Source organism: Camelimonas fluminis (genome assembly GCF_014656355.1).
Lineage (GTDB): Bacteria > Pseudomonadota > Alphaproteobacteria > Rhizobiales > Beijerinckiaceae > Camelimonas > Camelimonas fluminis.
This window is the reverse complement of sequence record NZ_BNCG01000017.1, coordinates 36,881-78,440: the sequence shown is the minus strand read 5'-3', so window position 1 is coordinate 78,440 and position 41,560 is coordinate 36,881. Positions and strand designations below refer to the sequence as shown.

The window sequence follows — 41,560 nt, the reverse complement described above, 5'->3', positions numbered from 1 at the left end:
TGAAAAGCAGTTTGGCAATGCCATGCCGTCCGACCTGCTGAACGCGGCCTTTGATCAGATCGAGGCAATCCGCGCTGACATGATCGAGCTGACGGCCAGTCGTCCACGGACCGCCGGTGACATCGGCGTTGACGTGCTGACGGCGGCAGAAGAACGGGCGAGGGGCGGCGGCATGCGGGCACCATCAACCGGGTTGCCTGACCTTGACGCCAAGCTGCCGATGCGCGGTCTCGCCCCAGGGTCTCTGCTTGTTATCGGCGGACGCACCGGCATGGGAAAGAGCATGCTGCTGTCCAGCATGGCGCGGCAGGCTGCTAAGAACTGCGGCGTTGCCTTCTTTTCGCTCGAGGTTGGCGCGGACGAAATGTCTGCCCGCATGATGGTCGACATCGCGGGAAACGGCCCCAGCTACGAGGAAGTCCTGTCGGGTGATCTCGACAACGACAGGCTGGAGGCCATGCATCTGGCGCGACGCGAGCTTGAGCGTCTCCCTATCATGATTGACCCGCGCGCAGGGCTGAACCTGGGCGACATTGAACGCTCGGCTGCCTCGTTCGCAGATCACATCGCCAAGCGGGATATCAGGCTTGGCTTGCTGGTTATCGACCACGCCCAGATCGTCAGGGCGAGCAACCGATACCAGGGGAACCGCGTCGGGGAGCTTGGCGAGATTGCCAACGGCGCAAAGGTCATTGCCAAGCGCCTCGGCTGCTGCGTCGCGCTGGCGTCCCAGATTAACAGGTCTGTCGAAAAGAACGGCGACGAAAGCAAGCGCCCGACGATTGCTGACCTGCGTGGCTCTGGGGAAATCGAAGAGGCTGCCGACTGCATTGGGCTCCTGTATCGGCCGGCCTATTACATCGAGCGCTCGGCCAAGTTCAAGGAAGGTGACCCTGCCGCTGAAGATGAGCTTCACCGGGTGCGGAACGACCTTGAAATGGCAATCGACAAATCTCGGCAGGGACGCACCGGGAACGTCCGGCTCTGGTGCGATCCGGCCAGATCCATCGTTCGATGCCGAACACCCTTCGAGAGCCATGCGGGAGCACGCCAATGAGCATCCAGGCTGTCGGCTGGGCCCTGAAGCAGAAAATACCGTCGGCTTCCGCGAAGTTCGTTCTTGTCGCCATAGCGAACTATGCGGATGAGAATGGCCGCTGCTGGCCATCCCAGCAGGCGCTTGCGGCTGACACCAGTCTGTCGGAGAGGTCCATCAGAAATGCGATCCATGCGCTGGAGGAACTGGGCGTCATTGAGCGTATTGAGCGCCGCCGGCAGGACGGGAGCCGGACCTCTGACGCTATCCAGATTGTTGCGTTTGGCGCCAGCGAACCACAACCGGCAGATTTTGCCGGTGGCTTGGAAAAATCTGCCGCAACAACCGGCAAATCCTGCCGCGACAACCGGCAAATGACGACCGAACAACCGGCAGATTTTGCCGGGCTCACTACGTTTGAACCGTCATTGAACCATCAAGAGAACCATTCTTCGGCTGCTTCGCCGCCGCGTCGGCCAGAAAGCGATGATTTGTTCGATCAATTCTGGGCGGCATATCCGAGAAGGGGCCAGGCAGCGAACCCGAAGAAGCCAGCCCGCGAGAAATTCGCCAGGGCCGTGAAGGCGGGGGCAAACCCGCAAGTCATCATCGCGGCAGCGCGTCGATATGCCGACATCGAGCGGCGGGCTGGGCGGTTCGACACGGAAAAGGTCGCCCAAGCCATGACCTGGCTCAACCAGCAGCGCTGGGATGATTACGCTGAACAGCCATCCTTGCAGACAGCCCAAGCCCCCGGAGCCGACCAGTGGGTGAAGCGCCTGGAGATGCACGCACGCGGCGACTGGTTCGACCACTGGGGCCCGAAGCCCGGACAGGAAGGATGCCGAGTGCCAGGAGACATCCTGGCGACCTGGCGTCGCGACAACGGCAAGGAGCTTGCGGCATGACCAGGAAGGCATTCGACAAGATCAAAGCGGGGCTGGAAGACGCTCGGGAGATTGCGAAGGGGAAGTCCATGACCTCAATGGTCGAGCGCATTGCGCGGGTCATCGACCCAGACGTCTTTGCGGATCATGCAGCGATGTATGCCTACGGCATCGGCTTAGGTGAAACCCGGGAGCAGGCGCAGAGGGCTGCCGACGGGCTGTTCGGAGATCGTGTCAAGCAGGCCATGGCGAAGGCCGTCGCCGCCATGCTCGAGATGCGGGAGCCAACTGACGTGATGCTGTCCGGCCTTGGCTACGTGTCAATCCGCGACGCACGGATGGCCTACGCGGACAAAATCAGGCCGATGATCGACGCCGAGATTGCTGCGTATGAGGCCGGGCGATGAGAAATAGCCCCATCAGACGGATCCTCGAGAACTGCGCAGACATCGAAGCAGAACGGTGGATGCAATACGGCGGGATCACCGACAATTTTGGAGACGCAGCCGTCATTGCAAACGTCCTGACCTCCAGGGAGTTGGACGCCCGGGACGTCGCCCTCGTCATGCTTGCCGTCAAACTGGCCCGCATAGGCGAACGTAGCGACCACGCAGACAGCTATGACGATGCAATTAACTACCTGGCCATTGCGCGCGTCCTTGGCGGAATCCCGTTGCCGCCCCCGCCAGATACTCCAGCCTGACCAACCAACTGCCCAAGCCCAAGGATGCCCGAATGACCAGCCAGACCGAGAAACGGGTAGCAGAAGCCCAGCAGGCGCGCAGGAACGCCCGTCACCATGTTGTTCGCTATCCGACAGCCCAGCCAACGGCGAACCGGCTCCTTGAGTCTGTGAAGGGCTTGCAGTGGTATGCGCTGCGCGTTGCCCCTCAGAAGGAATTCGCCGCCCAGGAGATCCTGTCCCGCAAGGGCGTGACGACCTATTGCCCGTCTGACCGTCGCTGGCGCCGGCCGAACCGCTACGTCAGAGCCAAGGAGCTGCGCGATTTCCCGCTGGTCCCTGGCTACGTGTTCGCCGGGTTCCCGCCCGGCACGCCGCTGTGGTTCGATCTGTTTTCCATCAACATCATCGTCGGGTGCGTGGGGATCAATGGCGAGCCCCGTCAGGTCCGCGGCGACGCTATGGAGCGGATGATTTCCAAGTTCAGGAATGGCCTCACTCGCCCCGACGCCGAGCAGTTCATGCAGACGCATGCCGAATTCGAGGTAGGGCAGACCGTCGTCATCTCCACGGGCCCGTTTGACGGCATGGAGGTCCCGGTCGTCGGTATCGTCGGCCCCAACGCCAAGGTTCTGATTCAGTTGTTCAATTCGACCATGGAAGTTGAATTTCCGGCCAATATTCTGCGCCCGGCGGCTTGACTGTTTGGCCAGCTTGATTCACCGTATGTTCCGGGCAGCCAAATCAGATGGCTGCATGGACGACCGATGGTCCCTGCGCTTGACGCAAACCGCGATCCAGAAGACCGGGAGCCAATGGGCAAAACGGTCCTTCACCCTTGGAAAAACTCGTCTCGACGCCGGCCAAGAGCCGGCTTTCTGATTCACTCGCCCCCAAGGAACAAGTTCACCATAGCCAAGTTTCCGATCAGTCAGCATTGAGCTGATTTGGGAATTGGGGAGTAGGGATGCTGATCGACGGATATCGAGAATTCGCGGCCCAAGTTCTTATTCTGGCCGGCGGGTTGGGTGTCATCCTAGCCTTGGGGTAATCCAACGATTTTGGGGTCGATGGCGAACGGCTCAGATCAGGAAGCTTTTCCGGGCTCCGCCAATTTGAAACGGGAGCCATCGACCCCGATCCAGAAATAAGAAGCCCCTCACGCTGGGGTGTGAGGGGCTGAAGATCTTTCAATCTTGAATGATATACGCTTTAGGTTTCTACCCACGCCCCGAGAGGCGACATACGAAGAATATCCCCCGGAATACCGGTGTCAATCGCCCTTGATCGAAAGTCTGAAGTGGCGCCGGACGTCAGGGCTATCAATCAAACTGGCCAGCAGCACAGCCCCCGGGCCCTTGACGCCGTTGCGCTCCCATTTGCGCCACGCCGCGCCGTCGTTGAGGCCAACAACAGCAGCCATGTCGCTGGCAGTAAGTGAAAAGGCGGCTCTGGCCGCCTTAACCTCGTCGCCGTCAAATGACTTTTTCGAGTTGGGCATACAGGCAATCTTCCCAAGCTTCCGCCACGCCAGGCTTTCTGGCGATAGCGTCCGTCGTCCAGCGGGCATACCGCCCTGGTTCCCTGTCCTCGTAGTCTTCAAACTTGGCTTCGACCTCGGTCACCTGATCCTCGCGAACGCGATAGTAGCGGACCTCATTCGAGAACCCGCGCGGAGAAACCTTGAAGTAGCGAACCTTGCTGCGATTGGGATGGTTGGTCATTTGCTTGTTCCAGCCCCTGATCCCCGAGGCGCGGTGTCCAGCTCGTTGCTGACAAGAGTTAGATTAGGTCTAATGGACCTGATGGTCAAGAAGTTTTTGCCGCCTTCGGGCGGTTTTTTCAGGGGTGCAGCATGACCAAAGGTGAATTTCGCGTCGGCATTGGCTTCAACCCCAGTGGCGACGACACCGTATCGAAGATCAAGCGGGCAGCCGCTGACCTGCTTGATCTGATCGAAGACATTCCATCCGACCGCGACAGCATGCTCGGCAATGAGCGCGGGCGCCTGAAGGCTCTGGCACAGACTGAGATTGAGAGCGCTGCTATGTGGGCGGTCAAGGCGGCGACCAAATCTTGATGCAGTTGGCCCCATGACCAGATCAGACCTGCGCCAATTCGTATGGGCTGCCGTCCTCATGACTCTCATAGGCCTGTCCGTCTCCGGCCTCCTTGCTATTGCTCAGGGGCATTCAAACACGATGCAGGTTTCTCGATGACTGACGCTCCAAAGCCGGGGAGGCCGACAGAGTACAGTGCGGAGGTTGCCGACATTATCTGTGAGCGGATCGCTGACGGCGAAAGCCTGCGGGATATCTGCAAGGCTGATGAGATGCCGGCCCGATCGGTCGTCTTCAGGTGGCTGTCCATCCATCGCGAGTTTTCGGACCAGTACGCACGGGCGCGCGAGGCTCAGGCCGACGCTATCTCGGATGACATGCTTGCTATCGCCGACGATGGGCAGAACGACTGGATAGAGCGCAATGGCGAGGGTGATGAGGATGCTGGCTGGCGCGTGAACGGCGAGCACATCCAGCGCTCACGCCTTCGCATCGACGCCCGGAAGTGGATGGCCGCGAAGCTGGCGCCGAAGAAGTACGGCGACCGCCAGTCAGTGGATCACACGTCCAGCGACGGCAGCATGGCGCCTACGGTCATCCAACTGGTCCCAATGACAGGAAATGACGACAGCGCGGATTGAACTCCCGCCGAAACTGATCCCGGTTTTCAGCGGAGAGGCGGACGTTCGAGGAGCGTATGGCGGGCGCGGGTCGGCGAAGACGAGATCGTTCGCGAAGATGTCGGCGATCAGGGCTTACATGTGGGATCAGGCCGGGCGTTCAGGCCAGATCGTATGCGGCCGGCAGTTCATGAACTCTCTGGCAGACAGCTCGCTGGAAGAGGTGAAGCTGGCGATTGCGGATGAGCCCTGGCTGGCCGGTCAATTCGAAATTGGCGAGAAATACATCCGGACCAAAAGCGGGCGCGTCTACTACACGTTCGTTGGCCTCGACCGGAACATAGACAGCATCAAGTCCAAGGCGCGCATTCTGCTGGCATGGGTCGATGAGGCCGAGCCGGTCAGTGACATCGCCTGGACAAAGCTCATTCCGACACTACGAGAGGAAGACAGCGAACTCTGGGTAACGTGGAACCCGGAAAGCGACGAGAGCGCCACGCACAAACGGTTCCGGGCTGCCAGTGACCCGCGCTATCGGGTCGCCGAGATCAACTACAGGGACAATCCCAAGTTCCCCCTGGTGCTCGAGCGGCAACGCAAGCGCGATCTGCTCCAGCGCCCCGAGAAGTACGGGCATATCTGGGACGGCGATTTCCTGACCATCACCGACGCCGTGATTTTCCAGAATCGCGTGTCAGTCGAGGAATTTGCGGAGCCTCCGGAAGGGACACGGTTCTTCTACGGCGCAGACTGGGGCTTCGCGAAGGACCCCACGGTCCTGATCCGGTTCTGGATCGATGACGACTGCCTATTCGTCTCGCACGAGGCGTTTGGGCATGGCGTGGAGATTGATGAGACACCGGCCCTGTTCGACAGCGTCCCCGGATCAAGGGATTGGCCGATCAAGGCGGACGGAGCGAGGCCGGAGACAATCAGCTACATGCGGCGCAAGGGTTTCAACATCTCTGCCGCTGAGAAATGGCCCGGCAGCGTTGAGGACGGCATTGCACATATGAAGGGCTTCAGCCGGATCGTCGTTCATGAGCGGTGTGCTCATATCGCCCGGGAATTCCGCCTCTACAGCTACAAGGTGGATAGAGTGAGCGGCGACGTGCTGCCGATCATCGTGGACGACCACAATCATGGGATTGATGCGGTGCGCTACGGCCTGGACGGGTACATCCAGGCGCGAGGCGGCACTGGCGTATGGGCGAGGCTGGCAGGCTGATGGCGTCACGCAGCAGACAGGGCCGGCGAGGCCCGGCGCAAGCTCAGGTCACCAAGGACAGCTTCCAGAATTTCGCGGCCCGGACCGGTATCGGGACAGGAAACGTCGCCGAGCAGGCACGCTACGGTTTCAACCCGATTTCCCGCAAGCGCGTCGATCTGGAGTACATGTACCGGGGCTCATGGGTCGTCGGGGCGGCGGTGGACGTCGTTGCTGATGACATGACCGTCGCTGGTATCGACTTCGATGCAGGCATGGAGCCAGACGATGTTCTGGCCCTGGAATCCGAGCTTGAACGCACCCAGGCATGGCAATCGATTGGGGACGTGATCCGCTGGGCGAGGCTGTACGGCGGGGCAATTGGCGTCATGATGATCGACGGCCAGGATCTGTCGACGCCCCTGCGGCTTGATACCGTCACGAAGGGCTCATTCCGCGGGATGCTTGTACTCGACCGCTGGTCCCTCAACCCGACCGGGGGAGAAATCATCGAGGACCTGGGCCCGGATATCGGCAAACCACTGCGCTATCAGGTGATGCCAAATGCTCCCGCTCTTCGGGGCCGGCGCATCCACCACTCACGGATCATCCGTGCGGATGGCGTCGAACTGCCTTATCAGCAGCGCCTGGCAGAGCAGGGCTGGGGCATGTCGGTAATCGAGCGCCTGTTTGATCGCCTGCTGGCTTTCGACAGCACGACGCAGGGTGCTGCCCAACTGGTCTACAAGGCCCATCTGCGCACTTACAAGGTCAAGGGTCTCCGGGACATCATTGCGACAGGCGGCAAGGCCTTTGATGGTCTGGTCCAGCAGATCAACCACATCCGTCTATGGCAGTCCAACGAGGGCATGACCCTCATGGATGCGGAAGACGAGTTCGAGGCTCACCAGTACACGTTCTCTGGTCTGAGCGATGTCCTGCTTCAGTTTGGGCAGCAGATCTCCGGAGCCCTTCAAATCCCTCTCGTCCGACTGTTTGGGCAATCTCCGGCGGGGCTGAATGCCAGCGGCGACAGCGATCTGCGCACCTATTACGACGGGATCAAACGCCAACAGGAAGCAAGGCTCCGCAGTCCGCTGACACGGATTATGGAGGTCGTTCACAGGTCCGCATTGGGGCGGCCGCCTAAAGACGGCGTGCCATTCGCATTCAGGCCGCTCTGGCAGATGTCGGAAGAGCAGAAGGCGACCATCGCCAACACCACCACAACCGCTGTGGTTGGGGCCTTTGAAGCGGGGATCATCGACCGGACGACGGCCCTCAAGGAGTTGAAAAACTCGGCCGAAGTCACGGGCGTTTTCGGGGCCATCACATCTGAGGACATCAAGGCGGCCGAGGATGAGCCCCCGCCACCTCCGGAAGATGTCATCAACGATCCCGCCGGGCCCAGCGAAGAACACAATGTGCCAGAACTGCTCCCTGCGGCTCCTGACGCTTGACCGCGGTCCGGCGTCGCCACGGTCAGAATGGCAGCGAGCCAGGCACGCGGAACGGAAATACCTACGCCAGCTCCTGCGTATCGCCAGACACATCGGGGATTTGACGGAGACAGGGTTCAACCCGGCTGACCCGGCCAGCGCCGCCAGGCTTGAGGTCATGCTCCGGCGCTATGCCGACACCATAACGCCGTGGGCTGAAGCAGCCGGTTGGTCGATGGTTTCGGAGGTAGCGGCGCGGGATGAGCGCCAGTGGTTTCGCGTTTCCCGCGAGATGGGAAGGGCTTTGCGGGCTGAAATCAGTTCGGCGCCCACCGGCATGGCGATGCGAACGGCGCTGGCTGAGCAGGTCTCGTTGATCCGTTCGCTGCCAATCGAAGCCGCCCAGCGTGTCCATGACCTGACGCTGAAGGGGATCACGGAGGGCACGAGGGCCAGCGAGATTGCTGCCGAGATCATGCGCTCAGGCAAGGTATCTGCCAATCGAGCCAACCTCATCGCCCGGACCGAGGTCTCCAGAACAGCATCTGCCCTCACACAGGCGCGCGCTGAGCATATAGGAAGCCCCGGCTACTTCTGGAGGACGGCTGGCGATACCGACGTCCGGCCGTCTCACAAGGCGATGGCTGGGCAATTCGTCGCGTGGAACGCACCGCCAACCCTTGATGGCATGACTGCTCACGCTGGCTCGTTTCCCAACTGCCGTTGTTACCCAGAGCCCGTGCTCCCTGAAATCTGACGCGGACACCCTGCATGAAGATGACGACAGACCGCGCGCCAGCGACCCTGGTAGCCGAACAGATTGGCGCGTCCCAACATCTGACGCCCGAAGGTTTCCTGCTGTGCCGCGGCGTCAGGATCGCCCGAACTGGCCCGATGCTCTACGCGCCGGACGAAATGCCGGAAATCGAACCCGGTGACCGGGGCATGGTGACGATCGAGCGCGATGCGAACGTGCTGTTTTCGCCCGAAGCAATCGCTTCATTCGCGGGCAAGCCGGTCACCAATGACCACCCGGACGAATACGTGACGCCAGAAACATGGCGGGCCTGCGCCGTTGGCGTGACGCTGGATCCGCGGCGCGGCGAAGGCGTGGAAGCTGAATATCTGCTCGCCGATCTCCTGATCACAGACGCTCAGGCGATCAACGACGTGAGGGACGGCAAGCGGGAGGTTTCCTGCGGATACGAGTCCGAACGCGAGCAGATCAGACCCGGCTACGGCCGGCAGATCACTGTCGTGGGCAATCACGTCGCCCTCGTGGACCGGGGCCGCTGTGGCCCTTCTTGTTCAATCCAGGACGGAGAAACTCCAATGGCCAAACGGACCGTTTGGGATCGTATGCGGACGGCCTTCAAGGCCAAGGACGAAGCAGCCTTCGAGGAAGAGCTGAAGGAAGCCATGGATCAGGACGGCTACGAGCCGCAGCGTCTTGTCATCGAGGTGAAACAGCCTGAAGGCGAGCCGCCGCCGAAGGAGACTGGTGACAGCGACGATCCGCTGGAGAAGCTGACGGGCGCCGTCAATGATCTCGCCGGCAAGTTCACTGACTTCGAAGGTCGCCTCGCGAAGCTGGAAGAGGGTGGCTCAAAGACTGCCGACGAGGATCCGGAAGGCGAGGGCGAAGGTGACGGCGATGAGGGCGAGGACCGCCCCTCGGAAACCAAGGACTCCGCGAAGCTGCGCGATGAATTCGCTGATACCATTTCCCGCGCTGAAATCCTCTCTCCGGGTATCAAACTGCCGGTGTTCGACGCAAAGCGCACCCGGAAGATGACGGTCGACGCCATGTGTGCGTTGCGCAGGAAGGCGCTGAAGAACGCTCTCGCAGATGAGGCGCGCAAGCCGCATGTCGCGGCGGTTCTCGGCCAAGCCCCCGACATCGCGAAGATGACCTGCGACGAGGCGCGTATCGCGTTCCGAGCCGCGTCAGAACTCGCTCGCAATGCCAATAACGGCCCCGGCGCCCGCCATCCGGTCGGAGATATCCCCCAGGGTCCAATGACCGCAGCGCGCATGCAGCAGATGATCGCTGATCGCCGCAAGGCCGCACGGGCCTGATCCCCACACCTCCTGAACATCGAAGAAGGAAGCACCATGGTTGCTTTTGTGACCCGGATGCCTGCGGGCGTCGTGGGAGCGATTTCGCGCGACATCCATGACGCGACGGTCGTCCCCGAAATCATCGACAGCGCCAATCCGCCGACGCGGTACGGCTCGCCGGTCAAACTCGTCTCCGGCAAGCTCCAGCCGCTGGCGTCAGGCGATGCCGCAACCGTCATTCACGGCTGGCCGGTTCGCGCGTACCCGATCCAGTCGACGACCGACGGCCTCGGCGCGGCTGCCCCGCTGGCGCGCGGCATGCTGGACACGCTCCGCCGTGGCTTCATGGCCGTGCAGCTCGCTGCAGGTACGGCCGCCAAGAAGGGGCAGGTCTATGTCGTGACGACTGCGGGTGGCGCTCTGGTCGTCGGTGACGTCGTAACTTCAGCGTCTCCTGCAGGCGGTGGAACCGCAGTTGCGGTGGCCGGAGCCTATTTCACCGGGCCCGCCGATCCGGGCGGCATCATCGAAATCGAATTCAACCTCTGACCGGCCAGGGCCGTACGCGCCGCGCCCGCACTGGCGCATCCTCAACGGAGAAATCCCAAATGAACCACTTCCGTGATGCTCTCGCGGGATCGTCGGCGCTTGTCCGTGGGCCGGCGCTGAACCCGCACCGCTACACGCGCGACAACTACGTGACCTATGACCGCGCCACGATGGATAGCGCTGGCGCGTTCCTGATCGGTGAGCTCGAGCGTCTGGACCCGATGGTCCACGAGCCGCTGGTATCGGTCACCTGGCAGCGCGACATTGATCTGCGCACCGACGTCCAGATGGGCGACACCTCCACGAGCTATACCGTGTCGAGCTTCGGCGCCGCTGGCGGCGCTGCACCGGCTGGTATTGCGTGGGCGAGCCCCAACAACACGGCCATTCCCCGCGTCACGGTCGATATCGGCAAGGTTGTGAGCCCCTTCGACCTCTGGGACATGGAGGTCGCCTATACCGTCGCGGAGCTGGAGTCGGCGCGCATCACCGGCCGCCCCATTGATGTGCAGCAGCTCGCTGGCCTCAATCTCAAACACCAGATGGACGCCGACCAGCTCGTCTATGTGGGCGATGCGGCGATCGGCACAACCGGCCTCCTGAACTCCAGCAAGGTCGTCAACGTCAGCAACGTGGCCAACGGCGCAAACAGCACGCCCCAGTTTGCGACCAAGACGCCCAACGAGATCCTCGCTGACGTCAACGAGCTGCTGATCTCCGTCTGGGCGGCATCTGGCTACAAGGCCCCGCCGTCGAAGCTCCTGATGGCTCCCAACCCGTTCGGTTACATTGTCACCACCATGGTGTCCGAGGCTGGTACGCAGAGCATTCTGAACTTCCTGCAGACCAACAACATCCTGACGGCTCAGACAGGCCAGCCGCTGGATATCAAGCCGGTGAAATGGCTGGACAAGGGCGTTCGACCCGGCGCGACGACCGACCGAATGGCAGCATACAGCCAGAACCAGGACTACGTCCGGTTCCCGATGGTTCCACTCCAGCCTCTGGCCCCGCAGTACGACGGCATCTGGGTCAAGGTCCCGTACTACGGCCGCTTTGGCGTCGTGGAGACAGTCTATCCGGAAACGGTTGGTTACCGCGACGGAATCGGCTGAGGAGGGCGCGGGATGGTTGAAATCAACGTCGCGAAGCCATTCACGCTTCTTCATCGCAACGGCGACCGGCAGCACTTTGCCGCCGGCGCCCATGCCGTGGACGAGGCCATAGCCAATCACTGGTACGTCCAGGAGCACCTTGCATCCGAAACTGAGGACGGTGCGGCCGAAGACCATGAACCGTCCGAAGACGGAGACGACAAGGCCGCGCTGCTGGCGAAAGCCAAGGCCCTCGGCCTCGCAGTCGACGGTCGCTGGACGGTCGAGAAAATCGCCGCGGCTATCGCCGAAGCGCAGGCCGGCAAGGACTGATCGTGGACGCCGCGACGTTCCGCTCCGACTTTCCGGAGTTCACGGACAGCAACCGGTTCCCCGATGCCCAAGTCAATTTCTGGCTTGGGCTTGGGGAAAAGCTGCTCCCGGAAAACCGATGGGCTGATCTGCGTGACCAGGGGCTTGAGCTTTTCGTCGCTCATAATCTCGTTCTCGCGGCTCAGGCCGAGAAGGCTACGGCGTCCGGGGGGCTGCCTGGGGCATCTTCCGGCGTCGTCTCGAGCAAGGCCGTCGACAAGGTCAGCGTTTCCTATGACACGGGAGCCAGCCTGATTGATGGGGCCGGACACTGGAACCTGACGACCTACGGGACGCGGTTCCTCTGGCTCGCACGCATGATTGGGGCCGGTGGGGTCCAGCTATGACCACGACCATCAAGGTGGACAGGCTGGGCGAGGTTCTGAAACGCATCAAGGACCTGGCGAAAAATCAGGTGCTGGTCGGTGTGCCAGACAGCAATGCTGCCCGGCGCGATGAAGGCGAGGCGATCTCAAACGCAGAGATCGGCTACATCAATGAGTTCGGCGCCCCAGAGGCCAATATCCCCGCCCGCCAACACCTCATTCCCGGTGTCCAGGAAGCGCTTCCAGAGGTGACGAAGCGGCTGAAGGCCGGAGCCGCCAAGGCAATGGCCGGCGATAAAAAGGCCGGCGACACAGCGCTCCATGCCGTTGGGTTGGCGGCCCAGAATGCCGTTCGAACCAAGATCGACAATGGGCCGTTTGCCGCCCTGGCCGATACGACGATCGCCGATCGCGTGGCACGGGGACGCACCGGCCAAAAGCCACTGATCGACACGGGCCAGTATCGGAATTCCATCACCTACGTGACCCGCCCCAGGGGGCAGAAGGGCAGCTGACATGCCTCTCCTTGATGTCTCAGACGTGTTGGCGGATCCCGATTTCGCCGACACGATGACGGTTGCGCGCACGGTGCAGGCCATCGGCGATAACGGCCGCGTCGAGATCAGCAGCCAGACGATCCAGATTTCAGGTGTCGTGACATCGGACGCAGGCGACATTCTCGAGCGCGTAGCCAACGGCTCACGGCTCAAGGGGTCCATCACGGTCCACACCACATTCCAGCTGGTGGCCAGCGATGGCGACACAGACGCAGATGTCATCACCTGGGCGGGCCGTGAGTACACCGTAGCCAGCGTCAACGACTATAGCCGTTACGGGGCCGGGTTCGTCGCTGCCTCCTGCGATCTGAAGCCGCTGCAATGAGTAATACGAGCTCCACCGGCGGCTATCTGACGCCGGAGGCTATCCCGTCGCCGCTTGAGGACGATGGGCTGGACGATTTCCTGCAGGCAATGGTCGCGGGAATCACGGGACTTCCGGGCAAGATGGTCCGCCCCCGCTGGCAACCCATACCCCCGAAGCAGCCAACGCCAGAAACGGACTGGTCCGCTATAGGGATCACCACGCGAACCCCTGATGACAACGCAGTCGTCATCCACCGGCCAGATGGTGAAGGGGCCGACGCGCTTCAGCGTCATGAAGAATTCGACGCCCTCGCCAGTTTCTACGGGCCCAACTGCCAGCAATACGCCGGCAGGCTCCGGGACGGGCTGTCCATCGCACAAAACCGGGAGCCGATGCAGCGCCTCGGAATGGGCCTCGTGAACGTCGGCAACATCGTCCTCCTGCCGGAACTGCTGAACCAGCGCTGGCTTCGCCGCGCCGATCTCACCGTGCGAATCCGGCGGCAGATCGACCGGACATACCCGGTCCTCAACATCCTTTCCTCCGGCGGGACCATCCATGCCGGCGACCAAGACACACCCTGGAATTCGGAGAACTGACCCATGGCAAAGGGCCTGTCGGTAAATGGCGTCGTCAACGTCACCATCAACATGTCCCCGATGGCGGCCGGGCGACGCAACTTCGGCGCCCTGCTGATTGTGGGGCCTTCCCCAGTCATCGACACCGCCGAGCGCATCCGCGAGTACGCGGGCATCGAGGGCATTGCACAGGACTTCGGGACCTCATCGCCTGAATACGCCGCGGCGAGCCTGTTCTTCAGTCAGGCCCCGAAGCCAGCGATTGTCTACCTGGGCAGGTGGGCGCAAACGGCGTCTGCCGCGGTATTGCACGGCGGTGTTCTTTCTGCAGCGCAGCAGCAGATGTCGAACTTCACCAGCATCACGGACGGCGCATTCAAGATCGACGTCGATGGCGTCAGCAAGACTGTCACTGCCGTCGATCTATCCGCTGAAACCAACCTCAATGGCGTGGCCAGCAAGATCACTGCCAAACTGACCGGGGCGACCGTTGTATGGGACGCGGTCAGCAAGAGGTTCAGCGTCACGAGCGGAACTACGGGTGTGACGTCGGCGCTGGGCTACGGCACGGCCCCAACCAGTGGCACGGACCTGTCAGCGCTCATTGGCATCACGTCCGCAACTGCGTCGGCGCCGGTGGACGGCGTGGCGGCTGAATCCCTGCTGGATTGCGTCACCGCCCTGGCCGATATGTCCAGCGAATGGTACGGCCTCATGGTTGCAGCCCCAGGGGTTGCCGAGGCTGATCATCTGGCGGTAGCCGCATTCATCGAGGCCGCCAGCCAGAGCCGCGTCTACGGCGTCACCACCCAGAACCCCAATGTTCTGGATCCTGTGACCACCGCGGACATCGCCAGCCAGATGGAGGCGGCGAAGTACAAGCGGACCCTCTGCCAGTACTCCTCGTCCAGTCCCTATGCCATCGCGTCGCTCTACGGCCGTGCCTTCACGGTCGATTTCACCGGCAACAACACGACCATCACGCTCAAGTTCAAGCAAGAACCAGGCGTCGTCGCCGAGACCATCACGGAGAGCCAGGCGGCGACCCTGAAGGACAAGAATTGCAACGTCTTCGTCAACTACAACAACGACACCGCCATCATTCAGGAAGGGGTGATGGCGAACGGGTACTTCATCGATGAGGTGCACGGAACGGACTGGCTCCAGAACGCTGTCCAGACCGACGTCTATAATCTGCTCTACCAGAGCCAGACCAAGATCCCGCAGACCGACGAGGGCAACCACCTGATCGTCACCCGGATCGAGCAGTCCCTGGTGCAGGCCGTTACCAACGGGCTCGTTGCACCCGGCACATGGAACGTCGACGGCTTCGGGCAACTGAGGCAGGGCGATCTTCTGCCGAAGGGCTTCTACGTCTTCGCGCCGCCCATCAGCACTCAGGTCCAGTCCGATCGCGAGGCCCGAAAGTCGGTGCCCATTCAGGTGGCTGCCAAGCTCGCCGGCGCCATCCACTCCGTCAACGTCATGATCAACGTCAATCGCTAACAGGAGGCGACCTTGGCCACATACAGTTTCTTGGACATCGTCGCCGCCATCGCGGGTCCGGGCGGCATGATCTCCCTCGGCAACGGCTCTGGCGCGGCCGAAGAGGGCATCACGGTCGAAATGGTGGACGACAAGAATACCATGATGATCGGCGCAGGCGGGCAGGGCCAGCACAACCTGCACGCCGGCAAGGGCGGCACCGTGACCATCCGGCTGCTCAAAACCAGCCCGACCAACGCCATGATGACCGATCTTTACAACTTCCAGACGGCCAGTTCGGCGCGGCACGGCCAGAACACGTTCAGCCTGCGTGACGTCGTCCGCGGCGATACCGTCACCGGGCAGCAGGGCGCGTTCAAGAAATTCCCCTCCAACGGCTACGCCAAGGATGGTCCGGTCATGGAGTGGGTCATGGATTTCGTTGTGCTGGATCAGAAGATCGGCACCGGCACGCCCGCCATTTGAGGCGCGCGCGCCCGGTTCAGGCCGCGATGGAAAGCTTCATTCCCATTGCCTTCACCACACCCAGCAGGGTCGAAAGGCGGGGGTCGCCTTTCTGGCTGAGGGCGCGATACAGCGATTCACGGGACAGGCCCGCATCTTCGGCAATCTTCGACATGCCACGGGCGCGTGCGACGATCCCAATCGCGTGGGCGATGTAGGCAGCATCGCCTTCCTCCATCGCGTCGGCCAGAAACCTCACCTGTTCCTCTTCGGTGTCGAGGAACTCGGCGGCGTCGAACGGGACGGTTTCGATTGCCATGTCAAACCTCCTTGGCCATTTCGATGGCCCGCTTGATGTCCTTCTTCTGGCTGCCCTTGTCGCCGCCACACAGAAGGATGACCAGCACGTCGCCGCGCTTCGCGAAGTAGACCCGATACCCGGGGCCTGCATGAACGCGTAGCTCCCCAATCCCGTCAAAGAACTTGGCGTCACCAAAGTTCCCCATTTCCAGGCGGGCGATCCGCTGGACGATGCGCCGGGCTCCGGCTCTGTCAGACAGGCTCCTGAGCCAGTCCCTGAATTCGGTTGTCTGCCTGACGCTGATCATTTGTAGCTTATAGGCTACGAGGCATGCGGCGTCAACGGACCGTAGCCTATAAGCTACTTCCTCAACATATATCCAATCCAATTCGGAGATGGAAATCCATGAGCGATGAATTCGAACTCGGTGGCCACAAGTACCGTTTCACGAAGATTGACGCCCGCCGGCAGGCCCATGTCGCGCGGCGTCTTGTGCCCGTTGTGTCCAGCCTGGCCGATCTCACAAAGGTCGATGGCCTGAGCGATCTGGCTGCTCTGGCTCCGGTCGCCAAAGCCGTGGCGTCCATGCCTGACGCCGATTTCGATTACGTGCTGGACGTTTGTCTGTCCGTTACCCAGCGCGAGCAGGCCGGCGGGACGGGGTGGGCGCCGATCTGGAGCGAAGGCGCGAAGCAGATCATGTTCTCCGACATCGATCTGGCCGTCATGATGCAGATCGTGGCCAAGGTCATTCAGGGGAACCTCGGCAATTTTTTTCCCGGAAACCTGCCCGGTTCGAGCGCCGCGGCAAGCCCGGCCCCGTAACCGAGTGGGTCCGGATGCCGGACGACGAGGACTGGCTGTTCAGGCCGGTCCTGCGGGGCATGTGTCGCTACGAAAGCCTTGTCGACGGGACGCTCGATCTGGCGGACGTGGCGACCATGAACGACGTCATCGACGTACAGGATGAGAACAGCCGGCGCGCTGAGGATGCGGCCCGGAAATAGGCTCGTTGACTCTTCTCTGATCAACGCTGCAAGCTTTGCCTGAACTGGAGGCTGGCATGTCAGACAAGAACAGGGGAAGCGGAAGCGGAAACAGAGGCCCGCAGCCAAGTAGGCCATCCAACGACAGGCCGAATCGTGGGACCACCGATGGCCAAACTATACGGGATAAGCCGGTATGGAACACGACGGACTGGGACAGGCCGAGACCAACCCCGACGCAGCCGAAGCCGAAGAACAAGCCCTGACGGGCGAGTTCAACAATCTCGGTATTTCGATATGCAAGTCGCGCCGGTATCACGAGAAGCTGGCGCACTTCTATTCATACTGGCGTGATACGAATAGAATAGCGGCCGTCGTTGCAGGTAGTAGCCTATTCGTGCTGATTTTTTCCGGCTTGGATAAATTCGCGGGCACGGTAAGTGCAATTTTTGCATTGTGGGCAATGATTGATTTTATCGTCAGTCCCGACAAGAAGGCGGAGCGGCATGAGGATCTACGGCAGAGCTTTATTGATCTTGAGATCCTCTTAAACGATGCCGGCAGAACAGACGGGGACTTGAGGAAGCTGAGGGCTAAGCGGCTTTCCATCGAGAAGCGTGAGCCACCATGCAAACGCCTTGTCGATCTTCAGGCACGGAACGACGAACTCCGCGCCCGTGGATACCCGGCGGATGATATGGTTCCGCTTAGTCGGGCCCAGTCAAGCTTGGGCTACCTGTTCACCTTCGGCATGGGGCGTCTGGAGAAGTGGAAGGCGCAACAGTTGGCAAATGGCTGACCGTCCAACAATGTGAACCGTTTCAAGCCGCCTCCGGGCGGCTTTTTCTATGGGGCCTCCATGTCAGACACCATCAAAGAATTCCTTGTCGGCCTGGGCTTCAAGATCGACGCCACGAGCGAGAAGAAGTTCGTGGAGGGCGTGCAGAAGGCCACGGAGCAGGCGTTGGCCCTCGGGGCTGCCATGCAGGCCGTCGCTGCCACGATCACCGCCGCCGTGGTCAAGATCGCCCGGGATATGGACCAGATGGCCTACGCGTCGGAGCGGCTGGGCTCATCGGTGAAGGACATTAAGGCAGTCTCATATGCGATCGGGCAGATGGGAGGATCCGCACAGGGCGCGCTGTCATCCATGGAGGGCATTGCCCGGTTCATGCGGAACAGTCCGGGCGGGACCGGCTTCATCCGCCACCTGGTGGGCGACAAGGTCGACGTGAAGGACACCGCCGCCGTCATGGACGCTCTGGCGGTGAAGTTCCGGGAGATGCCCTATTACCTGGCGAAGGCGAGGGCGGAGGTCATCGGCATCGATGAGCAGACCCTGCAAGCCATGGTCAGGGGAATGGACAAGTTCAGCGCCGAATACCGGGCCAAGATGGGCGCCGCCGGGCTGAACCCGGAAAAGCTGGCCGCCGACAGCAAGAAGTTCATGCAGACCTGGAACGGCATGTGGCAGTCGGTGGAGATGGTTGGCCAGAAGATCGCCGCCAATCTGATGCCCTACCTCGGCCGGGAGATCGAACGCTTCGCCGAGTGGCTGGACAAGCACTCCGCGAAAATCTCCTACTACGTCACCCGCTTTGCGGAAGCCGCGCTGGAGGTCGCGACATTCATCAGGGACGCCATTTTCAGGCTGGGAGACATCGACCCGGCAGTGAAGCGCGTTCTGGCCGTGCTCGGCGCGCTCATGGGCGTGGCGTGGGCGCTGGGCGGCCCCATCAGGATCCTGCTGCTACTCGGCGCGGCGATCCTGCTCCTCTACGACGATTACAAAGCCTGGAAGAACGGCTCAGAGCATTTCATCGACTGGGACAAGTGGGCGCCGGCGATCCAGAACGCCTGGGAGTGGATCAAGAAGATTGCCAGCGCCATCAACAGCGCCGCAGAGGCCGTGGGAGGCTGGCAGAACGTCGCCATGGCCTTCGCCGCCTACATGGCCACCAAATGGGTCGCTGACATTCTGGGGGCCTTCACAAAGGTCGGAGACGGGGCGTCAAAGCTCGCGAAGGGCGGACCCGGCCGGATGGGCCTGCTGGGCCTCCTAGGCGTAGCTGGCGGCTCCTACATGGCCTACCAGCACGGGAAGGACGCCATTGACGGCGTCATGGACCGGCTGCCTGCAACCGCCCATCAGCGCGAGGTCTACGAGAAGGAAAAGAACCTCTCGACATGGGACAGGGCAAAGCGGGCCTGGAACGATAGGCCGAAGTGGCTGGGTGGGAGCGGAGGGACTGGGACGGGCAGCGGCCCATATTCCGTCCGGGGCCGCGGCATCGGACGGGCATTGAATGACGACCAGAAGAAGGAAATGGCGACCGCGATCCGCAAAACAGCGGCGGATCTGGGCGTTCCGCCAGAGGATATCGCTACCGCGATCTCGTACGAGACAGGCGGCACTATGCATCCTTGGCAGAAGGGGCCGCGGACGCAGTGGGGGCAGCACCGTGGCTTGATCCAGTGGGGGGAGCCCCAGAGGAAAAAATATGGGGTCACTGAGAACTCTACGATCACGGAGCAGATGGCTGCTGTGACGCGGTACCTTAAGGACGCAGGTGTGAAGCCCGGCATGGGCCTGCTCGATATCTATTCAGCGATCAATGCGGGAAGGGTGGGCCGTTACAACGCCAGCGACGCGGGAAATGGCGGGGCACCGGGAACCGTTGCCGACAAGGTCCGAAACCAAATGGGCTCACATCGATCTGCGCTCGCCGCACTGGGGAACCCAGCCAAGGAGCAAAAAGACTTTTGGGGAACAATGCTCGCTTGGGGTCAGAAGGAACTGGGCGTTGGCAGCGCGGCCGCCGCGACAAACCCCTCCCGAAAATTGCCCTCCTTCGTAGAAGGAGTGGAGGGTGCGAAGCGGGCCTTCGATCCCAAAAGGTTCGACTTCGCACCGGCCCTTGGCGGGCTTCCAGCAATGAACGCTCCGAACCAAACCACGCTGCACCAGAAGACGGAGATTAATGTGATGGGAGGCTCAGACCCAGCCGCGACCGCATCGTATGTTGAAAGGGCCCAACTTGGTGTAAATCAAAACATGATGCGGAATTTCACAAGCCAAGTCAGGTAGCGGGTGGAGGGGTTGTTGGTGAAGGCGCTGGCAATTGGGGTCGGTATGGCGCTCGCGGCCGCAGCGCCGGCGCTGGCTGAGATCAAGGTCGATTTTTCGGGCAAAACTCCGGTCGCGGCTAGCGGTTTGTCTAGCCAAGGGACCTGCATCCCCGTCTCACTCAAGGGAAAGGTCGCGACACGCACCTTCGATAAAGGCGGTGTCGCAATGCAGTCCGTTGTGATCGAAGAGCGCAGTGGCGGACGGCACTTCCTCAATGTGGATACAGCTGAAATCGCCGAGGCCTCAATGGCTGATCGCTCAAACGCGAATCGCGCCCTGCAAATCCTTCTAAAGGATGGAGCCAACGTTCGCGTCAAGGCGTTTGCATGCGGAGCAGCTGGTCGTGTCCTTATGCTGGAATCTGTGCGACCGCAGTAGAGAGGTGGCGCGGCAGGAAAACGTTGCGTCAACGCATTTCCCAACCAATCACGACCCCGTCCTCTAACATGATCCTGGTCCTGAACCGGTTCTTGCCATCTTGGTTGTACTTGTAAGTTAGCCGCGTTTGCGATCGCATCGTTTTGATGTCGAAATCGACCGGCTCCCCGCGGGCGTCGACCAGCATCTCCTGCGTCATCCCCTGCCAAATCTCCCGGCGCATGATCCGATCGACAGTTTCGGGGCTCCCATACTTCTGGATGAGCCGTTCCCGGCGACGTCGCCTCAGTGCGGACTTTATCCCGATGACGGCGGCAATCGGGGCACCGAGAAGAACGAGTAGGGGGAAGCCAGAGCCAGAACCGCTCCCTGACGGCTTTGCTGCGGCGGCCGGTTCTGTCTGCGGTACTTCTGGCCTTGGCTGCTGAGCGGTTGCTGGGGGAACGGTCGCCTCCGATAGCATCATAGCCTTTGGCTGCGGTCCAGAAGGTGTTTGGGCTGGCGGCAACACCGGGATCTGTACGGGTGCTGAGGGAGCCTGAGCCTGCTCCGAAGAGGCTGGCTCATATCCGACTGGCATGCAGGAGGCCGAAACGGAGGCGACTTTCTTTCCTCCGTTCTTCTCGTCATAGACGGTCTCGGAGTAGGCATATTGCCCCGCTCCTGTCGCCTTGAGGACGCCCACCATGCGAACCGAGCGGTTTTTTCTAAGGTCTCCCTGCCATTCGTAGTCGCCGTCTTCGGCTACCTGAGCAAAGATTTCATACTGGGCTTCACGCTTGATAACCCCGCCCTTTGGCAGGCGATGTGCAAATGACCACCGGGGCCCGTCGATCTTGATCGCGATCGTCGTGGAGTCTGGCGTGGTGCAGGAGAGTTCGAGGCTTGCGGCATGGGCGCCTTCAGATGCAGCCAGCAGCCCGATGGAAGCGACGATAGCCTTCATGGGAACCCGCCTGGCTCAGCGAAACAGCTTGGCGAGAAGGCCCCAAAAGCTGAACGTGGTTCGAGAATAGACCCGGTTATAGGCCGCCCGCTTCGGGCTGGTCAGCCAGCCATAGCCGTGAGGCGCTTTCAGTCCCAGCGAATGGCGGATGTATCGCTTAGGCGACGTACGTGCCGCGAAGCTGCGCTTCAGGCTTGGTTTCCTCACTCCGAACTTCATTAGACCCTCCCTGCCTATCGGCAGCATCGGGGCACGGTCAGGCGGGAGTCAACGTGACGCAGGGGGAGGTGGCCGGTCAGATTGGGATTATAGGCTCCGCGTAGCAGCGGCATATTTCACCGGTTGCGCAGATGTGGCCATCACCAGGGTGCCCGCCCGGCGGCACCTTGTTATAGGAAAAACGCTTTCCGGCGTTACGTCGGCAAACGTCGCAGACGTCGCTATCACCTGCTGATCGCCACCGGTAGTGGGTAGCGCCTGCCAGTTTTGCCCGGCCAGCATCAAAAGCCCAACGGTCGGCGTCTATCTCAACCCGTTCTGCAACGTACCGTTGCCTGTCCCGTTCCCGATCCTCTGGAGACAGCTTCCTCGATCTGGACGGCGGGCGCGCCCGCGTGCCAGCGGTCTTTGCCATCCCGTCGGCAGGAATGGCGATTGGATTACGCCTCTGCTTGGGCTTCGGAGCCCCGAACAGCCGTTGCAACCATTTCATTGTATGCCCCTGATCCCAAAGCAGATCGTATCTGCGGGAAGGGGGCGATGGAATAGCGAGGTTGGCATTGGTTTCCCCTGTACCTGGGAGACAATGCGCGATTTGCTCGTCTGTTTTGGTGAGCAAAAATAGCAAGAGTAAGTCGTTGATTTCATTGTTCCCCCGTTTGGGTGAACTTGATTTCAAAGACCTTTTTTGTCCGCACGTGATTAGTCTGAGGCTTTGGGACCCGCCGGCCCCGGTCGCCCTAGGAACTCGAAGGCCCTTATCTCGTCCTCAGAGAAAGCTTCGCCGTCTTTGAGGCGTTTCGCGATGTAAGCGAACATTGCCGACAAGTTTCTCAGCATGTCCTCAGGCGGGATGATGCCAGCCCCAGATCTGGTGGACAGCGCCGGATCAGCAAGACTCGCTTCCAGCCTTTCGCGAGATGTCAACGGGCTGGAGTGCCGGCAGCGTCCAAGACACTTGCGATCTGAAATCATTCTATAATTGATGCGAAAACTCAAACGTAACCGAAGTCTACATCTCGCGGGGTCAGGGACCCTTCCTGCGTGTTGCGCAGTAGGCCTCACGCTCTACTGCTCCCGGTCAGCCTCGTTGAGCTGCTGCTCGACCGCGCCAATGGCCAACTCCAGTTCGCCTATGCGCTGGACCTCTGAGCGCGCCGGCATTGCCCGGGCCCGGGCGGCGCGCAGGATAATCTCACGTTGCTCCGCCTTCAGCCGCTGGAGCAGTGCTTCTTGTTCAGTCATGTGCGTCCATTTCGTTGAGGCAGGGAGCCATCAGTACATGCCTGGTATCCAGGCGAGGCTTATTCGGCGTCTTTGGGTTTGTTCCACGACGGCACAGGCTCGTCAGTGGGCGCCGTTTCCAACATACGAGTAGCCACGCGCGGCCATGGCGACGCCGAATTGACGTAGTCAACCAAATCTTCAATTATTTTCAGAGGCTTGCGGCCGTGGATGTTCATCATTTTTCTGGCGATACGGCTAACGTCCTCGCTTAATTCGCCGGGTGCGACGTCCCCTTTTCCTACCGACACAAGGCGTGGAATCGGAACGCTGAATATCCTGGAGGCCTTCAGCAACATCTCAATGGTAATTTGAGTCTCGCCCCGCTCGATGCGGGAGTAGGCGGGTTGCGACACCGCAAAAAGTTTCGCCGCCATCTCCTGGGACATGCCCGCATCGGCGCGCAACTGCCGGAGCAGCAATCCGAACTGCGAATTCGGGTTGACATCATTCACTTTGGTTATATTCTCTATTCACTAAACGAATGAAACGGCGAGGTCATGAGCAAACCAAAGAGTGAAAAACATATCGTTGTCGTCTCCGGCGTAACATACGAGCGCGTCAAAGAATTCCGATTCTCAAAGCGCATCGACACCATGGCGGAGGCGACGCGAGAAATCATCGAACTGGGCCTCGCGGCCTGGAACGAAGGTGCAGCGGACAGGGGACAGTTTGGCGACGGAACCCTGACCGCTGCTGCAAAAACCGGCGCTTTGACGAGCGCCAGCGCACCAACCCGGTAGATAGGATACCGAGCTAATGAGTAGTGATCTTACCACGATCGACTTCTACGGAGCCAGTCTGATCATCCAGCGCGGCCCGACACCAGAAACCACCCTTGTGGCAATGCGCCCGGTGGTCGAAGGGATGAGCCTCAACTGGGCGACGCAATACCGCAAAATCACGTCGCACCCAGTCCTGAGCAAAGGGGTTGTCGAAATGACAACTCCTTCAAATGGCGGCTCGCAGCAGATGGTTGCCATGCCGCTGCCCAGGCTGAACTTTTGGCTGGCGACGATCCAGCCGAAGAAAGTTCCCGATGAGGCGACGAGGAAGGCGGTGATCCAGTACCAAGAGGAATGCGCCGACGCCCTGTTTGCCCACTTCTTCGGGAAGGCGCAGGCGAACAAGGAAGAGCCTACCAAGCGCAGGCTTGATGGCGATGCACGCGAGGCGCGCCTGCAGTTCAAGCTCGGGCTGAGCATTGCCAAGATGATCGGCATCGACGGCAATCAGCGCATCCTGTCGGCTTCGCGCATCGCCAAAGCGGCAACCGGGTTCGACTATTTGGCCAGCATGGGCGTCCAGTCTCTGGATGCTCCCCAGCAGGAGGCGCTTCTGACGCCAACCGCCATCGGCCAGCGGCTCGGCAACGTCTCGGCGCGCGAGGTCAACAGTCTGTTCTGCGCCCGTGATGCCCAGACGGCGCACCGCGACCCGAAGGGCAGTATCTATTACGAGCCGACCGCGAAGGGCATCCAGTGGGGCGCCGTCATGCAGGATACCGGCAAACGCCACGGTGACGGCACGCCAATCCGCCAACTGAAGTGGGCGTCGAGCGCGGTTGACCGGCTTCGCGAAGAAGTGCTCGGAGGCTCACACTGATGGCAGATGTGATCGAGCTTCCTAAACAAGCCGAGCCTGACGTGCGGTTCCGCGAACTGCACAACTACGGGTGGACCGACGACGGCCAGAGCATTTCGCTGGCATGTGGCGAGCGCAGGGACGGCTCCGTACTGTTCGCCGTGCTGCTGATGGCCGGCATCAATCCTGGCGATACCTTCACGTGCCTTGCTGAGTACCCGGGCGATACGTCTGGCAAAATCAACGCCGAGAATGCAGCGAACGTCGCGGCTAAAGCCCTAGTGTGGTCGGAACTGTTTCTGTCCGGCGCCGCATGAAATAGCGAGCCGACGAGCGACTGGAACTCGCGCGCCGGCTCTAACCTCCCCCGATCCGTGGAGATCAGGAATGGCTTCCATCATCAATACCATGGGCCGCTTCGCCCACGAAATCGCGCTTCCGGCCGACAAGGAACAAAAGCCGGAGCGGGTATCCATTGAAGAACGTGTGTTGCTCGAAAACTACCTGATGTGGCTCCACGGCGAGGCGTTGAAGGTGAGGGCGGTGGTAAAGCACAACCAGCGCCGCCCCACTGACAGCACCGGCCTCATGATGAACTGGGGCTACTTCCGTGGTCAGGAGGCGTCAGCGGCGTCCGAATTGTGCGGTCGGGCCCGGGTGACGCTTCTGGCTCATCCTGGCGGGGAGGCGTGACATGGTCGACATGCCTCCACTCTCTCTCATGCTGCGATATCTTCGGACGACACTACCATGCTCTGGGCCTGATCTGTCAGCTCAAGAACATCATGTCCGGAGCCGACCTCCCTGCCATTGAGGTATAAGATTGCCCGGCCATCGGGATAGGCATGAACCTCGAAAAGGTCCGGATAGCGCTCCGCCCATATGATACGTACGGTCTGCCCATCCTTCCCATCGCGCGCGAAGCTATTCCAAAACAAACGCATATAAGCCTCCTTAAGCTGATACACACTCCTTTCGGACGCCACGGAATTTGGTGAACGTCGGTACGGCATCAACTGTGCTCACAAAAATTTTATGGACAGGAGCGCCAATAGCTCCCGTCGGAAAATGCAAAATAATTCTGGAACAAAATGTGGTTTCGTTTGTAGGGAGGGCGACCCGGCACTGCTGGCGTTCCAGCGCCGGGTCTGACTGTGCCAATTTCGGGGGGGAGGCTGGCTACATCTTCGCATATGGCCGTTTGACCCCAAGGTGCCAAGCTGGATCACGGGATTGTTGGCGGGAGCCAGCGCCCTCGGCTGACAATTCAGCCCAGCCGCTCGGCGCAGTTTTGCGCTCAGCTATTGCTAGGGGTTAGGCCGCGGGCACAAAAATGCAGTTCTGCCTTGCGCTTTCCCGCGTTGACAAGGATGCACCGGCGATATTGAAGATCGGCGAATGATTGCACGGTATTCATCTGTCCTTCCGGCGCTGGCTCTTATCCTCAGCGTCGCACTCACCCTGCAAAGCAATCCTGCCGTCGCATACGACGCCAGGCTGCGCCCACAGTTCGACCGTCTCGAATACGACACCCGCCTCGAGGAAGTCTGCGGCACCGAAGTTGGCTTGCGGATCAGCAGGGAGCAGTCCGGTTTTGTGGTCAACAAAGTCGTGGCTGACACGTTCAGGAATGACGTTCAGATTGGGAACAAAATCATTGCCAAGGGCGCGGCGTTCCGCAGTCAGGGCAAATGGTACCATCTCAGTTTCGAATGTGAGACCGGCCCTCACCATATGGACGTGCACAAGATGAAATACGCGGTGGGCGATGAAATTCCCCGCTCACAATGGGTGAAGCACTACCTGTATGATTGAAGCAAGGCCGCCCAGTGGCCACATATACAAGTATGGTTGTAAATTATTGCCACTATTTTTTAAATTTAATTCGTCTCTCATAAGGACATCGATAAACCACATTTGGCGCAGATACATTGTTGGTGGCAGGAAAATCGCCACTCTGGCCGTGCAGCCCTATCCTTTTGCTGCGGTCCGGTAGCCAGTTCCCAGGAGGGAAACATGGCATCTACTAATCAGAACACTCAGACCCGCGCGCATCAAGCCAATCAGCAGAGCGATCGCCAGCATGTCCCGCCAATGAAGCAGGACAACGCCGACAAGTCTGCTGACAAGCGCGAGGCTGCCCCACAAGAGGAAGCGCCACTTGTGACTCCGGCTCCGACTCCGGCCCAACCGGAAAAGAAGGCCATCTGAGCGCCATTGCTTGATGGGATGATGACGGAGGGGCAGCAAAGCCCAAAATCCCGTCGTCCGGAAGGGAGGCCCCGCTACGGCGGGGCTTTTTCTGTCTGCACGCACGCGCAAACCCGCCGAGGCACCCGCTGCCAACGCCAGCAAGCCAAACTGATCCACGGTCGGTGTTGTTGTAAGACAAATTGACTGGTGCCTGACGCCATCCCGTCAGGGGCAAAGTGGGTGCCGATTGTGATGCATTCAGGGCATCTCAGTTGGCGCAGAGCCCCTTGGGCGTTATGCGCCCTCCCGGATACGGCGACGCAACCGCCGGACCTGGGGGACGCTTATCCCAAGGCGTCCGGCCACATATTCCGCCAGGTAGTCCGTCTGCAGTTCCCGTATCACTTTGGCGGGCCGGCAACCCCCGATCGGTTCTCGGCACGGGGCCTTCTGGAAGTGCCCTTTTTAAGCAGGCTTCTTTCGCGGGCCACCGCGTTTGCGTGGAGCGGGCGTCGCCTCTTCCTCGGTCGTTGCCTTCATAGGGCGTGGTGGAAGAGCGAATTTTGCGCGGCGCTCGGCACCAAGGCGCATCTCTTTTGCGCGGGATGAGCGAAAAGCGGAATAGTTCGGTGCAACCATCGGATAGTCGGGCGGCAAATTCCACTTGGCCCTGTAGTCTTCTGGCGTCATGCCATAAACCGCGCGCAAATGGCGCTTCAGCGATTTGAACTGCTTGCCATCCTCAAGGCAGATGATGAAGTCAGGCGTGACAGATTTCTTAATGGAAACAACCGGCTTCTGTGGAGTTGGCACACTTGCTAGCCCCTGTTTCCCCAGCGCGACGAGAGCATCGTGTGTTGAGCCAATCAGGTCTGCAAGGGATTCCCTGTTTAAATGGTTATTGGCAACGTAAGCGGAAACAATATCGGCGGTGAGTTCCACGAGATTGTCGGGCCCAGCAACTTCTTTCATGTGCTCAATCTCCTTGCCGCTTGGTCCAGTAAATTCGATCAGAGAATCAATTGGGTAGGTAGGTGATGTATAAGCAGTCTGAGGCCGAATCCATATTCCCGCGCCGTGTCTCATTGATTGACCCACAAGGGGTTACGCGTTAGTTTACCGAAATTCAGTGGTCGAAGACCGTTCGGGACCTACCACTGAGTGTATGGACGACCGGGGCCCCTGCGCCAGACGCACGCCGCGATCCTGAAGTCAGCAAGCCAGAGCGGCGAACCTGATCTTCACCCCTGGAGAAATTCGTTCTGAAGCCGGCCGGCAGGTCGGCTTTTTTGATTCCGGGATATGAAAGGCCGCGCGCCGTATGGATATCCTCGACGCCATCAGCTCCATTTTCATTCAGCAGGGCAGGTCCATCGGCACGATCATGCCTGACGTGGTGCTGGAGGAAATCCACCGGGACGACCTGATCATCACGGATCACCCGGTTGAGAAGGGCGCGGCGATATCTGACCACGCCTTCAAGCGGCCGGAAGAGGTCGAAATCCGCTGCGGCTGGAGCAACAGTACGGCTGGTTACGAGGGGTACGCGCAGGAGGTTTACCAGGAGCTCCTGTCGCTCCAGCAAAGCCGGGAGCCGTTCAGCATCTCGACCGGCAAGCGCAACTACGACGACATGCTGATCAGTTCGCTGGCGGTCACCACGGACGCCGCAAGCGAATATGCGCTGATGGTTGTGGCCCGGTGTCGTCGGGTGCTCATTGCCGAGACGCAGACGACGAAGCTGGCGTCCCAGAAAGACCATGCCCAGCCGCAGAAAACGGCGCCTACCGTCGAAACGGGGACGAAGCAGCCCCAGGCGAAGCCGTCAGGCAGCATTCTCAGTGGCGGCGCCGGCGCCCTCGGGTTCTTTGGAAAGCTCGGATAGCTGATGGCATTCTTTGAAATCCCGCTCAGCCCGACGCCACAGGAGTTTACCGTCATGCTGGCCGGGATCGAATACCGCATGCGCGTTGTCTATGCGGATGCCCCCGAGGGCGGCTGGCTGCTGGACATCAACGCCCAGGTTGGGACCCAAATTATCTTGGGCGTCCCGCTCGTGACCGGCGCCGATTTGCTCGAGCAATATGCGTACCTGGGGCTCGGCGGCGGACTGTGGGTCGCGACGGACGGTGATCCCGAGGCCGAGCCGACTTTCGACAATCTTGGCAACGCTAGCCGGCTGTTCTTCGAGGTTCGCTGATGGCGCGCCAGTGGATTCGCAAGTGCTCCCTGATCGTTGGCGACAGCGGGGGAAACGGGCTGGAGCTGTCCGAATTCCGCATCAGGTTCGAAGTCTGCAAATACCCGATGCAGACGCCGGGGTTTGCCCGCATCCGCATTTACAATCTGTCCGACGACACCGCGAACCGCATCCAGAAGGAATTCACGAAGATCGTCCTGAAGGCAGGATATGAGGACGAGAGCGATTTCGGCGTCATTTTCACCGGCAATGTGAAGCAGTGGCGCAAGGGCAGGGAAAACCCCGTCGACACTTATCTGGACGTCATGGCAGCGGACGGGGACCAGGCCTACAACTACGCCGTGGTGAACAAGACGCTCGCCGCCGGGCACACCCACAAGGACACGCTGCAGGCGATCTCCGAGGCGTTCAAGAAGTACGGCGTCACCCTTGGGCACGTCGCAGACCTCGGGCAGACCGTGTTCCCGCGATCCCGGCCGATGTTTGGCATGGCGCGCGATTATCTGCGGGTGCTGGCCCGGAGCACAGGGACGTTCTGGACAATCCAGGACGAGAAAATCCAGATCGTCAAAACCAACGAGGCGTTGCCGGGCAAGGCGTTCGTCCTCAACTCCGACACCGGCCTGATCGGCATGCCTGAGCAGACCATGGGCGGGATCATCGCCCGCTGCCTGCTGAATCCGAACATCCGCATTAATGGTCAGGTGAAGATCGACCAGAAGAGCGTTCAACAGGCGCTGCGCGGTCCGACGATCGAGGACGGAGCGAAGGCCCCACAACTCCCCGGCATCGCAGCCGATGGCATGTACAAGGTCATGTACGAAACGTTCATCGGCGATACCCGTGGCCCGCCCTGGTATTGCGATCTCGTGCTCCAGTCCATGAATCCCGCGGACAATCCGATCCCGGCGCCCCTCACAAACGGACTGACCAATGAACCTTAAAGAGCTTGGTGACGATCCCGAAGAAGCGCTCCGTGTCATGCTGGATGGCTTCCGTCAGTCGCTCCATACGGCCATGCTCGGTGAGGTCGTGAAATACGACCCAAAGACCATGACCATGGACATACAGCCGTCCATGAAAGGTGTAATCCGGAAACCGGACGGGACCTCGGAGACAGTGAAACTGCCGTTGCTCACCGGGGTCCCGGTGTCTTTTCCGGGGGGCGGTGGAACGACACTGACTTTCCCGGTGAAGCCAGGCGACCCGGTGATGATGACCTTCGCCCAGAGATCGTCGGACGCATGGAACCAGTCCGGCGGCACACAGGACCAGATTGACGCCAGATCGCTCGACCTTGCCGACGCTGTTGCACATGTCGGCATCAGGCATCAGGCCAGTTTGCCTGAGAACGTCAGCGGGTCGGCAACCCAGCTCCGGACGGACGATGGAAAAACAAGCTTCACGCTCGATGGGGCAGGCGGGCTGTCCCTCGACACTGACCAGGCTGTGTCCGTGAAGGGCGCCAAGGGCATCTCCATGGATGGCGGGAGCGGTGATTTACACGTCACCGGCGACCTGTTCGTGAATGGAATCAGTTTCCTGAATCACATCCACAACAACGTGCAGCCCGGCGGCGGCAATTCGGGCAAGCCGGTCGGAGCCTGACAATGCGATATCGCAAGATGGATGCCAACGGAGACATGGTTTTCGGTGGAGGGCAGGCTGCATTCTGGCGCGACGTGCCAGAAGCGCCGGCGCAGGCTGTGATGACGCGTCTGCGCCTTCAGCTTGGCGAATGGTTCCTCGACACCTCCGATGGCACCCCCTGGAAAACCCGCGTTCTCGGAAAGTACACCGCGCCGTTCCGTGACCCTGTGATCCGGGCCCGGATGCTGGGAACGGCAGGCGTGACCGGCATCGCCGCCTACTACAGCACCGTGGATCCCGATACGCGCCAGTTCACGGTCGGGGCGACCATCGACACTGTTTACGGGCAGGCCACCGTCAAGGGAACGATCTGATGGCGATTGTCTGCGAGATTGACGCGACCGGCATTCACAAGCCGGATTTCTCGGAGATCCTCGAATATCTGAAGACGGAATATCGGGGCATTTACGGCGAGGACGTCTACCTGGAAAACGACAGCCAGGACGGCCAGCTCCTTGGCATTTTCGCCGCGGCAATCAACGATGCCAACGCCATGGCTGTTGCTGTCTACAACGCCTTTTCGCCGTCGTCGGCACAGGGCGTCGGTTTATCCCGCGTAGTCAAGATCAATGGCATCTCCCGTAACCTGCCATCGTACTCGTCTGCGGACCTTGAAATCGTGGGACAGTCCGGATCGACCATCACGGGTGGTCTTGCACGCGATGTGAACGGTTATCTGTGGGCGTTGCCACCTGTGGTGAATATCCCGCCAGGAGGATTGATCACGGTCACCGCGACTGCGCAGCGGGTTGGGGCGGTAGCTGCTGCGGCCGGAGAGATCAACGCAATCGCCACTCCGACGCTCGGCTGGCAATCCGTGACCAACCCACTGGCTGCGACCATGGGGGCGCCAGTGGAGCGGGACGCCCAGTTGCGGCGGCGGCAGACGGTGTCAACGGCCCTGCCATCGCTGACGGTCCTCGATGGGATGATTGGAGCGGTCGCGTCGCTTCAAGGCGTCACCCGTTATGCGGCCTATGAGAACGACACGTCTCTCACGGACGCGAACGGCGTCCCGTCCCATTCGATCGCAATGGTGGTTGAGGGCGGCGACGCACAGGCGATTGCCGATGCCATACTCGCCAAGAAAACACCGGGCGCCGGCACCTACGGAACGACAGAGCAGTCATCCGTCGATGTGTATGGTATCCGACATGCGATCCATTTCTTCCGGCCGACGCTTGTCCCCGTGACCTACGCACTGACCGTCCGCGCGCTGCCAGGGTTTACGACGGGCGTTCAGGACGCGATCCGGCAGGCATTGGCGGACTGGACCAACGCATTGTCCATTGGCGCGAGCGTGTTTCTGACGCGCGCCTACGTCCCCGCGAATCTGCCCTCCAGTCCGGGCGGTGCGACATTTGAAATCATGTCGATGACGATGGCGCGGGACGGCGACCCGCCAACCGCGGCTGACGTGGCAATCGCTTTCAATGAGGTGGCGTCGGGCGACGTTTCGAATGTGATCCTGACGGTGGTCTGAGATGGCGACGGTCGAAGATTACCTTGGCCTCATCACCAGCTTCCACCGCGGCCAGCCGAGGTTCACCGCCACGGTCGAAGCGCTGGTCACTCCATTGGCGGGCGGCCAGGCATTCCTGGGGCATATGCCGCAGGACTTCGACCTTGATGATGCGGTTGGGGTGCAGCTGGACGTCGTTGGCGAATGGGTCGGTCGTTCGCGCTACATCGAACTCGATCTGGAGAATGTCTGGTTCTCGTTCGATCTTTCCGGCCTCGGGTTCGATCAGGGCGTCTGGCAGGGGAAATACGATCCGACCACCGGCCTGACGGCGCTTGACGACGATAACTACCGGCTGCTGCTCCGCGCAAAGATTGCCGCCAACTCGTGGGATGGGACGGTTCCGGGAGCGAAGCGCGCATTCGACATCATGTTCGAAGGGACCGGAACACTCGTCTTCGTCCAGGACAACCACGACATGACCATGACCATTGGAGTGTCGGGCGCGGTTCCAAACGCTCTGTTTCTCGCGATCCTGGCGGGAGGATATATCCCGCTGAAGCCGGAAGGTGTCCGGATCGCCTACTATGACATCACGTCAATCGATGGCGGTCCCATGTTCGGGTTCGATTCCAGCAGCCCATATCTGACGGGATTTGATGCCGGAGCATGGGGCGTCCCCGCCTGAACCCCAGAACCACCTCGACAACTATTCCCAGCGCCCTTTGGGCGCTTTTTTATTGGAGGCCTTGAATGGCGATTAACGAGTTGCTGCCGTTCGCGGTGGCCCCAAGCGCCAACGTGATGACACAGGCAGCGTATGCTGGGTTGACGGCGAGGGCGGGCGGCTTTGTCTCAGGGGTTGCCCAGTCCGAGCAACTCAACAAGGTCTGGAGGCAGGCTGCCTTTGTGGCCGCGATGGTCGGGCAGTACACGGCCAATAACTCAGGTGAGGACGTACTCGACAACGGCGACGTCGACACCTTCGAGGAGAATTTTGCGCTGGCGATTGCAGCTACCGCTGTCGGAAGCCTGCCGTTCGCGACAGCAGCCGAAGTGCTGGCCGCCACGCTGGCAAATAAGGTCATCAGCCCCAAAACCATCGCGCCAGCAGTCCAGTCCGGGAAATGGAACTATGCCATCGCCGCCGGCACGGCCAACGCCCTGACGGTGACGCTTGATCCCGCGCCAGCCAGTTATGCGGCTCTCACAGGGGCTCCAATCCGGATCAAGGTTGCAGCCAACAATACCGGCGCCGTGACCCTCAACGTCAATGGTTTGGGGGCAAAGGCCATCACCCGTGCTGACGGCACGGCCTTGGCAGCCAATGACCTCGTTGCCGGGGCCATCCTTGATTTTGTCTACGACGGGACGTCATTCCAGGTATCGGGTCTGATGAGCGTCTTTATCCCGGCAACGGGCGTGCAAATGTTTTTCTCGCCGGGAACGGTCAACTGGACGGTCCCGGCGGGCGTCACCCGCATCAAAGTGCGAATTTGGGCCGCTGGCGGGGGCGGCGGCGGATCGACAAGCACAACCTCCGGTGGCGCGGGCGGCAACGGTGGTGGCTACCGAGAGGCGACGATCAACGTCACGCCTGGGCAGGTGATCCCCATCACCGTGGGGGCTGGCGGCATCGGTGGCACTGGTACGGGGTCGCCGCTCAACGGAGCCGCGGGCGGATCAAGCTCGGTTGGCGCGCTTGCCACGGCCACTGGCGGTGGCGGCGGCAATGGCGGCTCTGGCACCACCTATGGCACGGCGTCAATGACGCAGGGCTCAAGCTCCGGCGCTGGCTGGGGCGTGGATGGGATGTTTGCCGCCAACGCATCTCCTTTTGGGTCAACGCCAACGGGATCAGGTGGCGGGGGCTCCTATGGCACAACAAACTCAGCCATCACTGTCACGCAAGGCACAGGAGCGTCTTATCCTGGCGGCGGAGGCGGCGGCGCAGCCAGTGGATACAGCGGCAAACCGGGCGCTGATGGCCTGGTAATCATCGAGTTTTGAGGGCGACATGCAGAGCTACGCACGTGTTGACGACGGCGTCGCCGTCGAGATCATCAATCTGCCGGCAGGGATCGGCCCATCTGAGGCATATCACGCGGATATCGCGGCCAGCATCCAGCCGTGCCCTGCGGAGGTTGTGGCAGGCTGGTCAGTCCGCGATGGCCAGTGGTCACCGCCGCCACCCGCTCCAGCCGCGAGCAAGGCTGACCTGCTGGCCTATGCCGCCGACAAGCGCTGGCGCGTCGAGACTGGCGGGATCACAGTTGGCGGCGTGACCGTTGCCACTGATGACCGATCCAAGACCATGATCATGGGCGCCCGGATCAAGGCTGATGCAGATCCGGCATATGTGGTCGGCTGGAAAGGCGCGGATGGCGGCTTTGTCGAGCTGTCCGCATCGCAGATCATCGCCATCAGTGATGCCGTGCTGGCCCATGTGGACGCCTGCTTTGCGGCTGAGGCGGCTGTGTCCGCTGCCATTGCATCCGGCGACATCACCACGACGCAACAGATCGACGACTGGCCGTGGCCGGGCTGATCGCATCTACAATCTGACCATTGATCGCCCGTCCATCCGGCGGGCTTTTTGCTGGAGCCGCCAATGACATGCGCGCCGGGAAAGCGTGATTTCACGGTCTACCGGGGCAGCAACGCCCCGGTGATCCAGATGCGCCTCCGCAATCCGGACGGATCGTTACAGGACCTCACCGGCCACGACCTGATCCTTACCGTATCGGTCAGCGACGGCGAGATTGTCGCCAGTCTGTCCAATGGCGGCCTGACCATCGACCACACCGGACTGATTGTCTGGGCTCCATCGCTGGAGGGCAGCCGCCGCGTCCGGGTTGGCCGCTACAACCAGTATGCCTTTGAGCGCCGCCAGCCAGATGGCGAGCAATACCCTCTGCTTGTTGGCCTCATCACCGGCGTGGATTACCCCAATGCAGACTAAGGTCGAGATCGTCCAGGTGACGCCCTGCATCATCGATGTGGTGGAGAGTGGTCCCCAGGGGCCAACGAACGTATTGACGTTCGAGGCGACCCCGCTCCCCGCGGGGAGCGATCCGACTGTCGACACGACCGGCGAGAGCCCACACCAGCATGTCATCCTGGGCATCCCGGCCGGCGACAAGGGCGATCCGGGTCCGAGCGTCGAGATCGCGGTTGTCGGCGACAGCATGTGCTGGCGCGTTGCCGGCACGGAGGATGACTGGACCGTCATCACGCCCATGTCTGCGCTCGTCGGCGACACAGGCGACCGGGTCGAGCTGCGCATCTCGGCAGGAGTGATGCAATGGAAGCCGACGCTCGGGTCCGTCTGGACGGACCTGGTGAGCATGAGCACGTTGAAGGGCGATACCGGCGACTACGCACAGATGCGCCGCTCCGGCGCCAACGTCGAGTGGAAGCCGTCCAGCGCATCAACCTGGGCCGTTCTGTTCCCCCTGGCAGACATTAAGGGCGACACCGGCGACAACATTGAGCTTCGCCGTGAAGGCGCGAATGTTGAGTGGAAAACATCCAGCGCGTCGAGCTGGAACACTCTCATGCCGCTTACAGCCATCAAGGGCGACAAAGGCGATCCCGGCGCACCAGGCGAGCCGCTGCTCGTCACCATCAGCGACCAGAACGACATCGGCCCCGGCGGCTGGTGGATCACGCGCGACTATCACGGCCCGGCGACGCTGCAATACCTGCGCGCCGAAATGCTGGCGGGAACTGCCAACGACGTGACCATCAACGTCCGCAAGAACGGCGTCCTGCATCGCGGCGGCATCGCTCTGTCGAGCGCCGCCACCATCATCACGGACCTGGCCCTGACGCTCGCCAAGGGCGACAACGTGTCGGTCCACCGCGGGGGCGGCACGATCACCGGGCCGTGGTTGGCTGCCATCCAGATCGACGGGAGAGCCTGATGCCGACGCTGACTTATCCGAACCTCGGTAAGCCGGTCATCCCGTGGAAGCCGCAGGACCTGTTCATTTACGGCAACGACGGATATTGGCCTGACGGCGAGAACCCGGCAGACGGTCGGCTGTTTCAGGACGTGGCGGCCACGATTCCGGGGACCACGTTCGGCCAGCCGGTTGGGTTGGCCCAGCGCCTCGCCGGAACCGCCAATCTCCAGCAAGCTACCGCCGCCGCGCGCCCGACGACGGCACGGGAGCCGAAGGGTGGGAGACGGAACCTGCTGGCGCAATCGCTAACCCAAAACAACATTGGGCACGGAACAGCAACCGCAGTGGATGACGGGCCGCTCTCTGTAGAGTATTCGTGGAATGCTGGCTCCACAGACATTTTTTCGAGCGTTGGTGTACTGTGGCCTGCGGCGGATGTTCTTAACCAACGAGTTGTCCTTTCGTGTTACGTAAAGCCAGGAGACAATCAATACATTTATATCAGCTCAAATTCGTTTGGCACTCAGTCGAATGTTGGTGTTAAGGGTCGGTTTGATAAGATAACTGGTGCTTATACGCCGCTGTTTTCGCAAAATGCCACATACCACGCTTCTGGCATTGATGAAGTTTCCTCTGGTGTTTATCGAGTTTGGATTTCGGTGACACAACCTGGCAATGTGGGCACCAAGGCTTTTAGTGTATTCTGTTCAAACGAAGTTTTTACGAGCACAAGCACGATAATCCTAGGAACTGCCCCCCCTGCATCCAATTTCCGCGTAGGCAGTTGGCAGGTCGAACGCGGGGACGTGCCTACCCCCTACCAAAAAGTCACCACAGCCAACGACGTGACTGAGACCGGCGTCCCGGACATGTGGTCGCTGCGCACGGATGGCACGGATGACCTGATGGCGAGCACGGAGACGTTTGACGTCAACAAGCCGTGGTATTTTGCTGTCTGCGCGATGATTGAGAGCAGTGGTGGCGCGAGTGGCTACGAAAACAACCTGTTCGGCCTTCAGCAGGGATTGATCAACCGACTACATCTAGCGGCCAGGTCGGCAGGTACGCGGACCCTACAGATTTACCATCGAAGCGCTGGTGGAGCCCAGGTGGCTACACCTCTTCCACCGGGAGGCACCTTTGACTATGCCTACGGCGTTCCGTTCATTGTTGAAGGTTGGGCGGCAGGAGGGGGAAGCCTCCATTGCTCGATAAACGGCGGACTGACGCGAGCCGTGGCCTACACGCCGGGGGCAACTCCCGTACTTGCTCCACTACAACTAGGCGGAGGCTCTGGCATCGCGGCAGCCCACTACTACGACGCCCTTGCCATCCAACGTATCCCATCAGACGCCGAGCGTGCCGCCCTGCGCGCCCGCTGGGCCGAGAGGTATCTGCCATGAGCGACTGGATCAGAGTGACCATCGCCTGCCCGGAGGCGATGATCGCAGACGCCAACCAACTGGCGTCCGTGCTGGGCTTCAGCGCGGCGGACGCCAACACCTTCGGCGAGCCGGTCTGGCAGGACGCGGAGGGCAATCGCTACGCCGTGGCGTCAACGCTCGCCAAGCCTGCGTTCGTCACGGATGCAATGTCGCCGCTGCTCGAGCCGCCGTGGGGCGCGGACATGGAAGCGGCGGCGCGGGCGCAGGAATGGCTGGCGGTTTTCGATCCGGCGACGGATAGCGCCCCCTTTGCCAATCCCGTTCATCTCGCGGCGGTGCTCTATGCCGACGCCCCCGAGGCGCTGGCGATCCTCGGCGTGACGCCGGTCGCCAGCGAGTAGCCGACCCACAATCTGACGACATCAGCACCCGCCCACTAGGCGGGTTTTTCTATGGGTGAATCTCATGAACACGACCGAAGTGCAGCGGGCGCTGATCGCGCGCGGTTATGACCTGGGCAAGAGCGGCGCCGACGGTGACTTCGGTGCGCTGACCCTGGCGGCCGTCAAGGCGTTCCAGAAGGCGAATCGTCTTCCTGTCGGGGCTACGGTCCCGGCTGAAACCATTGCCGCCCTCTGCACACCAGTCAGCAAGCCAGCGTCGGCACAAACAATGTCCGCCATTGGGCGCGAGGCGCTTATCGCACGAGAGGGCGTCCGCCTGACGGCCTATCTCGACAGCGTTGGCGTCTGGACTATCGGCATCGGCCACACAGCGATGGCTGGCGATCCAGCCCCAAAGAAGGGCATGACCATCACGATGGAAGATGCGCACGCCATCTTCGCCCGCGACATGGTGAAATATGAGCAGGCTGTCATGGACGCGGTGAAGGTCCCGCTGGCTGACCATCAGTTCGATGCTCTGGTGTCCATCTGTTTTAATATCGGCACGGGCGCGCTGGCCGGGTCGACCTTCGTCAAGCGCATCAATGCCGGCGCGACACCCGCAGCGATCCGCACCGCCATTCTGATGTGGAACAAGCCGGCCGAGATCGTCTCGCGCCGCACGGCCGAGGCGGATCAGTTCGCCACGCCCTACAGCGTCGCCATGCCCAAGGCGCGCTCGACCGACGCAGCCCGCGTCAAGGTCTGACCCCCGCGCCACCGTGGCGCAAACCTCCCGGAGACAACATGAAGATACTGAAACTGATGGCGGCCGCCATCGGCATGCTGGCGCTTGCCGCTTGCCAAACGGCCAATAACCCAACCGCCTGGGGCCAGATCGCCGCCGGCGTCGCCACTGTGGTGGGCGACACCAAAATCGATCCCGATATCGAGCGCGTCAGCAGCAAGCTGGCCGCATACTGCGTCGAGGTGCAGACGGCGGCGCTGGCCGTTGATCTGTTTGCCCCGGTCAAGGTGCAGCAAGCCGCCATCGACGCCCGCGCCGTGGTGCGCACGTTTTGCTCGAGCCCGCCCACGTCGGTCGCCACGGCGATCACCAGCCTTGCGGCGGCTTATGCGGCGATTGAGTCCGCCCGGAAAGGAGGTGGGGCATGAACACCAATCTCACCCTGCCGATCCGACAGGCCTTGATTGGTCTGGGGCCGCTGCTGGCGACGCTCGGCTGGATGGATGAGGCCAGCTGGAGCGCGATGGCCAACCAGATCGCGACCGTTGCCGGAATTCTCATCACGCTGGGCGGCATCGTGTGGCAATGGCGCGTCAGCACGGCCGCCGCAAAGGTGGCCCAGGTCGCAGCGCTCCCCGGCGTCGTAGAAGTGGTGACCACGGACCCCAAACTTGCCGCAGCGGCGGATGAAGGCAGCAGGGCAGGGAAACCGGGCCCCTGACTTGGAGAAAGGGGAGAATGATGGAGGATGCGATGCAAAAGCCATCATGGTTCAAACCGGAAATCAACATGAACTTCATCCTGACGGCGGCCGTGGTCGCTGCCGGGATGGCGTTCAGCTGGTCGAGCATGCAGAGCCAGTCGCAGACACAGGCTCGCCAGATCGAGGAACTGAAGATCGCGGATGCAGTGATCCGGGCAGAGATTCGCGAGGTCCGGGAGAAAGCCGACGCCAAGCTTGAGCTGCTGACACGGGACATGGGCGAGGTCAGAAGCTCGCTGAAGGGAATCAGCACCAACATCGAATGGATTGTCCGCCAGAGCGGCAAGGACGCCAGAGCGCCGCCCTAAATTGGGTCACGTTTGAAGGCCTGATGAGGCACATCGGTACATATAGGGAACGTGCGGCGGCGAACCAAAAGTTAGACCGTTGTAAATACAAACATATAGCGCTCCCCTTGGGAGCGCCAAAGCCGCTTGTCCCGTCGGCTTTTGGAGCAATTGGGCGGTATGGCCGTCGCGAGCCGGGGTTCTTCAAGAGATGATCGTCGGCCCGATTGCGCTGTTGCGCATGGGGCAACCGCGTCCGTTGCCGCGATAAACTCCGTTTATGCGCTGTGCGGGCGTCCTGCGCCGTACGGCGGCAGGCCCGTGGAGATGTCGTGTAACCGTCTTCCACGCGCGGGCCGTCCCCCGGCGCTTACCGTGCATGCCACGAGGCATGCGCGACGTTCCTGGTTTGCCTGACTTCAGCCGGGACGTGGCGGCGTGGTTTATCGCAGGCGGTTTCCCCATGAGGGGTCGCTCCGGCTGGCGTCATGGCGTCCGTGCGGATTCGAGCCCGTCGCCCGTGCCTCTTGCCCCTTCCCGCGCGTCCCGGATTGGCTCCATCATCGCTGCCCGCCTTCGGGCTCCCGCATGCGCCACAGGCGCTGCCCTGTCCAGTTCTTGGCGTCCACGGCTGCCCACGAGCCGCTATCCGTTGCGACGCCGTAAACTTCCCGGCTGCGCAGGGAATATAATTCCACCTGAGCGCCTGAAATGGAAAAATATTCCATGGAGGCAGGCTCCGGCAGCCGTCATGTTCTGAAAGCATGGCGCGCGGTTGACCTGTTTTTGCCGTGGCTTTTAGAAGGGAGGCGCTTTTCTCCCAGTAACCAGGTCAATATGTCTGTTCGTTCTTTCGCCGTCGGGCTCGCGGCTGTTCTTGCCCCCCTCCTGCTTTCGCCCGTCGCCGCCGAAAACCCAAAGCCCCTGCGCATTGGCGTGCTCAACGACATGTCAGGCATCTATGCCGACATGGCCGGGCCAGGCTCGGTGATCGCCGCCAAAATGGCGGTCGAGGATTTCGGCGGTTCGGTGCTTGGCCGCAAAATCGAGATCCTCGCCGGCGACCACCAGAACAAGCCGGACGTCGGCTCTGCCGTGGCCAACCGCTGGATCGATGAGGACGGCGTCGACGTGATCGCAGACCTGCCGACCTCCTCGGTGCTGCTCGCCGTGCAGGAGATCGGCCGCCAGAAAAACAAGCTTGTGCTGGCCTCTACCGGCGGCTCGTCGGATTTCACCGGCAAGTTCTGCGCGCCCACCGGCATTCACTGGACTTATGACACCTACGCCCTGGCCGTCGGCACAGGCGCGCCGCTGGCCAAGGACGGTCCCTGGTTCTTCATCACCGCTGACTACGCCTTTGGCCACGCCCTGGAGCGCGACACCTCCGACGCGGTGCGCAAGGCCGGCGGCGAGATCCTCGGCGGCGTGCGCCATCCGCAGGGCGCCAACGACTTCTCGTCCTATCTGATGCAGGCCCAGAACTCCGGCGCCAAAATGATCGGCGTCGCCAGTTCCGGCGCCGACCAGATCGCCACCATCAAGCAGGCCACCGAGTTCGGCCTGCCGCAGCGCGGCGTCAAGCTCGCCGGCCTTTACCTGCACATCACCGACATTCACGGCATCGGCCTCCAGGACGCCCAGGGGCTCATCCTGACCCAGGCGTTCTACTGGGATCTGAATGACGAGACGCGGGCCTGGTCGAAGCGTTTCTACGAGCGCCACAAGGCCATGCCGACCATGGGCCAGGCCGGCGTCTACTCCTCGATCATGCACTACCTCAACGCCGTCAAGGCGGCCGGCACGGCCGACACCCAGGCCGTGGTTGCGAAAATGAAGGCCACGCCGGTCAATGACTTCTTCGCCAAAAACGGCGTCATCCGCGCCGACGGCCGCATGGTGCACGATCTCTATGTCTTTGAGGTGAAGAAGCCGGAAGAGTCGAAGTATCCGTGGGACTATTTCAAGCTGGTCCGCACCATTCCCGGCGACCAGGCTTTCCGCCCGCTGAGCGAAGGCGGTTGCCCG

The 41,560-nt window shown here is 61.3% G+C and carries 60 protein-coding genes; 49 read left to right on the top strand and 11 right to left on the bottom strand.

The window, feature by feature from the left end; translation table 11 throughout:
- From IE243_RS16285 to nusG, 5 genes are all read left to right on the top strand, one after another.
- Nucleotides 1-1,057: replicative DNA helicase (locus tag IE243_RS16285; RefSeq protein WP_191320453.1), on the top strand; the 1,057-nt coding region annotated here is incomplete at its 5' end.
- Nucleotides 1,054-1,944 (top strand): helix-turn-helix domain-containing protein, encoded by an 891-nt coding sequence (locus IE243_RS16280; RefSeq protein WP_191320452.1) that lies wholly within the window; start codon nt 1,054-1,056, stop codon nt 1,942-1,944. The genes IE243_RS16285 and IE243_RS16280, both read left to right, overlap by 4 nt.
- Nucleotides 1,941-2,330, top strand: a complete 390-nt coding sequence (locus IE243_RS16275; protein ID WP_191320451.1) for a hypothetical protein — start codon at nt 1,941-1,943, stop codon at nt 2,328-2,330. Before IE243_RS16280 ends, IE243_RS16275 begins: the two co-directional genes overlap by 4 nt.
- A complete protein-coding gene (locus IE243_RS16270; protein WP_191320450.1) occupies nt 2,327-2,626 on the top strand; it encodes a DUF6378 domain-containing protein in 300 nt (99 codons plus the stop codon). The genes IE243_RS16275 and IE243_RS16270 overlap by 4 nt, the downstream gene beginning before the upstream one ends.
- Nucleotides 2,627-2,658: 32 nt before the next feature.
- On the top strand, nt 2,659-3,306 hold the full coding sequence (gene nusG, locus IE243_RS16265; RefSeq protein ID WP_191320449.1) for a transcription termination/antitermination protein NusG: 648 nt from the start codon (nt 2,659-2,661) through the stop codon (nt 3,304-3,306).
- Between the two features lie 572 nt (nt 3,307-3,878).
- On the opposite strand, the gene IE243_RS16260 is transcribed toward nusG, so the two are convergent.
- A complete protein-coding gene (locus IE243_RS16260; protein ID WP_191320448.1) occupies nt 3,879-4,028 on the bottom strand; it encodes a hypothetical protein in 150 nt (49 codons plus the stop codon).
- Between the two features lie 52 nt (nt 4,029-4,080).
- A complete protein-coding gene (locus tag IE243_RS16255; protein ID WP_191320447.1) occupies nt 4,081-4,329 on the bottom strand; it encodes a hypothetical protein in 249 nt (82 codons plus the stop codon).
- A gap of 131 nt (nt 4,330-4,460) precedes the next feature.
- On the opposite strand from IE243_RS16255, the gene IE243_RS16250 reads away from it, so the two are divergent.
- The 15 genes from IE243_RS16250 (at nt 4,461) to IE243_RS16180 (ending at nt 15,746) form a co-directional block, all read left to right on the top strand.
- The gene (locus tag IE243_RS16250; protein ID WP_191320446.1) at nt 4,461-4,685 is read left to right on the top strand and encodes an Acb2/Tad1 domain-containing protein; all 225 of its coding nucleotides are present in this window, start codon (nt 4,461-4,463) and stop codon (nt 4,683-4,685) included.
- 135 nt (nt 4,686-4,820) lie between these two features.
- A complete protein-coding gene (locus IE243_RS16245) occupies nt 4,821-5,306 on the top strand; it encodes a terminase small subunit-like protein (RefSeq protein ID WP_191320445.1) in 486 nt (161 codons plus the stop codon).
- Nucleotides 5,287-6,513: a PBSX family phage terminase large subunit gene (locus tag IE243_RS16240; protein ID WP_191320444.1), complete on the top strand. Its 1,227-nt coding sequence runs from the start codon at nt 5,287-5,289 to the stop codon at nt 6,511-6,513. Before IE243_RS16245 ends, IE243_RS16240 begins: the two co-directional genes overlap by 20 nt.
- Nucleotides 6,513-7,952 (top strand): DUF1073 domain-containing protein, encoded by a 1,440-nt coding sequence (locus IE243_RS16235; protein WP_210319881.1) that lies wholly within the window; start codon nt 6,513-6,515, stop codon nt 7,950-7,952. The genes IE243_RS16240 and IE243_RS16235 overlap by 1 nt, the downstream gene beginning before the upstream one ends.
- A gap of 157 nt (nt 7,953-8,109) precedes the next feature.
- Nucleotides 8,110-8,688 (top strand): phage head morphogenesis protein, encoded by a 579-nt coding sequence (locus tag IE243_RS16230; protein ID WP_244643223.1) that lies wholly within the window; start codon nt 8,110-8,112, stop codon nt 8,686-8,688.
- A gap of 14 nt (nt 8,689-8,702) precedes the next feature.
- Nucleotides 8,703-10,010 carry a DUF2213 domain-containing protein gene (locus IE243_RS16225; RefSeq protein ID WP_191320442.1) on the top strand — a complete coding sequence of 436 codons (1,308 nt, stop codon included), beginning with the start codon at nt 8,703-8,705 and terminating at the stop codon, nt 10,008-10,010.
- Between the two features lie 36 nt (nt 10,011-10,046).
- Nucleotides 10,047-10,541: a structural cement protein Gp24 gene (locus IE243_RS16220; RefSeq protein WP_191320441.1), complete on the top strand. Its 495-nt coding sequence runs from the start codon at nt 10,047-10,049 to the stop codon at nt 10,539-10,541.
- A 59-nt stretch (nt 10,542-10,600) separates the two neighbouring features.
- Nucleotides 10,601-11,656: a DUF2184 domain-containing protein gene (locus tag IE243_RS16215; RefSeq protein ID WP_191320440.1), complete on the top strand. Its 1,056-nt coding sequence runs from the start codon at nt 10,601-10,603 to the stop codon at nt 11,654-11,656.
- A gap of 12 nt (nt 11,657-11,668) precedes the next feature.
- Nucleotides 11,669-11,968, top strand: coding sequence for an STY1053 family phage-associated protein (locus tag IE243_RS16210; RefSeq protein ID WP_191320439.1), 300 nt, complete (start codon nt 11,669-11,671; stop codon nt 11,966-11,968).
- A gap of 2 nt (nt 11,969-11,970) precedes the next feature.
- Complete coding sequence (locus tag IE243_RS16205; protein WP_191320438.1) at nt 11,971-12,354, top strand: DUF4054 domain-containing protein; 384 nt, start codon at nt 11,971-11,973, stop codon at nt 12,352-12,354.
- A complete protein-coding gene (locus tag IE243_RS16200) occupies nt 12,351-12,848 on the top strand; it encodes a hypothetical protein (RefSeq protein ID WP_191320437.1) in 498 nt (165 codons plus the stop codon). The genes IE243_RS16205 and IE243_RS16200 overlap by 4 nt, the downstream gene beginning before the upstream one ends.
- 1 nt (nt 12,849) lies before the next feature.
- Nucleotides 12,850-13,215: a hypothetical protein gene (locus tag IE243_RS16195; RefSeq protein ID WP_191320436.1), complete on the top strand. Its 366-nt coding sequence runs from the start codon at nt 12,850-12,852 to the stop codon at nt 13,213-13,215.
- Complete coding sequence (locus IE243_RS16190; protein ID WP_191320435.1) at nt 13,212-13,796, top strand: phage neck terminator protein; 585 nt, start codon at nt 13,212-13,214, stop codon at nt 13,794-13,796. The genes IE243_RS16195 and IE243_RS16190 overlap by 4 nt, the downstream gene beginning before the upstream one ends.
- A gap of 3 nt (nt 13,797-13,799) precedes the next feature.
- On the top strand, nt 13,800-15,281 hold the full coding sequence (locus IE243_RS16185; RefSeq protein ID WP_191320434.1) for a DUF3383 domain-containing protein: 1,482 nt from the start codon (nt 13,800-13,802) through the stop codon (nt 15,279-15,281).
- A gap of 12 nt (nt 15,282-15,293) precedes the next feature.
- Nucleotides 15,294-15,746 carry a tail tube family protein gene (locus IE243_RS16180; RefSeq protein WP_191320433.1) on the top strand — a complete coding sequence of 151 codons (453 nt, stop codon included), beginning with the start codon at nt 15,294-15,296 and terminating at the stop codon, nt 15,744-15,746.
- Nucleotides 15,747-15,762: 16 nt separating this feature from the next.
- Here the strand turns inward: IE243_RS16180 and IE243_RS16175 are convergent, their stop codons facing one another.
- Together IE243_RS16175 and IE243_RS16170 are read right to left on the bottom strand one after the other, a co-directional pair.
- Entirely contained in the window at nt 15,763-16,044 is a 282-nt protein-coding gene (locus IE243_RS16175) for an addiction module antidote protein (RefSeq protein WP_191320432.1), read from the bottom strand.
- Nucleotide 16,045: 1 nt separating this feature from the next.
- Nucleotides 16,046-16,333, bottom strand: a complete 288-nt coding sequence (locus IE243_RS16170; protein WP_191320431.1) for a type II toxin-antitoxin system RelE/ParE family toxin — start codon at nt 16,331-16,333, stop codon at nt 16,046-16,048.
- Between the two features lie 98 nt (nt 16,334-16,431).
- Here IE243_RS16170 and IE243_RS16165 point away from each other — a divergent pair, with 98 nt between their 5' ends.
- The 5 genes from IE243_RS16165 to IE243_RS16145 all read left to right on the top strand — a co-directional run bounded on the left by IE243_RS16165 (nt 16,432) and on the right by IE243_RS16145 (nt 20,520).
- The gene (locus tag IE243_RS16165; protein WP_191320430.1) at nt 16,432-16,851 is read left to right on the top strand and encodes a phage tail assembly chaperone; all 420 of its coding nucleotides are present in this window, start codon (nt 16,432-16,434) and stop codon (nt 16,849-16,851) included.
- Between the two features lie 14 nt (nt 16,852-16,865).
- Nucleotides 16,866-17,033, top strand: a complete 168-nt coding sequence (locus tag IE243_RS16160; RefSeq protein ID WP_191320429.1) for a DUF6889 family protein — start codon at nt 16,866-16,868, stop codon at nt 17,031-17,033.
- A gap of 175 nt (nt 17,034-17,208) precedes the next feature.
- Nucleotides 17,209-17,811 carry a hypothetical protein gene (locus IE243_RS16155; RefSeq protein WP_191320428.1) on the top strand — a complete coding sequence of 201 codons (603 nt, stop codon included), beginning with the start codon at nt 17,209-17,211 and terminating at the stop codon, nt 17,809-17,811.
- A gap of 60 nt (nt 17,812-17,871) precedes the next feature.
- Nucleotides 17,872-20,100, top strand: coding sequence for a hypothetical protein (locus IE243_RS16150; protein WP_191320427.1), 2,229 nt, complete (start codon nt 17,872-17,874; stop codon nt 20,098-20,100).
- Between the two features lie 15 nt (nt 20,101-20,115).
- Nucleotides 20,116-20,520: a hypothetical protein gene (locus IE243_RS16145; protein WP_191320426.1), complete on the top strand. Its 405-nt coding sequence runs from the start codon at nt 20,116-20,118 to the stop codon at nt 20,518-20,520.
- A gap of 28 nt (nt 20,521-20,548) precedes the next feature.
- Here IE243_RS16145 and IE243_RS16140 read toward each other — a convergent pair whose 3' ends face one another.
- The 4 genes from IE243_RS16140 to IE243_RS16125 form a co-directional block, all read right to left on the bottom strand.
- Nucleotides 20,549-21,466 (bottom strand): hypothetical protein, encoded by a 918-nt coding sequence (locus tag IE243_RS16140; RefSeq protein WP_191320425.1) that lies wholly within the window; start codon nt 21,464-21,466, stop codon nt 20,549-20,551.
- Nucleotides 21,467-21,481: 15 nt separating this feature from the next.
- The gene (locus tag IE243_RS16135) at nt 21,482-21,685 is read right to left on the bottom strand and encodes a hypothetical protein (protein ID WP_191320424.1); all 204 of its coding nucleotides are present in this window, start codon (nt 21,683-21,685) and stop codon (nt 21,482-21,484) included.
- Nucleotides 21,686-22,753: 1,068 nt separating this feature from the next.
- Nucleotides 22,754-22,930: a hypothetical protein gene (locus IE243_RS16130; RefSeq protein WP_191320423.1), complete on the bottom strand. Its 177-nt coding sequence runs from the start codon at nt 22,928-22,930 to the stop codon at nt 22,754-22,756.
- A gap of 59 nt (nt 22,931-22,989) precedes the next feature.
- Nucleotides 22,990-23,424: a helix-turn-helix domain-containing protein gene (locus IE243_RS16125; RefSeq protein ID WP_191320422.1), complete on the bottom strand. Its 435-nt coding sequence runs from the start codon at nt 23,422-23,424 to the stop codon at nt 22,990-22,992.
- A 45-nt stretch (nt 23,425-23,469) separates the two neighbouring features.
- Between IE243_RS16125 and IE243_RS16120 the strand changes: the two genes are divergently transcribed.
- From IE243_RS16120 to IE243_RS16105, 4 genes are all read left to right on the top strand, one after another.
- Nucleotides 23,470-23,712, top strand: coding sequence for a hypothetical protein (locus IE243_RS16120; RefSeq protein WP_191320421.1), 243 nt, complete (start codon nt 23,470-23,472; stop codon nt 23,710-23,712).
- 16 nt (nt 23,713-23,728) lie between these two features.
- Nucleotides 23,729-24,574 (top strand): phage antirepressor N-terminal domain-containing protein, encoded by an 846-nt coding sequence (locus tag IE243_RS16115; protein WP_191320420.1) that lies wholly within the window; start codon nt 23,729-23,731, stop codon nt 24,572-24,574.
- Complete coding sequence (locus IE243_RS16110; RefSeq protein ID WP_191320419.1) at nt 24,574-24,870, top strand: hypothetical protein; 297 nt, start codon at nt 24,574-24,576, stop codon at nt 24,868-24,870. Before IE243_RS16115 ends, IE243_RS16110 begins: the two co-directional genes overlap by 1 nt.
- Before the next feature lie 70 nt (nt 24,871-24,940).
- The gene (locus IE243_RS16105) at nt 24,941-25,246 is read left to right on the top strand and encodes a hypothetical protein (protein ID WP_191320418.1); all 306 of its coding nucleotides are present in this window, start codon (nt 24,941-24,943) and stop codon (nt 25,244-25,246) included.
- Nucleotides 25,247-25,272: 26 nt separating this feature from the next.
- Here the strand turns inward: IE243_RS16105 and IE243_RS16100 are convergent, their stop codons facing one another.
- The gene (locus tag IE243_RS16100; RefSeq protein WP_191320417.1) at nt 25,273-25,497 is read right to left on the bottom strand and encodes a hypothetical protein; all 225 of its coding nucleotides are present in this window, start codon (nt 25,495-25,497) and stop codon (nt 25,273-25,275) included.
- Nucleotides 25,498-25,951: 454 nt separating this feature from the next.
- Between IE243_RS16100 and IE243_RS16095 the strand changes: the two genes are divergently transcribed.
- Together IE243_RS16095 and IE243_RS16090 are read left to right on the top strand one after the other, a co-directional pair.
- A complete protein-coding gene (locus IE243_RS16095; RefSeq protein WP_191320416.1) occupies nt 25,952-26,368 on the top strand; it encodes a DUF930 domain-containing protein in 417 nt (138 codons plus the stop codon).
- Between the two features lie 201 nt (nt 26,369-26,569).
- Nucleotides 26,570-26,764 (top strand): hypothetical protein, encoded by a 195-nt coding sequence (locus IE243_RS16090; RefSeq protein ID WP_191320415.1) that lies wholly within the window; start codon nt 26,570-26,572, stop codon nt 26,762-26,764.
- Between the two features lie 447 nt (nt 26,765-27,211).
- On the opposite strand, the gene IE243_RS16085 is transcribed toward IE243_RS16090, so the two are convergent.
- On the bottom strand, nt 27,212-27,718 hold the full coding sequence (locus IE243_RS16085) for a Ros/MucR family transcriptional regulator (protein ID WP_191320414.1): 507 nt from the start codon (nt 27,716-27,718) through the stop codon (nt 27,212-27,214).
- A 349-nt stretch (nt 27,719-28,067) separates the two neighbouring features.
- Here IE243_RS16085 and IE243_RS16080 point away from each other — a divergent pair, with 349 nt between their 5' ends.
- The 17 genes from IE243_RS16080 to IE243_RS16000 all read left to right on the top strand — a co-directional run bounded on the left by IE243_RS16080 (nt 28,068) and on the right by IE243_RS16000 (nt 39,553).
- Entirely contained in the window at nt 28,068-28,631 is a 564-nt protein-coding gene (locus tag IE243_RS16080) for a phage baseplate protein (RefSeq protein ID WP_191320413.1), read from the top strand.
- A gap of 3 nt (nt 28,632-28,634) precedes the next feature.
- Nucleotides 28,635-28,946, top strand: a complete 312-nt coding sequence (locus IE243_RS16075) for a phage baseplate plug family protein (RefSeq protein ID WP_191320412.1) — start codon at nt 28,635-28,637, stop codon at nt 28,944-28,946.
- Nucleotides 28,946-29,890 (top strand): phage protein, encoded by a 945-nt coding sequence (locus IE243_RS16070; protein WP_191320411.1) that lies wholly within the window; start codon nt 28,946-28,948, stop codon nt 29,888-29,890. The genes IE243_RS16075 and IE243_RS16070 overlap by 1 nt, the downstream gene beginning before the upstream one ends.
- Nucleotides 29,880-30,554 carry a Gp138 family membrane-puncturing spike protein gene (locus IE243_RS16065; RefSeq protein ID WP_191320410.1) on the top strand — a complete coding sequence of 225 codons (675 nt, stop codon included), beginning with the start codon at nt 29,880-29,882 and terminating at the stop codon, nt 30,552-30,554. Before IE243_RS16070 ends, IE243_RS16065 begins: the two co-directional genes overlap by 11 nt.
- A gap of 2 nt (nt 30,555-30,556) precedes the next feature.
- Nucleotides 30,557-30,910 carry a contractile injection system sheath initiator gene (locus tag IE243_RS16060; RefSeq protein WP_191320409.1) on the top strand — a complete coding sequence of 118 codons (354 nt, stop codon included), beginning with the start codon at nt 30,557-30,559 and terminating at the stop codon, nt 30,908-30,910.
- On the top strand, nt 30,910-32,079 hold the full coding sequence (locus tag IE243_RS16055; protein WP_191320408.1) for a baseplate J/gp47 family protein: 1,170 nt from the start codon (nt 30,910-30,912) through the stop codon (nt 32,077-32,079). The genes IE243_RS16060 and IE243_RS16055 overlap by 1 nt, the downstream gene beginning before the upstream one ends.
- A 1-nt stretch (nt 32,080) precedes the next feature.
- Nucleotides 32,081-32,746 (top strand): DUF2612 domain-containing protein, encoded by a 666-nt coding sequence (locus tag IE243_RS16050; protein ID WP_191320407.1) that lies wholly within the window; start codon nt 32,081-32,083, stop codon nt 32,744-32,746.
- 65 nt (nt 32,747-32,811) lie between these two features.
- Nucleotides 32,812-34,068 (top strand): glycine-rich domain-containing protein, encoded by a 1,257-nt coding sequence (locus tag IE243_RS16045; RefSeq protein ID WP_191320406.1) that lies wholly within the window; start codon nt 32,812-32,814, stop codon nt 34,066-34,068.
- Nucleotides 34,069-34,075: 7 nt separating this feature from the next.
- The gene (locus tag IE243_RS16040; protein WP_191320405.1) at nt 34,076-34,606 is read left to right on the top strand and encodes a DUF4376 domain-containing protein; all 531 of its coding nucleotides are present in this window, start codon (nt 34,076-34,078) and stop codon (nt 34,604-34,606) included.
- A gap of 63 nt (nt 34,607-34,669) precedes the next feature.
- The gene (locus IE243_RS16035; protein ID WP_191320404.1) at nt 34,670-35,020 is read left to right on the top strand and encodes a hypothetical protein; all 351 of its coding nucleotides are present in this window, start codon (nt 34,670-34,672) and stop codon (nt 35,018-35,020) included.
- Nucleotides 35,010-35,984 (top strand): hypothetical protein, encoded by a 975-nt coding sequence (locus IE243_RS16030; protein ID WP_191320403.1) that lies wholly within the window; start codon nt 35,010-35,012, stop codon nt 35,982-35,984. The genes IE243_RS16035 and IE243_RS16030 overlap by 11 nt, the downstream gene beginning before the upstream one ends.
- Nucleotides 35,984-37,369: a hypothetical protein gene (locus IE243_RS16025; protein ID WP_191320402.1), complete on the top strand. Its 1,386-nt coding sequence runs from the start codon at nt 35,984-35,986 to the stop codon at nt 37,367-37,369. The genes IE243_RS16030 and IE243_RS16025 overlap by 1 nt, the downstream gene beginning before the upstream one ends.
- Nucleotides 37,366-37,752, top strand: a complete 387-nt coding sequence (locus IE243_RS16020; protein WP_191320401.1) for a hypothetical protein — start codon at nt 37,366-37,368, stop codon at nt 37,750-37,752. Before IE243_RS16025 ends, IE243_RS16020 begins: the two co-directional genes overlap by 4 nt.
- 64 nt (nt 37,753-37,816) lie before the next feature.
- On the top strand, nt 37,817-38,503 hold the full coding sequence (locus IE243_RS16015; protein ID WP_191320400.1) for a glycoside hydrolase family protein: 687 nt from the start codon (nt 37,817-37,819) through the stop codon (nt 38,501-38,503).
- 38 nt (nt 38,504-38,541) lie between these two features.
- Nucleotides 38,542-38,910, top strand: coding sequence for a hypothetical protein (locus IE243_RS16010; RefSeq protein ID WP_191320399.1), 369 nt, complete (start codon nt 38,542-38,544; stop codon nt 38,908-38,910).
- Nucleotides 38,907-39,203 (top strand): Pam3-gp28 family putative phage holin, encoded by a 297-nt coding sequence (locus tag IE243_RS16005; protein ID WP_191320398.1) that lies wholly within the window; start codon nt 38,907-38,909, stop codon nt 39,201-39,203. The genes IE243_RS16010 and IE243_RS16005 overlap by 4 nt, the downstream gene beginning before the upstream one ends.
- Before the next feature lie 68 nt (nt 39,204-39,271).
- On the top strand, nt 39,272-39,553 hold the full coding sequence (locus IE243_RS16000; RefSeq protein WP_191320397.1) for a hypothetical protein: 282 nt from the start codon (nt 39,272-39,274) through the stop codon (nt 39,551-39,553).
- A 539-nt stretch (nt 39,554-40,092) separates the two neighbouring features.
- Here IE243_RS16000 and IE243_RS15995 read toward each other — a convergent pair.
- Nucleotides 40,093-40,260 (bottom strand): hypothetical protein, encoded by a 168-nt coding sequence (locus IE243_RS15995; RefSeq protein ID WP_191320396.1) that lies wholly within the window; start codon nt 40,258-40,260, stop codon nt 40,093-40,095.
- A gap of 109 nt (nt 40,261-40,369) precedes the next feature.
- Between IE243_RS15995 and IE243_RS15990 the strand changes: the two genes are divergently transcribed.
- Nucleotides 40,370-41,560: ABC transporter substrate-binding protein (locus tag IE243_RS15990; protein ID WP_191320395.1), on the top strand; the 1,191-nt coding region annotated here is incomplete at its 3' end.

Coding starts and splice junctions, on each gene's coding strand:
- IE243_RS16195 (WP_191320436.1), top strand. CDS start 12,850: ATGCCTCTCCTTGATGTCTCAGACGTGTTGGCGGATCCCGATTTCGCC.
- IE243_RS16055 (WP_191320408.1), top strand. CDS start 30,910: ATGGCGATTGTCTGCGAGATTGACGCGACCGGCATTCACAAGCCGGAT.
- IE243_RS16085 (WP_191320414.1), bottom strand. CDS start 27,718: ATGAAAGAAGTTGCTGGGCCCGACAATCTCGTGGAACTCACCGCCGAT.
- IE243_RS16185 (WP_191320434.1), top strand. CDS start 13,800: ATGGCAAAGGGCCTGTCGGTAAATGGCGTCGTCAACGTCACCATCAAC.
- IE243_RS16020 (WP_191320401.1), top strand. CDS start 37,366: ATGAGCGACTGGATCAGAGTGACCATCGCCTGCCCGGAGGCGATGATC.
- IE243_RS16280 (WP_191320452.1), top strand. CDS start 1,054: ATGAGCATCCAGGCTGTCGGCTGGGCCCTGAAGCAGAAAATACCGTCG.
- IE243_RS16175 (WP_191320432.1), bottom strand. CDS start 16,044: ATGGCAATCGAAACCGTCCCGTTCGACGCCGCCGAGTTCCTCGACACC.
- IE243_RS16100 (WP_191320417.1), bottom strand. CDS start 25,497: ATGCGTTTGTTTTGGAATAGCTTCGCGCGCGATGGGAAGGATGGGCAG.
- IE243_RS16045 (WP_191320406.1), top strand. CDS start 32,812: ATGGCGATTAACGAGTTGCTGCCGTTCGCGGTGGCCCCAAGCGCCAAC.
- IE243_RS16000 (WP_191320397.1), top strand. CDS start 39,272: ATGAACTTCATCCTGACGGCGGCCGTGGTCGCTGCCGGGATGGCGTTC.
- IE243_RS16150 (WP_191320427.1), top strand. CDS start 17,872: ATGTCAGACACCATCAAAGAATTCCTTGTCGGCCTGGGCTTCAAGATC.
- IE243_RS16215 (WP_191320440.1), top strand. CDS start 10,601: ATGAACCACTTCCGTGATGCTCTCGCGGGATCGTCGGCGCTTGTCCGT.
- IE243_RS16240 (WP_191320444.1), top strand. CDS start 5,287: ATGACGACAGCGCGGATTGAACTCCCGCCGAAACTGATCCCGGTTTTC.
- IE243_RS16040 (WP_191320405.1), top strand. CDS start 34,076: ATGCAGAGCTACGCACGTGTTGACGACGGCGTCGCCGTCGAGATCATC.
- IE243_RS16275 (WP_191320451.1), top strand. CDS start 1,941: ATGACCAGGAAGGCATTCGACAAGATCAAAGCGGGGCTGGAAGACGCT.
- IE243_RS16030 (WP_191320403.1), top strand. CDS start 35,010: ATGCAGACTAAGGTCGAGATCGTCCAGGTGACGCCCTGCATCATCGAT.
- IE243_RS16065 (WP_191320410.1), top strand. CDS start 29,880: ATGAACCTTAAAGAGCTTGGTGACGATCCCGAAGAAGCGCTCCGTGTC.
- IE243_RS16155 (WP_191320428.1), top strand. CDS start 17,209: ATGGAACACGACGGACTGGGACAGGCCGAGACCAACCCCGACGCAGCC.
- IE243_RS16005 (WP_191320398.1), top strand. CDS start 38,907: ATGAACACCAATCTCACCCTGCCGATCCGACAGGCCTTGATTGGTCTG.
- IE243_RS16060 (WP_191320409.1), top strand. CDS start 30,557: ATGCGATATCGCAAGATGGATGCCAACGGAGACATGGTTTTCGGTGGA.
- IE243_RS16120 (WP_191320421.1), top strand. CDS start 23,470: ATGAGCAAACCAAAGAGTGAAAAACATATCGTTGTCGTCTCCGGCGTA.
- IE243_RS16170 (WP_191320431.1), bottom strand. CDS start 16,333: ATGATCAGCGTCAGGCAGACAACCGAATTCAGGGACTGGCTCAGGAGC.
- IE243_RS16105 (WP_191320418.1), top strand. CDS start 24,941: ATGGCTTCCATCATCAATACCATGGGCCGCTTCGCCCACGAAATCGCG.
- IE243_RS16140 (WP_191320425.1), bottom strand. CDS start 21,466: ATGAAGGCTATCGTCGCTTCCATCGGGCTGCTGGCTGCATCTGAAGGC.
- IE243_RS16075 (WP_191320412.1), top strand. CDS start 28,635: ATGGCATTCTTTGAAATCCCGCTCAGCCCGACGCCACAGGAGTTTACC.
- IE243_RS16250 (WP_191320446.1), top strand. CDS start 4,461: ATGACCAAAGGTGAATTTCGCGTCGGCATTGGCTTCAACCCCAGTGGC.
- IE243_RS16230 (WP_244643223.1), top strand. CDS start 8,110: ATGCTCCGGCGCTATGCCGACACCATAACGCCGTGGGCTGAAGCAGCC.
- IE243_RS16190 (WP_191320435.1), top strand. CDS start 13,212: ATGAGTAATACGAGCTCCACCGGCGGCTATCTGACGCCGGAGGCTATC.
- IE243_RS16210 (WP_191320439.1), top strand. CDS start 11,669: ATGGTTGAAATCAACGTCGCGAAGCCATTCACGCTTCTTCATCGCAAC.
- IE243_RS16035 (WP_191320404.1), top strand. CDS start 34,670: ATGACATGCGCGCCGGGAAAGCGTGATTTCACGGTCTACCGGGGCAGC.
- IE243_RS16200 (WP_191320437.1), top strand. CDS start 12,351: ATGACCACGACCATCAAGGTGGACAGGCTGGGCGAGGTTCTGAAACGC.
- IE243_RS16235 (WP_210319881.1), top strand. CDS start 6,513: ATGGCGTCACGCAGCAGACAGGGCCGGCGAGGCCCGGCGCAAGCTCAG.
- IE243_RS16050 (WP_191320407.1), top strand. CDS start 32,081: ATGGCGACGGTCGAAGATTACCTTGGCCTCATCACCAGCTTCCACCGC.
- IE243_RS15995 (WP_191320396.1), bottom strand. CDS start 40,260: ATGGAATATTTTTCCATTTCAGGCGCTCAGGTGGAATTATATTCCCTG.
- IE243_RS16115 (WP_191320420.1), top strand. CDS start 23,729: ATGAGTAGTGATCTTACCACGATCGACTTCTACGGAGCCAGTCTGATC.
- IE243_RS16090 (WP_191320415.1), top strand. CDS start 26,570: ATGGCATCTACTAATCAGAACACTCAGACCCGCGCGCATCAAGCCAAT.
- IE243_RS16095 (WP_191320416.1), top strand. CDS start 25,952: ATGATTGCACGGTATTCATCTGTCCTTCCGGCGCTGGCTCTTATCCTC.
- IE243_RS16255 (WP_191320447.1), bottom strand. CDS start 4,329: ATGACCAACCATCCCAATCGCAGCAAGGTTCGCTACTTCAAGGTTTCT.
- IE243_RS16135 (WP_191320424.1), bottom strand. CDS start 21,685: ATGAAGTTCGGAGTGAGGAAACCAAGCCTGAAGCGCAGCTTCGCGGCA.
- IE243_RS16260 (WP_191320448.1), bottom strand. CDS start 4,028: ATGGCTGCTGTTGTTGGCCTCAACGACGGCGCGGCGTGGCGCAAATGG.
- IE243_RS16160 (WP_191320429.1), top strand. CDS start 16,866: ATGCCGGACGACGAGGACTGGCTGTTCAGGCCGGTCCTGCGGGGCATG.
- IE243_RS16025 (WP_191320402.1), top strand. CDS start 35,984: ATGCCGACGCTGACTTATCCGAACCTCGGTAAGCCGGTCATCCCGTGG.
- IE243_RS16070 (WP_191320411.1), top strand. CDS start 28,946: ATGGCGCGCCAGTGGATTCGCAAGTGCTCCCTGATCGTTGGCGACAGC.
- IE243_RS16270 (WP_191320450.1), top strand. CDS start 2,327: ATGAGAAATAGCCCCATCAGACGGATCCTCGAGAACTGCGCAGACATC.
- IE243_RS16225 (WP_191320442.1), top strand. CDS start 8,703: ATGAAGATGACGACAGACCGCGCGCCAGCGACCCTGGTAGCCGAACAG.
- IE243_RS16110 (WP_191320419.1), top strand. CDS start 24,574: ATGGCAGATGTGATCGAGCTTCCTAAACAAGCCGAGCCTGACGTGCGG.
- IE243_RS16015 (WP_191320400.1), top strand. CDS start 37,817: ATGAACACGACCGAAGTGCAGCGGGCGCTGATCGCGCGCGGTTATGAC.
- IE243_RS16245 (WP_191320445.1), top strand. CDS start 4,821: ATGACTGACGCTCCAAAGCCGGGGAGGCCGACAGAGTACAGTGCGGAG.
- IE243_RS16080 (WP_191320413.1), top strand. CDS start 28,068: ATGGATATCCTCGACGCCATCAGCTCCATTTTCATTCAGCAGGGCAGG.
- IE243_RS16010 (WP_191320399.1), top strand. CDS start 38,542: ATGAAGATACTGAAACTGATGGCGGCCGCCATCGGCATGCTGGCGCTT.
- IE243_RS16220 (WP_191320441.1), top strand. CDS start 10,047: ATGGTTGCTTTTGTGACCCGGATGCCTGCGGGCGTCGTGGGAGCGATT.
- nusG (WP_191320449.1), top strand. CDS start 2,659: ATGACCAGCCAGACCGAGAAACGGGTAGCAGAAGCCCAGCAGGCGCGC.
- IE243_RS16165 (WP_191320430.1), top strand. CDS start 16,432: ATGAGCGATGAATTCGAACTCGGTGGCCACAAGTACCGTTTCACGAAG.
- IE243_RS16130 (WP_191320423.1), bottom strand. CDS start 22,930: ATGACTGAACAAGAAGCACTGCTCCAGCGGCTGAAGGCGGAGCAACGT.